At 63.2% G+C, this 57,255-nt stretch carries 53 protein-coding genes (1 of these 53 only partly in view); 22 read left to right on the forward strand and 31 right to left on the reverse strand.

The features are described from left to right. The first annotated feature begins 192 nt into the window (after positions 1–192). Entirely contained in the window at positions 193–1,152 is a 960-nt protein-coding gene (locus GC148_RS13090) for an ABC transporter ATP-binding protein (protein ID WP_291071328.1), read from the forward strand. On the opposite strand, the gene trxA is transcribed toward GC148_RS13090, so the two are convergent. From trxA to tsaE, 6 genes are all read right to left on the reverse strand, one after another. Next, positions 1,136–1,456, reverse strand: a complete 321-nt coding sequence (gene trxA, locus GC148_RS13095; RefSeq protein WP_291071329.1) for a thioredoxin — start codon at positions 1,454–1,456, stop codon at positions 1,136–1,138. The two genes, GC148_RS13090 and trxA, sit on opposite strands and share 17 nt — an antisense overlap. Before the next feature lie 64 nt (positions 1,457–1,520). After that, positions 1,521–5,030: a double-strand break repair helicase AddA gene (addA, locus tag GC148_RS13100; RefSeq protein ID WP_291071331.1), complete on the reverse strand. Its 3,510-nt coding sequence runs from the start codon at positions 5,028–5,030 to the stop codon at positions 1,521–1,523. Further along, positions 5,023–8,076, reverse strand: a complete 3,054-nt coding sequence (addB, locus tag GC148_RS13105; protein ID WP_291071332.1) for a double-strand break repair protein AddB — start codon at positions 8,074–8,076, stop codon at positions 5,023–5,025. Before addB ends, addA begins: the two co-directional genes overlap by 8 nt. Next, positions 8,066–8,791, reverse strand: a complete 726-nt coding sequence (locus GC148_RS13110) for a nucleotidyltransferase family protein (RefSeq protein ID WP_291071334.1) — start codon at positions 8,789–8,791, stop codon at positions 8,066–8,068. Before GC148_RS13110 ends, addB begins: the two co-directional genes overlap by 11 nt. Next, on the reverse strand, positions 8,788–9,888 hold the full coding sequence (locus GC148_RS13115) for a phosphotransferase (RefSeq protein WP_291071335.1): 1,101 nt from the start codon (positions 9,886–9,888) through the stop codon (positions 8,788–8,790). The genes GC148_RS13110 and GC148_RS13115 overlap by 4 nt, the downstream gene beginning before the upstream one ends. After that, entirely contained in the window at positions 9,872–10,324 is a 453-nt protein-coding gene (tsaE, locus tag GC148_RS13120) for a tRNA (adenosine(37)-N6)-threonylcarbamoyltransferase complex ATPase subunit type 1 TsaE (RefSeq protein ID WP_366063876.1), read from the reverse strand. The genes GC148_RS13115 and tsaE overlap by 17 nt, the downstream gene beginning before the upstream one ends. Before the next feature lie 149 nt (positions 10,325–10,473). Here tsaE and GC148_RS13125 point away from each other — a divergent pair, with 149 nt between their 5' ends. The 3 genes from GC148_RS13125 to GC148_RS13135 all read left to right on the forward strand — a co-directional run bounded on the left by GC148_RS13125 (position 10,474) and on the right by GC148_RS13135 (position 12,974). Further along, positions 10,474–11,718, forward strand: a complete 1,245-nt coding sequence (locus GC148_RS13125; protein WP_291071338.1) for an FAD-dependent oxidoreductase — start codon at positions 10,474–10,476, stop codon at positions 11,716–11,718. A 17-nt stretch (positions 11,719–11,735) separates the two neighbouring features. Next, complete coding sequence (locus GC148_RS13130) at positions 11,736–12,056, forward strand: 2Fe-2S iron-sulfur cluster-binding protein (RefSeq protein ID WP_291071340.1); 321 nt, start codon at positions 11,736–11,738, stop codon at positions 12,054–12,056. Between the two features lie 129 nt (positions 12,057–12,185). Next, positions 12,186–12,974: a thioesterase family protein gene (locus GC148_RS13135; protein WP_291071342.1), complete on the forward strand. Its 789-nt coding sequence runs from the start codon at positions 12,186–12,188 to the stop codon at positions 12,972–12,974. A 2-nt stretch (positions 12,975–12,976) separates the two neighbouring features. On the opposite strand, the gene GC148_RS13140 is transcribed toward GC148_RS13135, so the two are convergent. The 8 genes from GC148_RS13140 to GC148_RS13175 form a co-directional block, all read right to left on the reverse strand. Then, positions 12,977–13,636 carry a phytanoyl-CoA dioxygenase family protein gene (locus tag GC148_RS13140; protein ID WP_291071344.1) on the reverse strand — a complete coding sequence of 220 codons (660 nt, stop codon included), beginning with the start codon at positions 13,634–13,636 and terminating at the stop codon, positions 12,977–12,979. A gap of 15 nt (positions 13,637–13,651) precedes the next feature. Continuing rightward, positions 13,652–14,029, reverse strand: a complete 378-nt coding sequence (locus GC148_RS13145; RefSeq protein WP_291071345.1) for a hypothetical protein — start codon at positions 14,027–14,029, stop codon at positions 13,652–13,654. 83 nt (positions 14,030–14,112) lie between these two features. Beyond that, a complete protein-coding gene (locus GC148_RS13150) occupies positions 14,113–14,520 on the reverse strand; it encodes a F0F1 ATP synthase subunit epsilon (RefSeq protein ID WP_291071347.1) in 408 nt (135 codons plus the stop codon). 27 nt (positions 14,521–14,547) lie between these two features. Continuing rightward, positions 14,548–15,972, reverse strand: coding sequence for a F0F1 ATP synthase subunit beta (gene atpD / locus GC148_RS13155; RefSeq protein ID WP_291071349.1), 1,425 nt, complete (start codon positions 15,970–15,972; stop codon positions 14,548–14,550). 42 nt (positions 15,973–16,014) lie between these two features. Beyond that, positions 16,015–16,893 (reverse strand): F0F1 ATP synthase subunit gamma, encoded by an 879-nt coding sequence (locus tag GC148_RS13160; RefSeq protein WP_291071350.1) that lies wholly within the window; start codon positions 16,891–16,893, stop codon positions 16,015–16,017. Between the two features lie 39 nt (positions 16,894–16,932). After that, positions 16,933–18,468 carry a F0F1 ATP synthase subunit alpha gene (gene atpA / locus GC148_RS13165; protein ID WP_291071352.1) on the reverse strand — a complete coding sequence of 512 codons (1,536 nt, stop codon included), beginning with the start codon at positions 18,466–18,468 and terminating at the stop codon, positions 16,933–16,935. A gap of 8 nt (positions 18,469–18,476) precedes the next feature. Continuing rightward, complete coding sequence (gene atpH, locus GC148_RS13170) at positions 18,477–19,022, reverse strand: ATP synthase F1 subunit delta (RefSeq protein ID WP_291071354.1); 546 nt, start codon at positions 19,020–19,022, stop codon at positions 18,477–18,479. A 203-nt stretch (positions 19,023–19,225) separates the two neighbouring features. After that, the gene (locus GC148_RS13175; RefSeq protein ID WP_291071356.1) at positions 19,226–21,397 is read right to left on the reverse strand and encodes a primosomal protein N'; all 2,172 of its coding nucleotides are present in this window, start codon (positions 21,395–21,397) and stop codon (positions 19,226–19,228) included. A 77-nt stretch (positions 21,398–21,474) separates the two neighbouring features. Here GC148_RS13175 and GC148_RS13180 point away from each other — a divergent pair, with 77 nt between their 5' ends. Further along, complete coding sequence (locus tag GC148_RS13180; RefSeq protein ID WP_291071357.1) at positions 21,475–22,467, forward strand: MoxR family ATPase; 993 nt, start codon at positions 21,475–21,477, stop codon at positions 22,465–22,467. Between the two features lie 15 nt (positions 22,468–22,482). Beyond that, entirely contained in the window at positions 22,483–23,829 is a 1,347-nt protein-coding gene (locus GC148_RS13185) for a VWA domain-containing protein (RefSeq protein ID WP_291071359.1), read from the forward strand. A 3-nt stretch (positions 23,830–23,832) separates the two neighbouring features. Here GC148_RS13185 and GC148_RS13190 read toward each other — a convergent pair whose 3' ends face one another. From GC148_RS13190 to GC148_RS13200, 3 genes are all read right to left on the reverse strand, one after another. After that, positions 23,833–24,915 carry a site-specific DNA-methyltransferase gene (locus tag GC148_RS13190; protein WP_291071361.1) on the reverse strand — a complete coding sequence of 361 codons (1,083 nt, stop codon included), beginning with the start codon at positions 24,913–24,915 and terminating at the stop codon, positions 23,833–23,835. A gap of 114 nt (positions 24,916–25,029) precedes the next feature. Beyond that, entirely contained in the window at positions 25,030–26,163 is a 1,134-nt protein-coding gene (locus tag GC148_RS13195) for a PA0069 family radical SAM protein (RefSeq protein ID WP_291071363.1), read from the reverse strand. Positions 26,164–26,229: 66 nt separating this feature from the next. Continuing rightward, a complete protein-coding gene (locus tag GC148_RS13200) occupies positions 26,230–26,832 on the reverse strand; it encodes a TIGR04282 family arsenosugar biosynthesis glycosyltransferase (protein WP_291071365.1) in 603 nt (200 codons plus the stop codon). An 80-nt stretch (positions 26,833–26,912) separates the two neighbouring features. On the opposite strand from GC148_RS13200, the gene GC148_RS13205 reads away from it, so the two are divergent. Further along, positions 26,913–27,443: a hypothetical protein gene (locus GC148_RS13205; RefSeq protein WP_291071366.1), complete on the forward strand. Its 531-nt coding sequence runs from the start codon at positions 26,913–26,915 to the stop codon at positions 27,441–27,443. Here GC148_RS13205 and GC148_RS13210 read toward each other — a convergent pair. Continuing rightward, positions 27,440–28,123 (reverse strand): TIGR04283 family arsenosugar biosynthesis glycosyltransferase, encoded by a 684-nt coding sequence (locus GC148_RS13210; RefSeq protein WP_291071368.1) that lies wholly within the window; start codon positions 28,121–28,123, stop codon positions 27,440–27,442. The genes GC148_RS13205 and GC148_RS13210 overlap by 4 nt on opposite strands. Next, on the reverse strand, positions 28,123–28,863 hold the full coding sequence (locus GC148_RS13215) for a uracil-DNA glycosylase (protein WP_291071521.1): 741 nt from the start codon (positions 28,861–28,863) through the stop codon (positions 28,123–28,125). Before GC148_RS13215 ends, GC148_RS13210 begins: the two co-directional genes overlap by 1 nt. Positions 28,864–29,007: 144 nt before the next feature. Between GC148_RS13215 and GC148_RS13220 the strand changes: the two genes are divergently transcribed. From GC148_RS13220 to GC148_RS13240, 5 genes are all read left to right on the forward strand, one after another. Next, the gene (locus GC148_RS13220; RefSeq protein ID WP_291071370.1) at positions 29,008–30,687 is read left to right on the forward strand and encodes an electron transfer flavoprotein-ubiquinone oxidoreductase; all 1,680 of its coding nucleotides are present in this window, start codon (positions 29,008–29,010) and stop codon (positions 30,685–30,687) included. A 118-nt stretch (positions 30,688–30,805) separates the two neighbouring features. Then, on the forward strand, positions 30,806–32,707 hold the full coding sequence (locus tag GC148_RS13225) for a tetratricopeptide repeat protein (protein WP_291071372.1): 1,902 nt from the start codon (positions 30,806–30,808) through the stop codon (positions 32,705–32,707). A 159-nt stretch (positions 32,708–32,866) separates the two neighbouring features. Beyond that, positions 32,867–35,431 carry a penicillin-binding protein 1A gene (locus tag GC148_RS13230; protein ID WP_291071373.1) on the forward strand — a complete coding sequence of 855 codons (2,565 nt, stop codon included), beginning with the start codon at positions 32,867–32,869 and terminating at the stop codon, positions 35,429–35,431. A gap of 95 nt (positions 35,432–35,526) precedes the next feature. Beyond that, positions 35,527–36,634, forward strand: a protein-coding gene (gene prfB / locus GC148_RS13235; RefSeq protein ID WP_291071375.1) for a peptide chain release factor 2 whose coding sequence is annotated in 2 segments (ribosomal slippage) — positions 35,527–35,595 and positions 35,597–36,634 — 1,107 coding nt in all. Because the reading frame shifts where the segments join, the coding sequence is not laid out codon by codon here. Beyond that, the gene (locus GC148_RS13240) at positions 36,631–37,272 is read left to right on the forward strand and encodes a DUF1294 domain-containing protein (protein ID WP_291071377.1); all 642 of its coding nucleotides are present in this window, start codon (positions 36,631–36,633) and stop codon (positions 37,270–37,272) included. The genes prfB and GC148_RS13240 overlap by 4 nt, the downstream gene beginning before the upstream one ends. Here GC148_RS13240 and mutY read toward each other — a convergent pair. Further along, entirely contained in the window at positions 37,250–38,296 is a 1,047-nt protein-coding gene (gene mutY / locus GC148_RS13245; protein ID WP_291071379.1) for an A/G-specific adenine glycosylase, read from the reverse strand. The genes GC148_RS13240 and mutY overlap by 23 nt on opposite strands. Positions 38,297–38,335: 39 nt before the next feature. Here mutY and GC148_RS13250 point away from each other — a divergent pair, with 39 nt between their 5' ends. From GC148_RS13250 to GC148_RS13285, 8 genes are all read left to right on the forward strand, one after another. Beyond that, the gene (locus tag GC148_RS13250; protein WP_291071381.1) at positions 38,336–38,875 is read left to right on the forward strand and encodes a DciA family protein; all 540 of its coding nucleotides are present in this window, start codon (positions 38,336–38,338) and stop codon (positions 38,873–38,875) included. Positions 38,876–38,945: 70 nt separating this feature from the next. Next, the gene (locus tag GC148_RS13255) at positions 38,946–39,626 is read left to right on the forward strand and encodes a thioredoxin domain-containing protein (protein ID WP_291071383.1); all 681 of its coding nucleotides are present in this window, start codon (positions 38,946–38,948) and stop codon (positions 39,624–39,626) included. 15 nt (positions 39,627–39,641) lie between these two features. Next, positions 39,642–43,103, forward strand: coding sequence for an AAA family ATPase (locus tag GC148_RS13260; RefSeq protein ID WP_291071385.1), 3,462 nt, complete (start codon positions 39,642–39,644; stop codon positions 43,101–43,103). 146 nt (positions 43,104–43,249) lie between these two features. Continuing rightward, positions 43,250–43,594, forward strand: a complete 345-nt coding sequence (locus tag GC148_RS13265; RefSeq protein WP_291071387.1) for an AtpZ/AtpI family protein — start codon at positions 43,250–43,252, stop codon at positions 43,592–43,594. A 29-nt stretch (positions 43,595–43,623) separates the two neighbouring features. Beyond that, positions 43,624–44,370, forward strand: coding sequence for a F0F1 ATP synthase subunit A (locus GC148_RS13270; RefSeq protein ID WP_366063918.1), 747 nt, complete (start codon positions 43,624–43,626; stop codon positions 44,368–44,370). 121 nt (positions 44,371–44,491) lie between these two features. Next, positions 44,492–44,728 (forward strand): F0F1 ATP synthase subunit C, encoded by a 237-nt coding sequence (locus GC148_RS13275; protein WP_291062620.1) that lies wholly within the window; start codon positions 44,492–44,494, stop codon positions 44,726–44,728. Between the two features lie 31 nt (positions 44,729–44,759). Next, a complete protein-coding gene (locus GC148_RS13280; RefSeq protein ID WP_291071391.1) occupies positions 44,760–45,320 on the forward strand; it encodes a hypothetical protein in 561 nt (186 codons plus the stop codon). Then, on the forward strand, positions 45,317–45,883 hold the full coding sequence (locus tag GC148_RS13285) for an ATP F0F1 synthase subunit B (RefSeq protein WP_291071393.1): 567 nt from the start codon (positions 45,317–45,319) through the stop codon (positions 45,881–45,883). Before GC148_RS13280 ends, GC148_RS13285 begins: the two co-directional genes overlap by 4 nt. A 75-nt stretch (positions 45,884–45,958) precedes the next feature. On the opposite strand, the gene GC148_RS13290 is transcribed toward GC148_RS13285, so the two are convergent. Further along, positions 45,959–46,894: a toll/interleukin-1 receptor domain-containing protein gene (locus GC148_RS13290; protein ID WP_291071395.1), complete on the reverse strand. Its 936-nt coding sequence runs from the start codon at positions 46,892–46,894 to the stop codon at positions 45,959–45,961. A 156-nt stretch (positions 46,895–47,050) separates the two neighbouring features. Here GC148_RS13290 and ychF point away from each other — a divergent pair, with 156 nt between their 5' ends. After that, entirely contained in the window at positions 47,051–48,148 is a 1,098-nt protein-coding gene (gene ychF / locus GC148_RS13295; protein WP_291071397.1) for a redox-regulated ATPase YchF, read from the forward strand. A gap of 140 nt (positions 48,149–48,288) precedes the next feature. Here the strand turns inward: ychF and secF are convergent, their stop codons facing one another. From secF to tatA, 10 genes are all read right to left on the reverse strand, one after another. Beyond that, complete coding sequence (gene secF / locus GC148_RS13300; protein ID WP_291071399.1) at positions 48,289–49,278, reverse strand: protein translocase subunit SecF; 990 nt, start codon at positions 49,276–49,278, stop codon at positions 48,289–48,291. 18 nt (positions 49,279–49,296) lie between these two features. Next, the gene (gene secD / locus GC148_RS13305; protein ID WP_291071401.1) at positions 49,297–50,904 is read right to left on the reverse strand and encodes a protein translocase subunit SecD; all 1,608 of its coding nucleotides are present in this window, start codon (positions 50,902–50,904) and stop codon (positions 49,297–49,299) included. 39 nt (positions 50,905–50,943) lie between these two features. Beyond that, positions 50,944–51,321, reverse strand: coding sequence for a preprotein translocase subunit YajC (gene yajC / locus GC148_RS13310; RefSeq protein ID WP_291071403.1), 378 nt, complete (start codon positions 51,319–51,321; stop codon positions 50,944–50,946). Between the two features lie 89 nt (positions 51,322–51,410). Next, the gene (locus tag GC148_RS13315) at positions 51,411–52,064 is read right to left on the reverse strand and encodes a methyltransferase domain-containing protein (protein ID WP_291071405.1); all 654 of its coding nucleotides are present in this window, start codon (positions 52,062–52,064) and stop codon (positions 51,411–51,413) included. After that, positions 52,052–52,813, reverse strand: coding sequence for a 5'/3'-nucleotidase SurE (surE, locus tag GC148_RS13320; RefSeq protein WP_291071407.1), 762 nt, complete (start codon positions 52,811–52,813; stop codon positions 52,052–52,054). The genes GC148_RS13315 and surE overlap by 13 nt, the downstream gene beginning before the upstream one ends. Positions 52,814–52,953: 140 nt before the next feature. Next, complete coding sequence (gene serS, locus GC148_RS13325; RefSeq protein WP_291071409.1) at positions 52,954–54,255, reverse strand: serine--tRNA ligase; 1,302 nt, start codon at positions 54,253–54,255, stop codon at positions 52,954–52,956. Positions 54,256–54,343: 88 nt separating this feature from the next. Beyond that, entirely contained in the window at positions 54,344–55,360 is a 1,017-nt protein-coding gene (locus GC148_RS13330; protein ID WP_291071411.1) for an NYN domain-containing protein, read from the reverse strand. A 101-nt stretch (positions 55,361–55,461) separates the two neighbouring features. Then, on the reverse strand, positions 55,462–56,289 hold the full coding sequence (tatC, locus tag GC148_RS13335) for a twin-arginine translocase subunit TatC (protein WP_291071413.1): 828 nt from the start codon (positions 56,287–56,289) through the stop codon (positions 55,462–55,464). After that, complete coding sequence (gene tatB / locus GC148_RS13340; protein WP_291071414.1) at positions 56,286–56,657, reverse strand: Sec-independent protein translocase protein TatB; 372 nt, start codon at positions 56,655–56,657, stop codon at positions 56,286–56,288. Before tatB ends, tatC begins: the two co-directional genes overlap by 4 nt. Positions 56,658–56,681: 24 nt before the next feature. Then, entirely contained in the window at positions 56,682–56,894 is a 213-nt protein-coding gene (tatA, locus tag GC148_RS13345; protein WP_291071416.1) for a twin-arginine translocase TatA/TatE family subunit, read from the reverse strand. 80 nt (positions 56,895–56,974) lie between these two features. Here tatA and GC148_RS13350 point away from each other — a divergent pair, with 80 nt between their 5' ends. Then, positions 56,975–57,255 carry the start of an exodeoxyribonuclease III gene (locus GC148_RS13350; protein ID WP_291071418.1) on the forward strand. 496 nt of this gene lie beyond the right edge of the window, so only the first 281 of its 777 coding nucleotides appear in the window; its start codon is at positions 56,975–56,977; its stop codon lies beyond the right edge, outside the window.

Here is a 57,255-nt window from a genome sequence, read left to right on the forward strand (position 1 = left end):
AAGACGAGGGCGATCAAACTCTAGTTCGGAGCGTAAGACCTCCTGCCTTGCGACGATCCGTCCCTCGCCGCCGTTCGGGAGCTGCAACTCCCGGCGGCGGTGCCAATATCTCCCAATCGGCTGGGAAAGTCATAAGACAAGTCTGGGCTGCCGCCTTGCAAGGCGTGCCGCAAGCCGTGACGAAAGGGCGCTATGCCAACTCCAAAATACGCCATCGAAGTCCGCGATTTGCGGAAAACCTATGCTGCGACTGGCAAAATGCCCGAAAAGCAGGCTCTCAGAGGTATCTCTCTGGAGATCCCGACAGGTTCGATATTCGGCCTCTTGGGACCAAACGGCGCAGGCAAATCCACCTTCATCAACATCCTCGCGGGAATGGTGAAGAAAACCTCCGGCACCGCCCGGATCTGGGACCTCGACATCGATGAGCACCCGCGTCAGAGCCGCGCGGCCATCGGTGTCGTGAACCAGGAGATCGTAGCAGACCCCTTTTTCACGCCCTTCGAGATGCTGGAGCTGATGGCCGGCTTCTACGGCGTGCCGAAATCGGAGCGCCGGTCTGTGGAAATCCTCGCAGCACTCGGACTCGACGACAAGAAAGACGCCTATGTGCGCCAGTTGTCAGGCGGCATGAAACGGCGCCTGATGGTGGCCAAGGCACTGGTCCATAATCCGCCCGTGCTGATCCTGGACGAGCCCACCGCCGGCGTCGACGTCGAACTGCGTCGCCTTCTCTGGGACTATGTCCGCGAGTTGCACGCCAAAGGCACGACCATCATTCTCACAACCCACTACCTCGAGGAGGCCGAGGAACTCTGCGACTCGATCGCCATTGTGAATCATGGCGAAATCGTCGCGTGCGAGCCCACGCCGAAGCTGTTGTCGCGCCTCGATTACAAGACGCTGATCATCGAGCCGCGCGAGCCTTTGACCGAAATTCCGGCAGAGCTGGCCATGCACGATGCCAAGCTGCGTCCCGACGGCACGCTGGCGATCACGTTCAAGACCGCGGAAACCGGAATCGGAAGGCTGCTCGAGAAAGCCCGCGCTGCCGGCATAAGTGTGGCAGACTTGTCCACCAAATCACCGGATCTCGAAGATGTGTTCCTGGCCCTGACGAGCGATCAGGCCAGCGTTACAGCGACTGGCTGATCCAGTTCGCCAGCGCTTGCCGGTTCATGGCACCATTGTGGGTCGCGGCAACCTTGCCCTGTTTGAACAGAAGCATGGTCGGAAGGCCGCGGACGCCGTATTTGGCGCCAACCAGCGGGAAGTCGTCAACGTTGAGCTTGACGATTTTGACCTTGCCGTCGAGTTCGCCGGCCACGGCTTCGATATGCGGCGCCATCTGCTTGCAGGGCCCGCACCATTCTGCCCAGAAATCAACGACTACCGGGACTTCAGACGCACCGAGCAGCGCGTCGAATTCATCATCGCTTACATCCATACCAGACATGATTCCGGCTCCTTTTTTGCAGCCCAAGACTGGGAGCTTGATAGATAGGCAGTCTACCGGCCTGTCAAATGGCTCTCAAGGCATTGTTGAGGGATTCTGACAGCATGGCTTCGGGTATCCGCATCATCCGGGGGCCGTCGGTCCAACATAGCACAGCGCCGACTTCGCGGCCCGGATAGGCCTCTGCCAGCACCGCCCAATAGGCTGCCATCTGGGCGACATAGGTCTCTGCCACATCTTCAACGCGGGCCGGAGCAGGCTGGTCGGTCTTGAAATCAACGACCAGAACCTGCTCAGGCGAGACCACCAGGCGGTCGACCCGTCCATTGATGATCATGCCCTCAGGCAATAGCTTCGATGTGCCAATGACGGCGGCCTCCGCCCTCCCCCCCGGCGCAAACAGCGCCGAAAGCGATACGTCGTTGAGAATGCCTTCTGCCGCCTGCAACATTTCGCGGCGCTGCGCCGCCGTCAGGTCTGAATCGCGCGCAAGAAATGTCTCACCGGCGGCTTTGCGCGCCTCGACGGGAAGTTCCGGCAAATACTGAAGAAGTGCGTGTATCAAACGCCCCCGCTTCAAGCGCGCTTCGCGCTTGGGATCGAAGGGGGCAACCACGCAGGTTTTTGGACCTAACAAACTCGTCGGCGCGGTCAGCCTGCGGGGCTCGGCTTCGGCTTCGGGAGCACGCCGCGCCCAATCCGGCAAAGTCGTTTGCACGGTCGCCGTTGACGGTCTTGCCTCTGTCGCAGGCACGTCTTCGCCATACCGGAGCACACCGTCTTCCTGCTCCGTGATCCCAAGCGCCTCCATCCCGTTCCGGCAAAGCGCATACCAGGACTCGTCATGATACCCCTTGGCACCTTCCGTCTCACCCCCGAACCAGTGGCCGGCAATCAGCAGTCGGTCTTGCGCACGGGTCAGTGCCACGTAGAGCAACCGGCGGTGCTCCTCACGGGCTTTGGCCTCGGCCATGAGCCGTGCACGCTCGGCAGGCTCAATGTCTGCATCCCTGCGCGGCGACCAGATCACGGCACCATCGCTCGACAGGATCGTCTCACTCGTCAACTTGGGCTTTGCGGTCGTATCCGGCAGAATCACGATCGGCGCTTGAAGCCCTTTCGCTCCGTGGACGGTCATCACCCGCACTTCACTACCGGCCTCTGCCAGATCGCGTTTGATCTCGACCGGGGCGGACTCCAATGCCGCGACGAACAATTGAAGGGACGACGGTCCGGAGGTGTCGTGCGACAGGGCGCGGGCAAGCAGCGCCTCAACCGGATCGCGCGCCGGCGTTCCGAGCCGTGCATTCAACTTTTCCCAACCGGTCGAGCCCGCCTCGTCCGGAAGGTCCAGCACAGCGGAAAGGAATTCAAAAGGCGGCAGCGCCGCACGCGCGAGCAATGCGGACAGGAAACTCCGGATACGCATTACTTCCGGAAGCGTGCTCGATTGGACCCGGGACCACAACGACTCCCCTTTTTCTCGCCCGACAGCCAGCGGAAACAGGAAGCGATTATCATCCACAAGGCCGCAGAACGGACCGCGCAGAATTTCCGCAAGCGTAAGATCGCGCGTCGGTAGCGCAGCGAACCGCATGAGATTAAGGCAATCCTGGACACCGATATAATCAGCCAACCGCAGCCGGTCCGCTCCTGCCACCGGAACGCCTTGGTTCTTCAAGGCATTGATCACGGCTTCAAACAAACCGCCGCGCCGTTCGCGCACCAGGACGAGCACATCACCAGGCCGTGCAGGCCGGCGCACGCCGCTCCGGTCCCAGACCGTCGTGCCGCCGGATACCATTTCCTTGATTGATCGCGCGACGCTTTGCGCCAGCTTGACCTTCGGCGACGTTGTCCGAAGCGCGTCGAGCGGGCGTTCCCAGGCATCGGTCTCCGGTTCAGGATCTTTGGGAACAATCGGCCAGAGCTCCACGAGACCTTGTTCATTCCAGCGCTTCGCCGTGTGCACGATCTTGTCGGCGGTCATCGGCCGCTGATCTGCAACCGGAACATCAATGACTGGCGCCTCGTTCCATACTGTATCGACGAAACTGAGGATTTCCGGACTGGAGCGGAACGACATCCGCATATCAGCCTGCGACGTGTTTGGGTCGCGCTTTGCAAGGTTCCGCGTCTCGTCCAGGAAGCGGGCCGGATCCGCACCCTGGAACGAGTAGATTGACTGCTTGTCGTCGCCCACCATGAAGATCGTCCGTGGATCCTGCAGGCGTTCGCGCCCCTCCCCGGAGGTAAACTCTTGCGTCAGGGCACCGATGAGCTCCCACTGGGCGGGGCTGGTGTCTTGCGCTTCGTCCAGCAGCACATGGCTGAGCCCGCCATCAAGCTTGTAGAGCACCCAGTTCGACAAACCTTCCGATGCCAGCAGATCGCGCGTGCGCTCGATCAAGTCGTCGAAATCAAGCGCGCCGCGCCGCGTCTTGCCTTCATCATAGGACGCTAACGCGGGCAGCCCGATTTTCAGCAGCGCTTCTGTTCGGGCAAACGCTTCGGCCCGCTTGAGCGCCTCGAGAAGCGTCTGTATCCGGACCGTCTCCCGGCCCGGACCATCTACAATGGCGAACAGATCCATCACCAGCGGCGCTGCATCCGTTGCGCCCTTGGTGAAGGGGTTCTTGGCGCGGGGTTGCCCCGTGGCCGTGAAGAAGACCGACTGATAGAGCTGCAGCGCTGAACGCGCATCCGTCTCGGCAAGGACATTAGCCAATGCATCCGCCAACTTCTGGTCTGTCGGCTTTCCAGCTGCCAGTGCGCCAATGACCGACTTGATTTCGGTGCGCGGAAAATCCGCCGTCATCGCGCGTTCCACAAGCGCGTCTACTGGCAGATCCGGCGGCGAGATCAACCGCTTCAGCGATGCCTGGATCTGGTCGAACGCGTCATCATGCTTAGTGGCAAAGGCCCGCAAAAAACTCGCCGAGCCGCGGAGCGAATCCAGCGCGCTGCTCGCCCCGTCGCGACCGGCTTCGCGCGAAATCAGGGCGAGTGCTTCCGGTTCCGTTTCGACGGCTTTCAGAATGGCTGCTTTGCGAGCCTGTTGCCAGATCTCCCGCGCATCCTCTTCCTCAAGTTCCACGAAACCCGGCGGCACACCCGCTTCCAGCGGAAACCGCCGCAGCACCCTTGCGCAGAAGGCATGGATCGTTTCGATCCTCAGACCGCCGGGCGTCTCAAGTGCGCGCGCGAACAGGGCCCGCGCCGCTTTGAGCTGGTCTTCCGTGTACGACGAGGCCTCGCGGCCTTCGAGCTTCGCCAATTGTTCGCGCAAGGGCGCATCTTCCATCACCGCCCAATTGCCAAGCGTATCGAACAGACGCGTAAGCATCTCGCTCGCCGCAGCTCGCGTGTAGGTGATGCAAAGGATCGAATCCGGGTCCGCGCCGGGTCGCCCGTCCGGCCGGCGCAACAGCAGACGCGCGACCCGATCTATCAAAACCTTGGTCTTGCCGCTGCCTGCGTTGGCCGTCGCAAAGGCCGACCGGTTGGGATTGGCTGCAAGCGCTTGCGCTTCGCTCGCTTGCGCCAGCGCATGAATATGGGCCGCGTCACTCATTGCCGCCTTCCCCCTCGGACGTGTCGCTCGTCCATTCGGCGCGGCGGGCAAGAAGATTGTAGCCGTAGTCATACTTCACGAACTGCACGCGCGGCGCGGACGTGAAGGCGGCATCCGGCTGCCGGTAGGCCTCAATCAATCGCTTGAGCCCCTCCTCCGCCTGCACAGCCATTTTCGCCGGCGTCAGTTCACCATCCTTGCCGCGGCCGATGGTGCGCGCTGCGGGCTTGGCTTTGAACTCAACGTATTCGAGCGCCGCCACCGGAGCAGCCCTCACCGTTTCAAATCCGCCCTTCGCGGCAATCAACGCCTGCAACGGCATCTGTTGATCGAACCCCGTGCGGATCATCCGGTCCGTCGGCGAACTCCCGGTCTTGAAATCCACGATCGTGATCTCTCCGGTCGCGCCGATCTCGATCCGGTCTGCCTGCGCCGACAACCTGAACGGCTCACCGGCGATCTCATACTCAAGTCTTCCGCTCGCTTCGTGAACCACACCGCCCGACACATCGCGGGCGCCGTGCCAGCCGAGAAACCACTTCGACACATCGTCCCAGATTGCCTTTCGGCTCTGCCAGTCCGTCTGCGCCTCCCCGGCCTTGGCAAGCTCTTCTTCAAGCAGGTTAAGCAGTGCCGCTTCCGTCTTCGGAGAATGCTCCGTATCGAAACGTTCCAGCGCCTTGTGGATCGCCGTACCCCTGAGGTTGGGTTGCATCGGCGTGTTCATCGGATCCAGTACACTCAATCCAAGCGCGTCTTCAGCCCATATCGAGTAAGGATCGCGCTGCAGCCGGTCCACGCGTGTGACTGAAAGTTTCGCAGGCCAGCCTGGCGGACGTGACACCGGCTTCGGCTCTGCCGAGAACTCCGGCGCCTGCCGGCCGATCCCTTCTGCCTGGATCAAACGCACCCAGTCCGGCAGGTCAGCACAGCCGCCTTTCAGTGCTTCATCCGCCGCGACCAGCAACGCGCCCTGCGTCAACGTCCGCAGCCGCCAGACCCAGCGCGAAGCGACGGCCGGCGCATCATCCCGCCGCGCGGCATACAGCATCGCCACCCTCGGCGCACAGGCTAGCTGTGCGAAGTCGTGGGCGGAAAGGCCAAGCCGCTCGTCCGGGTCACTCAGGCCCAGAACAGGACGGAACCGACGTGGCAGGAACGCATCCGGCGGCGTCTTCTCCGGCCAGACGCCTTCATTCAGGCCCGCCAGCACAACAAGATCGGCCGACTGAAGACGCGCTTCGAGCGGGCCCCAGATGCTCAGTCGCGGATGCTCGCGCTCGCCCATGCTGATGTTGAGGTTGGCGCACTCTGTTTCGATCAGTTCCGCCAGATCGCGAGGTGACATTTCGCCGAGGAACTCTCCCAGTTCTCCGACCCGCTCCAGCAGGCGGGACGCGCCCGCGCCGTCCTCGCCTGCCCACGGAAGCGGTGTCTCGCTGATGGCCCCTGCCAGCGAAGCAATGCGCTGAGCGCCGTCGTCCGCTCGAATGCCCTCGACGCCGGACAGATCGCCGCCGGCCGACGACACAAGCGCTGAAAGTTCCCGCACGAACGTTGCAGCCTGAGACATGTCTGCGTCCGTGAACGACCTGTAGCGCTCGTCCTTTCGGGCCTCGATCAAGCTCGCGAGGTCTTCCAGCGTCTGCCACCGGCGCGCACCGCGCAAAAAATGAAGGTCCAACAGGTCTCCGGACACCCGATATCGAACAAAAGGATGCTTCAGAACGGCAGAGAGCGAAACCGGATCGGCCGGATCAACCGCCCAACGGGCACAAAGTGCGATCAAGCTTCCCGCGGGCGTGCGCCCGAGCGGCTGGCCGGCCGAAGGCGGCACCGAGATGCCCCAACGCTCCAACAGCGCCCCTACCCGCCGCGCCAATCCCGCATCGGGCGTCACCAGCGCGCCCGTCGCCTTTGGCTTCTCAAGAACACCTCTGAGCAACAGCGCCGCAGCTTCGGCCTCTGCTGCTTCGTTGGGCAGCTCCACGACCGAAAGGCCGGTCATAGCCTCTTGTGCGAACGCATCGGGCTTGAGCCCCGCCCCGGCCGACAGTTCCTCCAGCGTTTCACGCCAATCGGCGGTGTCGTCCGCAGGCGCCAGCGCTTCATAGACCAGTTGGCGCCGCGAAGCGGATTGCTGGCCGCGACCAGGCCATTCTGCTACGGACGCGAGCTCAATCTCCAACATTTGCAGCGTACGGACCAACGCGTGCTGGGGATGGCTCGGCGCCACGCGGACGGCGTCCATCGCCTTCGCGGTCAGTCCGGTATCCAGACCCGGGAACACAACCAGCCCTTTGGGAAGATCCAACGCCGCGCGCATGAGGCTACGCCCCGAGGGTGTTGCACCGGTGGATCCAGCGATGATCACAGGTGCTGAGGGTGGCTTGGCGCGCCATGCCGTCACCAGCGCGCTCGCAGCCACGCGGCGGCGCTCGTAAGGGTCGGCGGCATTGTTCTGCGCCAGCCATTGCGGCCAGGCTTCTGTGATGATGCCAAGGAAGCGCGTCGAATTGATCCAGTGCACGGCAAGATCGGAGTCTTTGACGAGGGTCTGAAGCTGCGTCCAATCCACCGCATCGTCGCCCATCGTCGATTGCTCGAGTAGCCGCGAGAGCTCCCTCGCGGCAGCCAGCGCAGAATTAGGCGGTAAAGTGAGCCCGTATTCTGCGCGGTAGAAAGCAGTTACCAGCTGCGCCAGCGCGCCTTGGCGTTTTGCCGGCGACAAGGCTGGCGGAAGCGACGCAATCGCTGCTTCGCTGACAGGCGGTGGTTCATCTGTCTCCAGATCACCCAGGGTCCGTATGTCGGGCGGCAGGAGCGTCCCAACGCCGCCGAGCGTGTCGAACAGGGCCAGCGTCAACGCGCGCGCAGAGCGCCTGTTCGGCACGTAGATCAGCGCGTCGGCCAATGCGTCCGGCTTGTGTTTCAGATCGAAGGCTTCAGCCAAGACCCGGGCAAGCGATCCGAGGAAATCCGTACCCGGCGGAATGGTCCAGACTTTCCGGGCGCCTTCTGCGAATGGCCGAAGCTCATCCGCCATGGCAGGCGACCCACATCTCGGCGTCGGCGAGCGCCTTGGGGTCACCGACATGCAGCCAGAAGCGATCCAGCTTGTGGCCGGCCAGCCGGCCTTGGGGAATGAGACTGTCCCAGACCTTGAGCGCCGAGAATCGCTCGACCGGGAGATTGTCGTAAAGTTGGGGCTTCATGATCCGGACGCCAGCATAGGCCCAAGGCGCTGAGGCCGCCTGGCCGCGCCGTTCCAGCCTGTCTGCGTCTTTCAGGAAAAAGTCGCCTGCTCCGTCAAAGCCAAGCGCCCGTTCGGTATCGGCCAGCAACAGGCGCTCGTCCTCCCCGTCCGGATCAAACGCCGCCGCCAGATCCAGAAACGGAGCCGGGGATTCCGGTCCCCAGAAGGCGTCGGTATTCATCACAAAGATTGGGTCCTCGCCCAGCAAGGGTCGGGCCTTGGCCAGTGCTCCGCCGGTTTCCAGCACTTCGCCGCGCTCATCCGAAATGATCACATCAATTCCGGATCGCGATGCGAGATGCGTTTCGACCTGATCGGCGAGATAGTGGACATTGACGACAATTCTTTTGACGCCGGCTTCTGCCAGTGGATCCAGCAGGCGGTCGATCAACGCCTTCCCGCGCACCTTGAGCAAGGGCTTTGGCGTAGCATCCGTCAGCGGACGCATCCGTGTGCCAAGCCCGGCAGCCAGGACCATGGCCGTATGCGGAACATCGACGCTCATACCTTACCTTCGAACACAAACGGGGTTGTTTCACGCACGAACGCCGCCATGCCGCCCAGCGCCGGATGCGACAGGTTCCGGGCCAGCAATTGAAGCTGTCGCGGTTGGAAATCAGCATAGCGCCGTTTGCCATCCCTGTGTTGCAGGCGTGAGAAGACGCCGGCGATCCGCAGCGCATTGAGCGCGCCAATGACAGCAAGCCGCTCGTCAAACTCGGTACGCCCCTGCCCGGTCAGGTCGAGGAACCTCCCGATCGCGGCTTCAGCCGCTTCGTTTGAAACGTTGCGGCGGGCATCCTGGGTCAGCATCGCAAGATCCCACGCATCCCACCCCAGCACGGCATCCTGGAAATCAAGCAGGCCGACCTCACCGTCCGGCAGCCAGAGCAGGTTCTCGGCGTGATAGTCGCGCAGCGTGAAGGCGCGCGGAAACGCCATCGCTTGCGCAATGAGCCCGTCGCGTTCGGCTTCCCAGCGCGCGCGCGCCGCCCCATCGAGCGGGCCCTGTCCTATTTCGGCCGGTAGCCAGTCTGCATAGAGATCAGCATTGGCCGCCAGGGCCACATTGTCGAATTCGAGGATCGGCCAGACGATCCCGTCTTTGGACAAGGACTTCGGCACAGGCGCCGCATGCAGTTTCGCAAGCCGCTCGGCTGCCGCGATGTAGAGGGGTGTTTCTTGCGCCTCTCCGCGTTCGATCAGGCGCGCGAATTCGCGGCTGTCTCCGAAGTCTTCGATCAGGGCAAGGCCCGCTACCGGATCAAACCGGAGCACGTTCGGCGCCTTCAAACCGAGGCTGCGCAAGTGGTCCGAGATCAGCGCGAAGGCTTCCACGCGCGAGGCGGCCAGCCGGGTCATGGCATTCCAGCCCATTTTCAGTCGTGTCGCCGCATTGGCATCAGGAGGGCACGGATCGCTTTCGACCCGGGGCGCATCCATCAGCAAAGCAGTCTGCCCATCCGCGCGGAACAAGCGGATATAGCGCCGGGTGGAGGCGTCCTGGCCCAGCGGTTGCCGGCGCGCCTGGCCCCATCCGTCTCCGGCAGAAGCCAGAAAGGCATCGATCACTTCAGTCCGCGGATCAGACAACGAGCTCATCCACTCGTTCCTGCCAGCCTTCGCCTCGGGGTTCCAGTCTTGCCCGGCGGCCTTCCCCAGAGATTTCAAGGAACACATCCAACCGTGACGAAGGCAGCAAACTGCCCGCCCGGTCCGGCCACTCGATCAGGGCGACGCCGTTCTGCGTCTCGTCCCAGCCGAGCTCATGCACGTCGCCGGGCTCATCGAGCCTGTAGAGATCAAAGTGCCAGAGCGGAAAGCCAGGACCTTCATAGACCTGCACCAGCGTATAGGTCGGGCTCGGCACCTCAGTTTCCGGTCCGTTCAACGCCTGGATCAGCCCCCTGGCCAACGTCGTCTTGCCCGTACCGAGATCACCGTGCAGCGCAACCACGTCGCCACGCCTCAGCCGCGCGGCAAGGCGCGCGCCCAGGTCGCGGGTGTCGGTGTCAGAAGCCAATTCAAGAATCTGCATGGGAACGCGTACACTAGCTTTCTGCAGCGTTGACGCAACGCGGGGAAACCTGTGACGGTGTGCCCCGATTGCGCTTGGTTGCAGGGTTGGGCACAAACGCATAAAAGCAAAAGTGACGCACCCGTCACGAAATGCAGGAAGGGGCCGGATTGTCTACGCAGCAGACGAAAGACATCGTGGTTGTCGGCGCTGGCCAAGCGGCTGCGCAGGCCGCCCAGTCCCTTCGCGCGGGCGGGTATTCGGGGTCTTTGACCATCGTTGGTGACGAATCTGCGCTGCCTTACCAGCGCCCGCCGCTGTCCAAAGCCTACATGAAAGGCGAATTCGACGAGGAGCGGCTCTATTTCAAACCCGCAGCCTGGTACAAGGACCAGAAGATCGAGGTTCTGCTGGGAACGCAGGCGACCGGAATTGACCGGGCAGCGCGACGGGTCCTGCTGGGGCATGGCGGCCACCTGCCTTATGACGCCCTGATCATCGCCACGGGTTCGCGGCCCCGGCCCATGCCGACCCCGGGCGCGGACCTCGAAGGTGTCCACGACTTGCGCACCTTGGCCGATGTGGAGCGCATGCGGCCCCAAATGGTCGCTGGACGGCGCATTGTGATCATCGGCGCGGGCTATATTGGCCTCGAAGCGGCCGCCGTTGCCCGCCAGATGGATCTCGAAGTGACCGTCATCGAAATGGCGCCGCGCGTCCTGGCACGCGTCACCAGCCCCGCAATCAGCGAGTTTTACACCGCCGAGCACCGCCGGCAGGGCGTGACCATCCTGACCAGCACGTTGGTGTCGAAACTCGAAGGCAGCGCAGGCAAAGTGAGCGCCGCAGTGCTGGCGGACGGCACGCGGATTCCGGCTGACATGGTGCTGGCGGGCATCGGCATCCTGCCCAACGAAGAACTCGCGCGCGACGCGGGCATTGCCTGCTCGAATGGGATCCTTGTGGACCGGGACGCGCGCACATCAGATCCGCTAGTGTTCGCGGCCGGTGACTGTGCCAGCCGGCCTCTGGTTCATTACGGGCGCACAGGCCGCCTCGAAAGCGTCCACAACGCCATCGAACAGGGAAAGCTCGCAGCGGCCGCGATCCTCGGTCAACCCCGCCCAGCCGAAGACTGCCCCTGGTTCTGGTCGGACCAGTATGATCTCAAACTGCAGATCGCCGGGCTCAGCCAGGACTATGACACGCTCGTGGTCCGCGGAGATCCGGCCGCACGCAAATTTGCGGTATTCTACCTGCGCAACGGCACCCTGATCGCGGTTGACGCCGTGAACAGCCCGCCAGAATTCCTGGCTTCGAAAAAACTCATCATGTCAGGGGCAAAGCTTGCGCCGGACGTGCTTAGCGATACATCAACCCCCATGAAGGATATAGCGGCCCAAGCAGCCGCCTGAAGGAGACGGAAAACAAGATGGCAAAGATCACCTATGTGGCCCACGACGGCACCGAACGCACGGTCGAGGCAAAGAACGGCATGTCCGTCATGGAAGTCGCCGTAAACAACTCGATTCCCGGCATCGATGCCGATTGCGGCGGCGCCTGCGCTTGCGCCACGTGCCATGTCTATGTCGACGAAGCCTTCCTGGCCAAAACGGGCGAGCAGCAGGAGATGGAAAAATCGATGCTCGACTTCGCCGAGAACGTACAGGCCAACTCGCGCCTGTCTTGCCAGATCAAGGTCACGGATGAACTCGACGGGCTGCGAGTGACCACGCCGGAAAGCCAGCACTGAAGGCCCATTGCCGTCAAATGTATCCACGCCCCGGTTGCGAGACCGGGGCGTTTTCATGTGACGCAGGGTAATGACTTGGTTCCTTTCCGGAACCGTGTACGACGCATACTCCCCTCCCAGGAGCCAGCCATGGATTATTCAGACCTCATCGCTTCGGGCGTGGACGCAGCTGACCTTTCGCGCGCCACGACGATTCCGGAAACCTGGAAGCAGGGTCGCACCGCCTATGGCGGGCTGACCGCCGCGCTCTGCCTTCAGGCCGCTACGCCGCTCGCCGGAGGGCTTCCGGTGCGAGCGGTGCAGGTCGGCTTCGTCGGACCTGTGAACGGCACGGTGAACTGCACGCCGGTATTGCTCCGCCAGGGCAAGAACACTGTGTTCGTCCATGTCCGCATGTCCGGCGATGAGGGAATCCTGGCCGATGCGATCATCACGTTCGGCGCGGCCCGAGCGTCTGCACTGGACTTTGGCCATCTGCCGCCGCCCGACGTGCCACCTCCCGAGCAGGCCACCAACTATTTCAAGACCGACCGCCCCGGCCCTGCCTTTGCGGCTCATTTCCAGATGCTGCTCGCGGGCGGCTATCCACCCATGAGCGGTGCGCCAGCGGGCGACGTCTCGATCTGGATGCGACACCGAGATCCGAAGACGCCGAGCGATGCGATTGCCCTGCTCGCCCTAGGCGATGCGCCGCCACCTGCCGCCATGTCCCTTTTCACGCAGCCCGCCCGGATCAGCTCGATGACCTGGATGGCGGAATTCCTGACCGAGACCTTCGAAACCGAAGACCGCTGGTTCCTCGCCCGCCATGTCGCGCAAACCGCACGCTACGGCTATTCCAGCCAAGCAATGACCATGTGGAACAGCAAGCGCGAGCCAGTCATGGTTGGTCGCCAGACCATCGCCGTTTTCGGCTGAAATCAGCCGCCGGACAAACGGCGCTTTACCGCCCGCAACGCGCTTGTCAGTTGACCGAGTCCCGAACGGCGCGGAGAGGTCCAGCTGGGGAGCACCGGATCGGGATCAAACCATTTCGACCGGTAGCAATACGCGCCATTCTCAAACACGCCAATTGGCCGGCCAAGGTCATCGAGGTTGCGCATCCAATCCGGCAGGGCCCGTTCGGCGGTGTAGTGCGTGACATAGCTCTTTCGCGTGAGCGCCGGGTTGTTCACGGCCGTGCCCTCGTGCGGCAGGTTTCCATGCCAGAGCAGCCCGTCACCGCGCTTGGGGCAAAACACCTGGCGCTCGATCCCGAGGCTCGAAATCCGCTCCCTGAGATAGCGTGAAAATTCAGCCGGCGACCGCTTTGCCTGTTCACGCTGGACGATCGCGCCGCCGCCCCAATCAAAGAAACCTGATCTGTCAACTTTGTGCGCCCCCGGATAATAGCCGAGCGGTCCGAAATCCGGATGAACGTCTTCCAGCGGGATCCACGAAGCCGCCAGATAGCTCAAAGGAGATTGCTGGCGAACGTAGGGATAATCGATGTGAATAAGCTGCTCGCTGCCACGCCAGAACGTCAGCGACTGACAAACGGAAGCGGGGTTGCGGAACACATGACCGAGGAAGCCCGTCATATGCGGCGTTAGACGCTACTTGGCCGCATGACTTGAGAAGCAGTGCATGTGATTGAGCTTCACGCCGGTCAGATCGTCCGGGAACCCATCGAGATCACTGCTGATCAGGTGCTTGCCGCGCACTTCGATAACGATCCGGTATTGTTCGAAGTCGCGCATCGGCACAGCGATGTCGTCGAAGTATCCCTCGATATCGGCGTCCGAGACCGCCTTCTCGAATATGACAAAGCCATTTTGCTGCCAGCTCTTCAGCTTGGCCGACAGGTCGTAGGCGGCGGGCTGCTTCAGGGGCGCGACATAGGCGTCGACATCGGCGCCCGGATGGTCGGTCCACGGCCGGTCATGCATCCAGCTGGCGGAATCAATGTCTTGCGGGATTTCCTTCGCGCCCATGATCCTGACCGGTGCTGACTGTCACAGGCCCAATCTTAGCAGCATTCGCCGCAAGATGAACCTGGGCGGCTTCCAGCTCAGGATCAGTTGGCCAGCGCGCCGCGGAGGCCTTCGAGGTAGGCGATGTGCTCCTGCAGCGTGAACTGCTTGGTGTCGTCCTTGTCGAGCGCCAGCAGCTTCAGCCGCGTGGCTTCGATCTCGGCATCGACGTCGTCTGCCTTGATGTCGTTCAGGTTGCGAGCCTCTTCGGCAAGGATCGTGAGCCCGGCCGACGTGACGTCCGCGAAGCCGCCACGCACGAAGATGCGCATCTTGACCGTGTCGCCTTCCAGCACGCGGACGACGCCATTCTTCAACGTCGTCATGAAAGGCGCGTGATGGGCGAGCACGCCGAACTCTCCGTCCGTGCCCGGAGCGATCACGTGATCGACCTCACCAGAGAAAAGTTCTCTGGCGGGCGATACGAGTGAAAAGTGCAGTTTGTCGGCCACGGTCGGTTATCCTTGCCTTCAGTCAGATCAGGCGTCTGCCATCATCTTGGCAGCTTTGGCTTTCGCTTCGTCGATGTTGCCGACCATGTAGAAAGCCGGCTCCGGCAGGTGGTCGAACTCGCCGCTGATCAGGCCCTTGAAGCCCTTGATCGTGTCTTCGAGCTTCACCTGCACGCCCGGCGAACCGGTGAAAACCTGCGCCACGTCGAACGGTTGGGACAGGAAGCGCTCAACCTTGCGGGCACGGGCCACGGTCAGTTTGTCTTCTTCAGACAGTTCGTCCATGCCGAGGATAGCGATGATGTCCTGAAGTTCTTTGTACTTCTGCAGGATCGACTGCACGCCGCGGGCGACGTTGTAGTGATCTTCGCCGACGACCATCGGGTCGAGGATGCGCGACGTGGAGTCGAGCGGGTCCACGGCCGGGTAGATGCCCTTTTCTGCGATGGAGCGCGAAAGCACCGTGGTCGCGTCAAGGTGAGCGAACGAGGTGGCCGGCGCGGGGTCGGTCAAGTCGTCAGCCGGAACGTACACGGCCTGCACCGAGGTGATCGACCCCTTGTTGGTCGAGGTGATGCGTTCCTGCAGCGCGCCCATGTCGGTCGCAAGCGTGGGCTGGTAGCCCACGGCCGAAGGAATACGGCCGAGAAGCGCGGACACTTCCGAACCGGCCTGGGTGAAGCGGAAGATGTTGTCCACGAAGAACAGCACGTCCTTGCCTTCCACGTCGCGGAAGTACTCGGCCTGGGCAAGGCCGGTGAGAGCGACGCGGGCACGGGCGCCCGGCGGCTCGTTCATCTGGCCGTAAACCAGCGACATGCGGCTTTCGCCTTCGAGGTTGATAACCTTCGATTCGATCATCTCGTGGTAGAGGTCGTTACCTTCGCGCGTACGCTCACCCACGCCGGCGAACACCGAGTAGCCGCCGAAGAGTTTCGCGATGTTGTTCACGAGTTCCATGATCAGAACGGTCTTGCCCACACCGGCGCCGCCGAACAGGCCGATCTTGCCGCCTTTGGCGTAGGGACAGAGAAGGTCGATAACCTTGATGCCCGTGACCAGCACTTCCGATTCCGTGGCCTGATCAACAAAGTCCGGAGCCGGCGCGTGGATCGGGCGCAGAAGTTCCCGGCTGACCGGCCCGCGCTCGTCGATCGGCTCGCCGATGACGTTCATGATGCGGCCGAGCGTCGAGGGACCCACCGGGACCATGATCGGCTGACCAAGGTCAGCAACCGCCTGGCCACGAACCAGACCTTCGGTCGAGTCCATCGCGATCGTGCGGACCGTGCTCTCCCCGAGGTGCTGAGCCACTTCGAGCACGAGGCGCGAACCGTTGTTCTCGGTTTCGAGCGCGTTGAGGATCGCGGGAAGTTCGCCATCGAACTCGACGTCGACAACGGCGCCGATCACCTGGGACACGCGGCCTTTTGCGTTTGCGGAAATGCTCATCTTGATCGTCTCCTCGGGAGATGAAGTCTTGTTGGTTTGAGTCTAGAGGGCTTCGGCACCGGAGATGATCTCGATCAGCTCCTTGGTAATCTGTGCCTGGCGAGCCCGGTTGTACTTGAGGTTAAGGGCCTTGATCAGGTCCTTGGCATTACGTGTCGCGTTGTCCATGGCGGTCATGCGGCTGGCTTGTTCGCCGGCCGAGCTTTCCAGCATCGCGGACAGGATCTGCGTGTTGATATAGCGCGGAAGCAGCGCTTCGAGGAGCGCGCCTTCGTCCGGCTCGTAAGTGTAGATCGCGCAGCCCAGATCGATGACGGGCGCGCCCTCGGGGGCCTTCGCCGGGATCAGCTGCTGGGCCGTCGGCACCTGGCTGAGCACGTTCTTGAACTGCGAGTAGATCAGCGTGGCGACATCAAACTCGCCGGCGTCATAGCCCTTGGTCAGCATGTGACCAACGGCAATGGCAGACTCGGAAAAGTCATTGCCTTTGATGTCCGACAGGTTGACGTGCGAGGTGAACAGGTTCGCATGGTCTCGCGACAGTTGCTCGCGGCCCTTCTTGCCGATGGTCATGACCTTCACGGTCTTGCCTTCGGCGATCAGGGACTGGATCTTCTGGCGCGCCAGTTTCACCACATAGGCGTTGAAGCCGCCAGCCAAACCACGCTCGGCGGTCATCACGACGACGAGGTGCACATCCGACTTGCCGGTACCGGCCAGCAGCTTCGGACCGCTGCCACCTGCCGAGCTGGCAAGGTTTGCAAGCACCGCCGCCATCCGCTCCGCATAGGGACGCGCGGCCGTGGCCGCATCCTGCGCGCGCTTCAGCTTGGCCGCCGCAACGAGTTGCATGGCCTTCGTGATCTTCTGCGTGGATTTCACGCTTGCGATCCGGTTCTTCAGATCCTTAAGGCTGGGCATGTCTGGCCTTTTTTGTCCTTAGGGCGCGCGCAACAGCGCTCAAGCGAACTTCGAGGTGAACGCTTCGAGAGCCGATTTGATCTCGGCCTCGATCTCGTCCGTGAGCTCTTTCTTCTCGCGAAGCTTCGCGAGCAGCTCTTTCTTCGAACCGCGCATGTGGGCGAGCAGTTCTTTTTCGTAGCGGACGACATCCTTGAGTTCGACCTTGTCGAGATAGCCGCGCGTACCGGCGTAGATCACGACCACCTGCTCTTCCATCAGCAGCGGCGAGTATTGCGGCTGTTTCAGGAGTTCCGTCAGGCGGGCGCCGCGGTTCAGCAGGCGCTGGGTTGCGGCATCGAGGTCGGAACCGAACTTCGCGAAGGCAGCCATCTCGCGGTACTGGGCGAGTTCGCCCTTCATCGAGCCGGCCACTTTCTTCATGGCTTTCGTCTGGGCGGCCGAGCCGACGCGCGACACGGACAGACCCACGTTCACAGCCGGGCGGATACCCTGGTAGAAGAGGTCGGTTTCAAGGAAGATCTGGCCGTCGGTGATCGAGATCACGTTGGTCGGGATGTAGGCCGACACGTCGTTGGCCTGGGTTTCAATGATCGGCAGCGCCGTCAGCGAGCCCGAGCCATTGTCCGAGTTCAGCTTCGCCGCACGCTCGAGGAGGCGCGAGTGGAGGTAGAACACGTCGCCCGGGTAGGCTTCGCGACCCGGCGGACGGCGCAGCAGCAGCGACATCTGACGGTAAGCGACGGCCTGCTTCGACAGGTCGTCATAGATGATGAGCGCGTGCATGCCGTTGTCACGGAACCACTCGCCCATGGTGCAGCCGGTGAACGGTGCGAGGTACTGCATCGGAGCAGGCTCCGACGCGGTCGACGACACGACGATCGTGTAATCGAGGGCGCCGCGCTCTTCGAGAACCTTGACCACCTGGGCCACGGTCGAGCGCTTCTGGCCGATGGCCACGTAGACGCAGAACAGCTTGTCCTTGTCAGATTTCGCCGCGTCGTTGATCGGCTTCTGGTTCAGGATGGTGTCGATGCAGATCGCGGTCTTGCCGGTCTGACGGTCACCAATGATCAGCTCGCGCTGGCCGCGGCCGACCGGGATCATGCCGTCGATGGCCTTGAGGCCCGTCATCATCGGCTCGTGCACCGATTTGCGCGGGATGATGCCCGGGGCTTTCACGTCCACGCGCTGACGGCTTGCAACGTCTTTCAGGGGGCCCTTGCCGTCGATCGGCTCGCCCAGCGGGTTGACGACGCGGCCCAGCAGGCCCTTGCCGACTGGGGCAGCAACGATCTCGCCGGCGCGCTTGACGGTCGCGCCTTCCTTGATGCCGCGGTCGTCGCCGAAGATCACGACGCCGACGTTGTCGTTTTCGAGGTTGAGGGCCATGCCTTTGAGGCCGCCTTCGAACTCCACGAGCTCACCGGCCTGGACGCTGTCGAGACCGTAAACGCGGGCGATACCGTCGCCGACCGAAAGCACCTGGCCAACGTCCGACACTTCGGCTTCAACGCCGAAATTGTCGATCTGGGACTTCAGGATGCCCGAAATTTCTGCGGGTGAAATATCCATCGAGCTACTCATGCTCCCTTCATGGCGGTGTTCATGCGATTCAGTTTGGCGGCAACGCTGGCATCCACGAGCTTGGAGCCGATACGCAGCTGGATGCCGGCGATCAGCGAGGCGTCAACCTCGCTGGAAAGTTCAACTTCGCCCCCGACCATTTTGGCCAGAAGCGATTCAATGCGGGACCGTTCGGCGCCGCTCATTTCCTTTGCCGTACGCACAACGGCGCGCTGGATGCCGCGCTGCTTGAGGTAAAGCTGGTCGAAGGCGGCTTCCGCACCAAGAATATCTTTCGCGCGGCCATTGGTGGCCATCACGCCGAGGAATTTGGAGAAGATAGGCGAATAACCCGCTTTCTTGGCCACTGCGCCCAGCGCGCCGACCTTTTCCTCGCGGCTGAAAGCCGGGGAGTCGAGCAGCGTGGTCAGGTCTTTCGAGGTACGCACGCTTTCGGCAAACGCGCGGAAATCCGCATAAACTGCGGCCAAGGCGCCTTTTTCCTGCGCCAGTTCGAACAGAGCGGTTGCATACCGCTGTGCTGCTTCACTCGTCTGCGTCACGCTCGATGCCGGCAAGGTCGCTATCCGTCATGGTTAAGGGGCAGAAATGCCCTGAAAATCCCAGTCGCAGGCCTTCGCAAATCATGCGCGCCCGCGACGATGAGCGGCGCTTAACACCAGAAAAGTGCCCTGACAACATGGGCGCCATGCCTGACGCTGCGGCGAAATGACAAACTCGCGACACATGTCAAAAACCCGAGTGTTTACAGGAACGAATACGGATCGATGTCGACCGATAAACGCACCTGCGAGGGCACTTTGAGCCGCGCTGACCATGCCGCCATATAGGCGGAAAGATCGACATTTCGCGGACTTTTCACAAGGAATCGCCTGCGATGACGCCCGCGAAGCACCGCAATCGGGGCCGGCGCGGGGCCAAACAACTCGATTCCTTCGGCGTTCGGGGCCTGTTCGGCCAGCAGAAGCGCAAAGCTGTCGACCAGCTCGGCCGAAGGCGCTGACAGGATCAGCGCGGCCAACCGGCCAAAGGGCGGTAGGCCCAATTCGGCGCGCACTTCACGCTCGATGGCGAGGTAGCCGTCACGGTCATTGGCCGCCAAGGCCTGCATGGCCGGATTGTCGGGGGCATAGGTCTGCACATAGGCACGACCTGGCCGCTCCGCCCGCCCGGCCCGGCCGGCCACCTGGCTCAACAGCTGATAGGTCCGCTCCCCTGCCCTAAGGTCGCCGCCCTTAAGGCCGCTGTCGGCATCCACGACCCCGACTAGCGTGAGATTGGGAAAATTGTGACCCTTGGCGACGATTTGGGTGCCAATCAGAACGTCGATCTCCCCCGCAGCCATCCGCTCCACGATGCTCCGGGTTGCATCCGCGCCCTGCGCTGTATCGGACGAAAAGATCTCGATCCGCGCGTCCGGGAGCAGCACGCGCACCTCTTCTGCGACCCGTTCGACCCCTGGTCCGACCCCGATCAGCGAATCGGCGGCCCCGCATTTTGGGCAAACGGCCGGCTTCGGGATCGAATAGCCCGTCAGGTGACAGACCAACCGGCCGGAATAGCGATGCTCGGTCAGCCAATTTTCAGTGCCAGGAGACTTCAGGCGCTCACCGCAGGCTTTGCAGATCACCAGCGGCGCATAGCCCCTGCGGTTCAGAAAAAGGAGAGACTGTTCGCCCGCCGCAAGCCGCTCGGTCATGGCGTGCTCAAGCACCGGGGACAGCCACTTTCCTTTCCCAGGCGGAGCTTTGCGCAGATCAACCAATTCGATTTCCGGAAGCTGGGCCGTTCCGGGGCGGGCGGCGAGCCGCAGCCGGGCATACCTGCCGGCTTCCGCATTCACGACGGTCTCAAGCGCTGGAGTGGCAGAGGCCAGCACCACGGCGCCATCTTCTAATTTAGCCCGCATCACGGCGAGGTCGCGCGCATGATAGGTGACACCGTCTTCCTGCTTGAAGCTCGGGTCATGTTCTTCATCGACGATGATGAGCTTCAATTTCCGGTATGGCAGAAACAACGCCGAGCGCGCGCCGATCACGATCCGGGCCCGGCCGTGCAGCACTTCGCGCATGGTGCGGCGGCGTTCCTTGGGGTTCAGACCGGAATGCCAGGGCGCGGGCGCCGCGCCGAAGCGCCGCTCGAAGCGCGACAGGATCGCTTGGGTCAACGCAATTTCCGGCAACAAGACCAGGATCTGGGCCTCGGGGTCAGCGCGAAGTACTTCAGCAATCGCCTCGAAATAAACTTCGGTCTTTCCTGAGCCGGTCACGCCATCCAGAAGGAAGGACGAAAACCCGCCCTCACGAAGGCCGGCCCGCAGCGCTTCAGCGGCTTCGGCCTGTTCGCCCGTCAACACCTCGCCGGGTCGCTCAGGATCGGGCTCAGCGAAGGGTAGATCGGTCGGCTCCTCGATCTCTTCAAGCGCGCCCGTGACCACAAGGCCTTTGACCACGCTCGACGAAACGCCGGCTGCGGCGGCGAGCTCACTCGCGGTTGCCAGTCCAAGGATGCGGGCCTGTTCCAGCACCCGGGCTCGGGCATCTGTCACCCGGCCGGAGATTTCGAAGCCTGTCAGCCGATAGCGCACCTCCACCGGCGAAGGCAGCAAGGCCTCTCGCGCCCGCAGCGCCATGCCCAGCACCGTTCCCGGATGGCTGACCGTATACTTGGCCGTCCAGCTGAGGAATTCCCGCATGGCCTCGGACATGGGCGGCACATCGTAGACCGCCGAGACCGGCTTCAGTTTGCGGTTGGACCCGACCCGGTCGGGCAACACTTCAACCACCATGCCGAGCCGGTCATACGGGCCAACCGGCGCGGCCACATAACTGCCGGGCACGACGTCCATCCCGTCGGGCACCGTGTAATCGAACGGTTCCGGCAGGGGCAAAGTGAAGAGAATCCGGGCAACGGGCATGTTCCTCCCCTCCTAGCCGCGCCCTATCCCCGCGTCACGCCTTGCCTCTCAGCCGGGTGCGCCCTACCCCTCGTTCCATGGCAAAAGACAAGACCACCGGCTACGAGCCAATGACCTCGATCGAGGCGATCTCCGCAGGGCTCGGCACCGCGGGCTACATCTCGACAACCCAGATATCGACGGCTGTGTTCCTGGCCCACGGCCTGCGCAAACCGATCCTGATCGAAGGCCCCGCCGGCGTCGGCAAGACGGATCTGGCCGCCTCGCTGTCAAAGTGGATGAACCTGCCGCTGATCCGCCTGCAGTGCTACGAAGGCCTCGATGAGGGCAAGGCGCTTTACGAATGGAAGTATGGCAAGCAGCTACTCTATACGCAGATTCTGAAAGAGAAGCTCAGCGAGCTTCTGGGTGATGCGAAGACATTGAACGACTCCCTCGGCAAGCTGTCCGGGTTCGAGGACCTGTTCTTCTCGCCGCAATTCCTCGAAGCGCGCCCCCTGCTGAACGCCATGCAGCAGAAGAAGGGCTCGGTCCTCCTGATCGATGAGATCGACAAGTCGGATGAAGCTTTCGAAGCTTTCCTGCTCGAAGTCCTGTCCGACTATCAGGTCTCGGTGCCGGAGATCGGCACCATCAAGGCGGACGTGCCGCCGCTGGTGATCCTGACCTCCAACAACGTTCGCGAACTCGGCGATGCCCTGAAGCGCCGCTGCCTTCACCTGCACATCGGCTTCCCCGACCATGAACGCGAGCAGCGCATCGTGCGAGCGCGTGTCGAGGGCATTTCCGATACGCTCCTGAACCAGCTCGTGCGTTTTGTGCAGTCCGTTCGCGAAACGGATATCAAGAAACGGCCGTCCATCGCCGAAACAGTGGACTGGGCCCGCACATTGCTCTTGCTGCATGCAAGCACGCTGGACGAAGTCTTCGTGCGCGACACGCTGAACGTTCTTCTGAAGCATGAAAGCGACATCGCCGCGATCGCGCCCACCATTCCAAAAATGGTGCGCGAAGCGACCGGGCCGGATGCCCGGGGACGCCTCGCCTCAGGCTATCCGGACATGGGCTGATCCCGGCGCGGCGGCATGGAAAAGCAGATCTCCAACTTCATCCGCGCACTGAGATCGGCCGATGTCCGTGTCTCGACGGGTGAAGCGCTGGATGCGGCCAGAACGCTGGCCATGATCGGCTATGATGATCGTGCGTTAATGAAGGATTCGCTCGCCTGTGTGCTGGCCAAATCCGAGGCTGAAAAATCGATCCACGACCGGCTGTTCGATCTCTACTTCTCATCTGCACCGGCGGCGGCAACATCCGCCAGCGCGACGTCTGAAAGTGAAAGCGACAGCAATGAAAGCCCGGCCGACGCCGCAGAGCGACTGTCCTCCCTGACGGAAGCGGGCAATGAGGCAGAGCTTGCCAGCGCCGTGGAACGCGCAGCAGAAGCTGCGGGCCTCAACGACATCCGCTTCTCGACTCAGGTTGCCTACTTTGCGCAATCGATGCTCAAGGCGATGGGCGGCGAAGCTCTGCAAACCCGGCTGCTGGAAGCGCTGCAAGGGCGGACGCCGGACGCCGACGCTGAAGCCCAACGCCTGATCGATGTGCGACGTGCTCTGACGAAAGCCACGCGCGAACGGGCTGAGCGCGGGTTCGATATCTTCGGGGCGGCTGAAACCGAGCGTTTCCGCGATGACGTCGCCGCGACCAAGCGCCTATCCGCCATCGAAGCCAGCGACATGGCGAGGATGAAGCAGCTCGTCGCAAAAGTCGCCAAGAAGTTGGCCGTGAAACACTCCCGCCGCCGCAAACGCACCCAGCGCGGTATGCTGGACGTGCGCCGCACGATGCGCGCCAATGCCGGCTTTGACGGCGTGCCGTTCAATGTCGTCTGGCGGCAGAAGAAAAAGGACCGGCCGAAAATCCTCGTCATCTGCGACGTTTCCGGATCGGTGGCCGCCTATGTGCGTTTCCTGTTGTTGCTGCTGTTCTCGATGAAGGAAGCAATTCCGGACCTGTCCGCCTTTGCGTTTTCCTATCGTCTGAAATGCGTGGACGATATTCTGGAAACCCACGAATTCGATGCCGCCATCAAGAAGATCCTGCGCGAGATCGGCCTCGGCTCGACGAGCTATGGCCAAGCCTTCTCAGACTTCAAGATGGACCACGAGAACAAAATTGACCGGCGTACGACCATCATCATCCTCGGCGACGGGCGTTCAAACTATGGCGATCCGCGTCTGGACCTGTTCCGCGATTTTGCAGGCCGGGCCAAGCGTATCATTTGGCTCAACCCCGAAGGCCGCGCCCTGTGGGGAACAGGCGACAGCGTCATTCCACGCTACGAACCCTTCTGTGCACAGATGAGTCACGTCGCGACGCTGAAAGATCTGGAGCGGGCGGTCGACGAAGTGCTAACCGCGTATGACTGACGCCTAGTTCAGCCCCATCTCGTCGCGGTAACGCCGGCGCAGCAGATCGATCGGCGCAAGGTCACGCTTGTCGGTCTCATAATGCCAGTAGGTCCATCCATTACAGGCCGGGGCCTGCTGGACATGCGCGCCGAGGCGGTGAATCGAGCCGGTGATCGCTCCTGTAGTCAGCGAACCATCGACACGGATACGCGCCTGGTGGCGACGCTGCGGGCTGAACAAGCGGTCACCAGGCTTCAACCAGCCGGTCTCGATCAGCGCGCCGAATGGCACTCGGGTCAGGGACTTCTTGCTACGTTCGGTCTCGAGCATATCCTCATCCAGGGGCTGGATGGATTTGAGGCGCGCGCGGGAAACGCGCACATAGCCTTCATCCCGCTCGAGACCGATGAAGTTGCGGCCCAGGCGCTTGGCGGCTGCCGCTGTGGTGCCGGTACCGGAGAAGGGGTCGAGCACGAGATCGCCGGGATTGGTCGTCGCCAGCAACACCCTGTGCAACAGCGATTCCGGCTTTTGCGTCGGGTGGGCCTTTCGGCCGGTTTCATCCTTGAGACGCTCCGAGCCCGTGCAGAGCGGGATCAGCCAGTCGGACCGCATCTGCTTGTCTTCGTTGAAGGCCTTCAGCGCGTCATAGTTGAACGTAACGCGGGACTCGCGCGACTTGCCGGCCCAGATCAGGGTCTCGTGCGCGTTCTGGAACCTGGTGCCCTTGAAGTTCGGCATCGGATTTGTCTTCAGCCAGATGACGTCATTCTGGATCCAGAAGCCCTGATCCTGAAGCACCGTGCCGACCCGGAAGATGTTGTGATAGGAACCGATGACCCAGATAGCGCCATCATCCTTGAGGACACGGCGGCACTCTTCCAGCCATTGGTGCGTGAACAGATCATATTCGTCGAAGCTGCCGAACTTGTCCCAAGCATCATCCACACCGTCGACGACCGATTGGTCCGGACGGGTCAAACCGCCACCCAGCTGGAGGTTGTACGGCGGATCGGCAAACACGAGATCCACCGACTTGTCGGGAATCCGCGACAGGAGTTCGATACAGTCACCTTGCGCGATCGTGTTTTTCTGAATGGTCATTCCGGGAGCCCCGCTAAATCTACGTGCCCTGGAATCTCTGGGTTGCTCCGGTTACTGCGCGTTTAAGAAAAGCCTACCGAATGGTTACTCCGCGCCTCCTGTGCGCCGTCTCCATCACAGGCCCAGCAGGAATTGCCCGTCGGGCGTTACCAGCGGCCGGAAGAGGTCCGTGCGCAGCTCGGGCCGGCGCCCGCTGAGACCGTTGCGCGCCGCCGCCTTCTGAAAACGTTGCGAAATAAGGTTCGCCATCGGCCCGCGTCCCCGCCCTCGCTCGAACCAGCGCGGATCATAATCCTTGCCACCGCGCATCTCGCGGATGAGGTTCACCACCCGCGCCGCCCGGTCCGGAACGTGCTGGACCAGCCACTCGTGGAACAGATCTTTTATTTCATACGGCAGTCGCAGCACGACATAACCCGCGCCAGTGGCTCCATGTGCCGCCGACGCCTCCAGCAGCGCTTCGATCTCGTGATCGTTCAGTCCCGGAATGATCGGCGCCGTCATGACCGAAACGGGAATGCCGGCCTGCGACAGCGCCCGCACGGTTTCCAGCCGGCGCTCCGGCGTTGCCGCGCGCGGCTCCATCTTGCGCGCGAGCTTCCGGTCCAGCGTCGTGATCGACACACCAACCCGCGCAATGCCCTTTTCCGCCATCGGCGCCAGCAGATCGATGTCGCGCTGGATCAGTGCAGACTTGGTGAGCAGGCTGACCGGATGGTTATGATCCGACAGGATCTGCAGGAGCCGGCGCGTCAGGCGTTGTTCGCGCTCGACCGGCTGATAGGCGTCCGTGTTGATGCCGAGCGCCACCGGCTTCGGGATATAGGCGGGCCGCGACAACTCCTTCACGAGCAGTTCCGGCGCATTCGATTTCTGGAAAAGCCGGCTTTCAAAATCGAGCCCCGCCGAGAGCCCCGACCAGGCATGCGTGGGCCGCGCGAAGCAATAGATGCATCCGTGCTCGCAGCCGCGATACGGGTTGATCGACCGGTCGAAATGGATGTCTGGCGAATTGTTGAACGTGATGATCGTCTTCGCCGTATCCTCCATCAGGAGGGTTTCGAGCGGCGCGGCGTCGTCCTCAATCGTGCTCCAGCCATCATCGAACGGATCGCGGGTGTGGCGTTCATACCGCCCGGTCTGGTTCGACACAGCGCCGCGACCACGATGCTCGAACCGCTCACCCACCTCACCGGTCTCGATCAGGGTGACACGTCCGATTGGTTTCAGTTTCTGTCCGGTCCTCATAGCCGGTATGAGAGCCACAAGAAAAAGAACAAAGCAAGAACTTTTGGCGCGAATGTTCTGGGGAATTCAGCGCAGGCGGCGGCGCCAGTCTTCCCAATCCTGGGCCTCGTCGATGTCGATCAAGGTTTCAAGCAGACCGATACGGGCAGTAGGCGGCAATCGGCTCCACACATCCTCCATGGCATGCGGTCCGGACCATCGCACACCGTCAAACGGCGCCGGCGTGCCGGCCCGCTTGTGGAGTCCGAACAGCCAGAAACCGCCATCCCGCGCCGGTCCGAATACCGCGTCCCGCCTCCACAGAAGGCCCGCCGCCTGCCGGATCCGGCCGGGCGTGATGTCCGGCACATCTGCACCAATGAACATGACCGGTCCGCGCGGCGCTTCGTGCAAGGCCCGGCTCAGCCGGTCTGTCAGGTCGCCGCCGCCTTGCGGAAAAAGGTCCGCGCCTTTGAAGGCCGCCGCTGCGCCGGCACGCCGCGCCACAGCATCGGGCGCCACATAGATCCGCACCCGGCAGCCGCTCGCCTGCGCGGCCCTGAGTGTGCGCCCCAATGTAAAGACAGCCACCCGGCGGGCGGCGGCCTTCCCCAGCCCTGACGCCAGCCGGGTTTTCGACAGGCCGATCTGCGGCGGCTTGGCAAAGACGATGAGGGTCGCAGGACGCATGCGCAAGAGGCCTTGGATTTGCCGGAAACGGGGGTGAAACTGTCTGACGCCTCTGGGAAACGCAAGGAAGGCCCGCCGTCATGAAACCGCACGTTTACGTGATCCCGTTCCTGGCCCTCACAGTACTGGCCGGCTGTTTCATGTCGACCGAGCCGAGAATCGAGACCGGAGCGGCGCTTGGCGAAGGCCCCGTTGCCTTTTGCATGCCCGACGAACAGCCCTGCCAGATTGGACAGCCCGAGGGCGATGGCTATCTCGTGAAGGCCGAGGAAGAAGACGAAGAAGATGTCCGCCTTCGGTTCGAACCACTCACCGAAGCAGACGGAGCGACGATCTATCTCGGGGAATCGGAGCTGCGCGATGACGAGGACGTCGCCTGGAGCTACATCGTCGCCCGGGCCGACGGTGAAACGCCGGAAGGACTGATGCGCTTCACCATCATGATGCCGGGCTGCAGCGACATGGATGCGGAACAGCGCGAACGCTTCAAGATCGAGAAGGCCGACTCCTACACCTGCATGGTCGACGACATTGCCAACTTCCGCGCCTATCTCATCGAGGCGTATACGGAGCATTTCGCTGACCCCGCCTGGTGGACCGACGAAAACTAGCTGTAGGATTTCGCCAGCGCTTCCGGCTTCGCGCCAAGCAGAAAACGTGTCAGCAGCCAGGCATTGCGCCAGGCCCGCTTGTGCCAGCCATCGCGTTCATATTTGGCTGCCGACGTGCGCGCTTCCGCGTCCAGAATGACCAACCGCTTTTTGCCTATGCCCTGGACGATCATCACGTCTTCCATGAGTGGCACGTCCGCAAACCCGCCCACCTCACGATACAAGGCGCGCGAGATCAGGAGCCCTTGGTCGCCATAGGGCAGCCCCATCAATCGGGCCCGCCGGTTCGCACGTTTTTCCAGCCAGCGCGCCGCCCGCGCATCGGAGCGGAACTTCAGCGTAAAGGCCGCGGCCATGCCGGGCCGGGTGCCCATGTGCGCCGCCGCCCGCTCGGCCCAGTCCCGCGACAGCGCCGTATCGGCGTGCAGGAACAGGAACCACTCCCCGCGTGCCGCCGCTGCGCCGGCGCGCAATTGTCTACCGCGTCCCGTTTCGCTCTCGACAACATCCGCGCCGGCAGAACCCGCGATCGCGCGTGTCGCATCGCTTGATCCGCCATCCACGACAATCACTTCCCGGATGAGGCCAGCTTCCAGCCCCGGCAACAGGCTTTCGAGACACAGCGGCAGATCACCTGCTGCGTTCAAAGCCGGAATGATGATCGACAGCGGCGCCGGCATCAGCCTTCCAGCTCGGCAAGCCGCTTCTCGATGAGCATCAGGTCGCGCCAGGCACGGCTCTTGTCCTGAGGTCGGCGCAGAAGGTAGGCGGGATGCAGGATCGGAATGATCGGCACCTTGAACCCGTCCGGCGTGGAGTAGGCGTATTCGTTGCCGCGCAGCTTCATGATGCCGTCCTTGCTGGCCAGCAAGGACACCGCCGGCACACCGCCTGCCGCAATGATCAGCTTCGGCTGCGCCAGTTCGATCATCCGGTCGACGAAGGGCCGGCAAACGGCCAGCTCGTCCGGTTCCGGGTTCCTGTTGCCGCCGGGACGCCAGTAATTGACGTTGGTAATGAAGACATTCTCGGCGCGTGACCGTCCGATCGCCGCCAGCATCTTGTCGAGCAGCTGCCCGGCCCTGCCCACAAAGGGAAGGCCCCGGCGATCCTCTTCGGCGCCCGGCCCCTCGCCGATCACCATCAGGCTGGCCCCCAGGACGCCATCGCAAACCACCGCCTGTTCGCACGTCGCCTTCAGCGCGCTGCCGTCGAACGCCCGGATCGCCGCAGCAAGGGCTTCCAGCGTCTGTGCGCCTCGCGCCTCGTTGCGGGCCACATTGGCCCAGTCCGACACCGTCCGCGATGCCTTGCGCAGCGGAATGACGGCCGCCGCGTCCCTGGTCGGTTCATCCCTTTCAGGCGTCGGCGCGGTCTTCAACAAAGCGTCCACCAACGCTTTATCCACGCTCACGCCCATGTCGGCCCACCATTCGGTGAGCGCCGAAATTGGCTCTCTTGACGCAGGGGTTGGCATTGCAGACAGACTGGACCTCAAGGAAACAGGCGTTAAGTGCTTAACCGGATAGAGATAAGGCGCAAAGCGCAAACAAGGAGCTGACCTATGGCCAACGCCCCCGAACGCGAGTCGATGGAGTTTGATCTGGTGATCGTCGGCGGCGGCCCTGCCGGGCTGTCAGCGGCCATCCGGTTCAAGCAACTGGCGAACGAAGCCCGCGAGGACCTGTCGGTCGTCGTGATCGAAAAGGGCGGCGAGATCGGCGCGCACATCCTGTCCGGACTCGTGCTCGACCCCAAGGCGCTGGACGAACTTCTGCCCGACTGGCGCACCCGCGCCGACCGCCCTTTGACGACCGAAGTGAAAGTCGACAGCTACAAGCTGCTTGGTGAGAACGGCTCCGCCGAGATGGGTTGGGCCCCCTTCCCGCCGCTGATGAGCAACCATGGCTGTTTTATTGGATCGCTCGCGAATGTCTGCCGCTGGCTGGGCGCTGAAGCCGAAAAGCTGGGAATCGAAGTGTTCCCCGGCTTTGCGGCCTCGGAAATCGTCTACGGCGAGAACGGCGAAGTCAAAGGCATCGTCGCGGGCGTCATGGGCCTCGACAAGGACGGCAAGCCCGGCCCGGACTACCAGCCCGGTATGGAGCTTCTCGGAAAATACGTCCTCTTCGCCGAAGGCGCTCGCGGCTCGCTGACGAAAGATCTGACCGCCAAGTTTGGCCTGCGTGACGATTGCGACCCGCAGAAGTTCGGCATCGGCCTCAAGGAAGTCTGGTCCGTGCCAGAGGAGAATTTCCAGGAAGGCCTCGTGCAGCACACATTTGGCTGGCCCGTGATGGGCAAGAACGGCGACGGCGGCGGCTTCCTTTACCACTTCCGCGACAATGGCGAAGCGTTCGTTTCGGTCGGCTACGTCGTCCACCTCAACTACAAGAACCCCTATCTTTCGCCCTATAACGAATTCCAGCGCTACAAGCACCACGCCGATGTCGTGCGCTATCTCAAGGGCGGCAAGCGCGTCGCGTACGGCGCGCGGGCCATCACCTCCGGCGGCATCCAGTCGATCCCGCAACTCGCCTTCCCGGGCGGCGCGCTGATCGGCTGCTCGGCCGGCTTCGTGAACCTGCCGCGCATCAAGGGCACCCACAACGCCATGAAGACCGGCATGCTCGCTGCTGAAGCGGCCTTTGAGGCCGTTAGAGCCGGCCGCCAGAGTGACGTGCTGGAGAGCTATTCGGACTGCGTGCGCGAGTCCTGGGTCTGGAAAGATCTCTCGCCTGTGCGCAACATGAAGCCGCTGATGTCGAAGTTCGGCACGCTGGTCGGCGCCATGATCGGCGTGCCCGACATGTGGATGCGCAGCCTCGTCGGCTTCGGTTTCCTGCCGACGCTCCACCACACCAAGACCGATGCCGAATCGCTCAAGCCGGCGAAGTATTTCAAGCCGATCGACTATCCGAAACCGGACGGTGTGATCAGCTTCGACAAGCTGACGAACGTCTCCTTCACCAACACTTATCATGGCGAAGACCAGCCGGTTCACCTGATCGTGGCCGACATGTCCCTGCAGAAATCGTCCGAGCACGACATCTATGCCGGCCCTTCGGCACGTTACTGCCCGGCCGGTGTGTATGAGTGGGTGGGCGAAGGCGCTGACCTGAAGTTCCAGATCAACTCGCAGAACTGCATCCACTGCAAGACTTGCGACATCAAGGATCCGAACCAGAACATCAACTGGACCGTTCCTGAGGGCGGCGGCGGCCCCGCATACCCGAACATGTAATGCCAACAAAGCGGGCGGCCCGCCCCGGCCGGCCCGCCACCAGCACACCAGCGCCTTGCTCTTGCCGCACGGGCCTGCTTCACTCGCCTTTCCTTCAAAGGTGGAGTTTTCCGCGCCTATGTCCCCGAAACCCCTTCTGTTCGCTTCGGTTCTCGCTCTGGCTCTGACCGCTTGCGCAGCGGTTCCGGGCGAAGCGGGCCCCTCCGCCGCCACTGAAAGTACGCAAGTGGCCGTCCGGCTGTCTCCGGCCGCCCGTGCAACGGCTGTGTTCGAGGCCGATGGCAACCAGGCCACTTATGACGCTCCGCTCGACGCGCTGAAGGCCGGCGATACCGCCGGCTACCTTACTTTGCTGGCGCGCATGCCCGCCGACGAGCGCGACGAAGACAAGTTCGCGAATGCCTATCTGGCGCTGGACCGGGCCTCGGCCGGCGACATGGCAGCAGCGCGCGCCTATCTCAGGCTCACCGGCGATGAAACGTCGGATATGGAGCAGCCCGGTTTCTACCTGTGGGTCGATGCCTGGCTGAAAGCACTTGAAGGTGATCTTGAAGGCGCCATCAATCGCCACAGGGAAGTCGCCGGCGGCATGCCCGGCATTACGGCAGACCTGTCCCTCGCCGCGATGCTCGAAGCGGCCGGGCGCAACGATGAGGCGCTTGCCGTCTACGAAGCCCTGACCCCTACCAAGATCCAGGCGCCGGAGCACGAGTTTGACCCGCAGGGCATCATCTTTGCTCATATCAGCACGGTGATCGTCCGCCACTCGCTGCTGCTGCAGCGTATGGGACGGATCGAAGAGGCCCAGCAGGTCTACCAGCAACTCGCCGATGCCGAGCCGGAACAGGCCACCAGTTACGCCGCTGCCATTGACAGCCTGCAGACCGGCAAGAACCTCGACAATGAGCCACTGACGGTGAAGACCGGGTTCGCGCTGGCCCTGTCTGACGTATCCTACGCGATGCAGCAGCAACGCTACATCCAGACCGTGATGATGGGTGGCACGATCTCAGGGCTCGACGACAAGCGCACGGCATTCGATCTGGCGATTCTGCTGATCGATCCCGAAAACGAAAACATCCGTGCCGGCGTGATCGACGCGCTCTACAGCGAGGCGCTGTACCCGGGCGCGGCCCATGTGGCGCTGACAGCGCCGGAGACGTCGCCCTCTCTGCAGATTTCAGCGGCTCAGGCCCTGCTGATGAGCGGTGATGAAGCGGCCGCGCGATCCGCCGTCGAACGCGCCCTTGCGATCACTGACGACAAGGACCGCCTTTCGACCCTTTACGGAGCGCTGCAACTGCGCGCCTTGCTGGATGACCGTCAGGCCGCCTTTGACCTGGTGCCGGAACTGCTCGGCCTTGCCGAAAACCCTGCCGAGAAAGCTGCAGCGCTCGGTGCTTCCAGCTCGATCTACTTGCACTTTGGCGAGCCGGCAAAGGCCGCCGAATACGCCCGGGACGCCCGCACCCTCGACGATACACACGAGCGCCGGATGGTGCTGGCCGACGCCCTCGGCCAGGCCGGGCACATCAATGATGCTCTGGTGATCCTGCGGTCTGAGCGCGTCGCCCGCCCGAACGATCCTTATACGTTGAATTCGCTTGGCTATTTCCTGATCACTCGGACGGACAAGTATGAGGAAGGCTACAAGGTGCTCGCCAGAGCCCTGTTGTTGGCCGATTCGGACCCTTACATCGCAGATTCCTTCGGTTGGGCCCTTTATCAGCTCGGCGATCTGGACCGGGCCAAAGGCTTGATCGAAAGCGCCCGCGAGGAGCTATCGCCCCAGAGCCATTGGGAAATCGAGGATCATCTCGGCGACATCTACTGGCATCTCGACCGCAAGGACGACGCCCGAGCGGCCTGGAAACTGGCCCTGGACAACTATCCACCCAAGGCGGACGGGGAGCGGATCGCGGCCAAACTGGCCGATGGCCTGACCACGCCGCGGCCGGAAAAGCGCCCCCTTCCAGAAATTTCACTGGAAGACCTCGAGGTTGAACGTCAGGACATCTGACACTGGCCTCTTTTGTGCGCCGCGCGCGCGCCATAGTATCGCCGGAAACACGTGCGACCCCGTCAGCCTGCCCGGAAGACTGGGGCTGCAATGGCTTATGGCAGTCGAATCACCGCACAGGCTTAACTGATGACTGACACTCCTCCCCCGACCTTCCGAATGACCCTCGAAAAGTACTCTACTCACCTGAAATGGGCGCGGCGGCTTCTGATTGCGGGTCTCGTGCTCTTCGTGATCGCGGTGATCGTTGTGTGGGGCTATTTCGCCGCCCTTGGCCGCGATGTGCCCTCGATTGCCAAGCTGAAGCAGTACGAGCCGCCAATCACGTCGCGGGTGCATGCAGGTGATGGCACGCTGATCGCGGAGTTTGCGGACCAGCACCGGGTGTTCGTGCCTTACGAGTCAATCCCGGAACATGTGATCGAGGCCTTTGTCGCGGCCGAGGACAAGAACTTCTTCAAGCATGATGGTCTCGACTATGCGGGCATCACGCGCGGCGCGCTGAACTCGGCCAAGAACAAGCTGACCGGCGATGGCGGGCTGCAGGGCGGCTCAACCATCACGCAGCAGGTCGCCAAGAATATGCTGCTGACGCGCGACCAGAAACTGGAGCGCAAAGCCAAGGAAGCCATTGTCGCCCAGCGGATGGAGAAGGAATTCACCAAGGGTGAGATCCTCGAACTTTACCTCAACGAGATCTATCTCGGTGGCCGCTCCTATGGGGTCGGCTCTGCCGCGTTGAACTATTTCAACAAGTCGCTGACTGAACTCGACCTGTCGGAAGCCGCGATCCTGGCCTCGCTGGCCCAACTGCCCTCGGCCGTGAACCCCTACACGAACCCGGAGCGTCTGCTGAAGCGGCGCAACTACGTGCTCGGCCGCATGGTCGAAGATGGCTACATCACCCAGGAAGAGGCCGACGAGGCCAAAGCAAAGCCTCTGACGACGACCAAGCGCCTGCGTGGCCCCGAATACGCCGCAACCACCTATTTTGTTCAGGAACTGCGTCAGGACCTGATCAAGACCTATGGCGAAGACACACTCGAACAGGGCGGCCTGTCCATCCGGTCGACCATCGACACTCGTCTCCAGCTGGCCGCCCAGTCCGCCCTGCAGAACGGCCTGATCGCCTATGACCGCCGCCATGGCTGGCGTGGGCCGATCACGATTCTGCCTGTTGACGACAATGCCGTCGAAGCCCTGAAAGCCGTTAAACTGCCGGGCGGTTACGGCACCTGGGAAGCTGCACTGGTCACTAAAGTAGGCACCAATTCCGCCGACCTTCTGTTGACCGACGGCGCGAAGATCAAACTCCCCGTCGACGAGATCAAATGGGCCCAGACCTACAAGCCTGAGAAAGGCAAGGCCGGCCTCCAGGTCGGACATGTCATCCTTGCCGAACTGAAGCGCCAGGCGCTCAATCCGAGCGAAGCTAGCGCGCCGCCGGAATCGGCGGAGCTCGATCCGGATGGCAATCCGATCGCAATGCCCAACCCCGAGCCCGTCATGGTGCCGGTCGGCAACGCCACGCTGCGCCAGGTGCCGGAAGTGGACGGCGCGCTTGTCGCCCTCGACCCTCATACCGGCCGCGTTCTGGCGATGCAGGGCGGCTACTCGTTCTTCAAATCAAGCTTCAACCGTGTCACCCAGGCCAAGCGTCAGCCCGGCTCCAGCTTCAAGGCCTTCGTCTACGCAGCGGCGCTCGAAAAGGGCTACACGCCGGCCACCCGCATGCTGGACGCGCCCTTCGTGTCCTATGACGTGTCGACCCAGAAATACTGGGCACCCAAAAACTACACGGCGGGCCAGTCCTACGGCATGGTCACCCTGCGCGTGGCACTCGAGAAGTCGCTGAACCAGGTCACCGCGCGTGTCGCGCAGGATATCGGCATGCAGTCGGTCTCGGATCTGGCAGAACGTGTGGGTGTCTATGAAAAGCTGCCGCCTTACGCTGCTATGTCGCTCGGCGCCGGCGACACCGAACTGATGAACCTCGTGCGCGGCTATGCGGCCTTCGTGAACGGCGGCAAGAAGGTCACTCCCACCCTTCTGGACCGCGTCCAGGACCGCTACGGCCACACCCTCTACCGCAATGACCAGCGCGCCTGCGAAGGCTGCAAGGCCGACGACTGGAACGGCGAGGAGCCGCCGGAACTCCCTGACACGCGCGACCAGGTCGTCGATCCCATCGTCGCCTACCAGATCACGCATATGCTCGAAGGCGTCGTCGAACGCGGCACCGGTCGCCGGGCACTCCGCGTCGGCAAGCCGCTCGCGGGCAAGACCGGCACGACCGACGACTACCGCGACGCAATCTTCGTCGGCTTCTCGCCGGACCTCGTGGTCGGCGTGCGCATCGGCTTCGACGACAACCGTCCGCTGGGCGAAGGTGAAGCGGGCGGCTCAGTCGCCGCGCCGATCTTCACCGAGTTCATGGAGAAGGCTCTGGAGAACGAACCGCCGACGCCGTTCCGCATCCCGCCGGGCGTGCGCCTCGTCAAGATCGACGCGCGCACCGGCGCCCTCGCCTCCGGCAGCGGCCCCGGCGTGATCGACGAAGCCTTCCGCCCCGGCACCGAACCGGGCCTCACGGTGTTCAACGCTGCGGAAGACTGCCTGTCGATTTCCGGTTCATGCGGTCCGAGTTCGGACGGCGCCGCGACGTCTCCCGACGGCACAAATCCAGGCGACACCGCCGACGAGAACCTCGACGGCATCTTCTGACGCACAGGATGCCGCACGACGTGCTTTGACCGCCCCTCCGGGCGCGTCTATAGCGCGTTCAACATCATAGACCCGAAGTTGAAGGAGGCGCTGCCATGTCCGCCGAAATCCGTTCCCTGATCGACCAGATTCGCCAGTCAAGCGCCTTGCTACGGAGGCGTCTTTGACTGGGATACAGCCACAAAACGACTGGATGAGCTGACGGCCCTGTCCGAACGCCCGGGTTTCTGGGACGATCCGCAGGAAGCGCAGAAACTGATGCGCGAGCGTCAGAAACTGGCTGATGGTATTGCCGTCGTCCAGTCGCTCGAAAAGGACATCGCAGACGCGCCCGAACTGATGGAGCTCGCCGAAGGTGATCCCGCCATGCTGGCCGACCTGCAGGCTTCGCTCACCCGCGCGGCCGAAACCGGCGCCAAGGCAGAACTGGCCGCGCTCCTCTCGGGCGAAGCTGACGGCAATGACTGCTATGTGCAGATCAATGCGGGCGAAGGCGGCACCGAATCGCAGGACTGGGCGTCCATCCTGCGCCGCATGTATGTCCGCTGGGCCGAAAAGCACGGCTTTCAGGTCGAGGAGCTGGACGAGCGCGAAGGCGAAGAAGCCGGCATCAAATCCGCAACGATCCAGGTCAAGGGCGAGAACGCCTATGGCTGGCTGAAATCGGAAACCGGCGTGCACCGCCTCGTCCGGATTTCGCCCTATGATTCTTCGGCGCGCCGGCACACGTCCTTCTCATCGGTCAGTGTCACACCGGTGATCGATGACAAGATCGACATCGAAATCAATCCCGCCGATGTGCGCACCGACACGTATCGCGCCTCGGGCGCCGGTGGCCAGCACGTCAACCGGACCGACTCGGCCGTGCGTCTCACGCACATCCCCACCAACACCGTGGTGCAGTGCCAGAACGGCCGCTCGCAGCACCAGAACCGGGATGAGGCCTGGCGGATGCTACGCTCGAAGCTCTATGAGCTTGAGCTGCAGAAACGCAAATCCGTTGCCGATGCTCAGTATGCTGACAAGAGCGCGATCGGCTTCGGCCACCAGATTCGCTCCTATGTCCTGCAGCCCTATCAGATGGTGAAAGACCTTCGCACCGATGTCGAAACGTCCGACACAGGCGGCGTGCTGGATGGCGACATCGACCGGTTCCTGTCTGCCTCACTGGCGGCGTCGGTCGCCAAGGAAGAGACACAGTGACGAAACCGTCGCTCCCAGCGGATTCCGGCAAGAAGCCGGCAACGGTTCGTGTACGGGGGCGGCTGATCAACTGGAGCGACGAACGCGGGTTTGGCTTCCTCGCCCCCGAGGGCGGCGGACAGGATGTCTTCGTCCATGCCAGCGCCTTCGCCAAGGAGGGGCGTCACATCGAGATCGGCTGCGAGTACGCGTTTTCGGTCGATATCGGCAAGGACGGCCGCCCGAAAGCCAAGCGCGTCACGCTCGTCGTTGAGCCGAAAGCCAAGCCCAGCCTGTCCTCCCAGATTCTCCAGCGCGGCCCGCGCTTTCTGGTCATTCCGGCATTCATCTTCATCGTGCTGGCCATCGAAGCGGTCCAACCGGTCTCACCGAATTGGTTTGTCATCTACGGCGTCGCCAGTGTGGCCTGTTTCGCAGGTTACGGGCTCGACAAGCTAGCTGCTAACCAGAAAGCCTGGCGCGTTTCGGAAACCATCCTCCTGCTGATCGGTCTCGTCGGCGGCTGGCCGGGCGCGATCGTCGCCCAGGAAGTTTTCCGCCACAAAACGCAGAAGCGCTCCTTCCGTACACTGTTCTGGATGAGCGTCGCCATCAACATGGCCGCTTTCGTCCAGATCAACGTTTTTGCGACACGGTGATCCCGCCGAGCGCGGCGGCCTTGGAAAACACGGTCGGCAATCCGGCCACCTGATCCGTCTCAGCCCAGAAGCCGTCCGGCAAATCCTTGCTGCGTGCCTCGGCGCTCCACACTGTGAGGTGCAAGCTGAAATGCGTGAACACGTGGCGCACGTCTCCGGCTTCGGTCCAGACGGCGTCCAGCGGTGGCTCGTGAGGGCCGCGCTTTTCGCTCCACTCCGAGGTCGGCAAGGCCAGCATACCGCCCAGCAATCCTGAAGGCTCCCGGCGCACCAGCCACACCCTGCCCCTGCGCGTCAGCACATAGGCCGAGCCAAAACGCACCGGCCGGGCCACTTTCTCGGGCTTCACCGGGTAGCGTTCCGGATTCCCTTCCGTCCGGGCCCGGCAAAGCTCAGCCAACGGACAGAGCGCGCAGTTCGGGCTCTTGGGCGTGCATACGGTCGCGCCAAGGTCCATCAGCGCCTCGGCAAAGTCACCCGGCCGATCCGCCGGCACGAGATCGCGGGCGATCGCACCGATGCGCTTCTTTGCTGCCGCCCAATCCTCCTTCATCGCCAGTAGGCGTGCGAAAACCCTCTCGGCATTGCCGTCGACGGCCGGCGTGCGCTCCCCGAAGGCCAGCGCCGCGATGGCGCCCGCCGTGTAAGGCCCGATCCCCGGCAGTGCGCGCAGCCCGGACTCGGTCCGGGGAAAGCCGCCCAGAGCCACCACTTCGCGGGCGCACTTCAGAAGGTTGCGGGCCCGCGCATAATAGCCGAGCCCCGCCCAGGCATGCATCACGTCCTCGTCCCTGGCTGCAGCGAGGGCTTCGACGCTGGGCCACCGGGTCGTGAACGATTCGAAGTAGGGTGCAGCGTGCGGCACTGTGGTTTGCTGCAGCATGATTTCAGATAACCACACGCGGTAGGGATCGCGCGCCACGCCGCGCGGGCTGCGCCAAGGCAGCGTCCGGGCCGATCTGTCGAACCAGGCCAGTAACAAGGGCGCGAGGCGCGTGAGCGTTTTGTCACTTTTGCGGCTCATGCCTTTTCCTCGCCTCAGAAGCCGTGCAGATTTGCGATCATGGTGCAGAGATCAACCCTCGATCCGCTCGAAGAAGCCCGCGCGCTGGTCCGGCTGCGGTACACGCGGGCCCGCGCCTTGCGAGCGCCCATGAAACCGCTCTCGATCGCGGCTGACCGTGTGGGCCGAAAGACCGGCGCTGCCAAGCTGCCTCCGCTCAAGCTGCTGCAGGCGCGTTGGCGTGAGATTGCCGGCGACCAGCTCTATCGCTTTTCCCATCCCGAAAAACTGAGTTCTTCCAAGGACGGGCGCATCCTCACCTTGCGCGTCGTCCCGCAGGCCGCTCCGCTCGTCCAGCACCAGTCCGAGACCATCCGCCAGCGCGTTTCTGTCGCCGCAGGCGGTGACATTACCGGCATCCGCATCGTGCAGGGCACCATCTCCCGCGGCGCCGAAACGGTCACCTATCGCCCCAAGGCTCGCGCCCTGACGAGGGACGAGGCCGCAACCCTCGAATCAGGCGCCAATCAGATTGAAAACACACGCCTGCGCGCCGCATTTGTGGCTTTGGGCAAGGCTGTGCTATCGGCGGACCCGTAAACAACGAGCCCGGTTTCCTTAACCATTTGGCAACCGGTGCGACTCATTCCTTAACGCGAGGCTTATGACCATGGCATCTCTTTCCCGGCGTTTGGCCCTTTTGGCCGTTTCGGCCCTGGCCCTCGTGGCTTGTGGCGCAGCAAACAGTGATGGCAACAAGACCGAAACGCCCGCTGCGGCGTCCAGCACGGTCGAGGCCGGTGAGCTTGGACACATCAAGGGCGACAAGAATGCGCCGATCACGCTGGTCGAATACGCTTCGCCGACCTGCCCGGCCTGCAAATACTTCCACGACTCCATCCTGCCGACGCTCGAAGAGAAGTACATCTCGACCGGCAAGCTGAAGCTCGTCTACCGCGAATTCCCGATTCACGGCGCCCCGGACGTCGCGGCCTATGTAGTCGCGCGATGCGCCGGAGACGACAAGTACTTCGACGTGCTCGACGACCTGTTCGCCAATCAGGAAGGCATCGTCCAGGCTGCCCAGGTCGGCGCACTCGGCGGCATGCTGAAGACTGTGGCCAAGCGCCACGGCATCGAAACCGACGAAGCCTTCGACGCTTGCATGGCGGACCGGTCGATCCGCGACAAGCTCGCCGCCGTCTACCAGACTGCCGAACAGTACAACGTCAGCGGCACCCCCACTTTCATCCTCGACGGCAAGGTGCGTGACTTCGACGGCGACTTCCGATCGGCCGAAGGTTTCTCCCGCCAGATCGATGCCCTGCTCGCCGAAAAGGGCGTGCAGTAGCCATGAGGTCCCGGCATGCAGATCACTGAACTTCGCATTGCCGGCTTCAAGTCGTTCGTAGACCCGCAGACCGTTCCGATCGAGCCCGGACTCACCGGCATTGTCGGACCGAACGGCTGCGGCAAATCCAATCTCCTGGAAGCGCTGCGCTGGGCGATGGGGGCCAATTCCGCCAAAGCCATGCGAGGCGGCGAGATGGACGACCTGATCTTCTCAGGTGCCCAAGGCCGGCCCGCCCGTGAGACGGCGGAGGTCATCCTCGTCCTCGACAACTCGAAGCGCACCGCGCCGCCCGAGTTCAACGGCGCCGATGTGCTGGAAATCGAGCGCAAGCTGAAGCGCGGTGCCGGTTCCAGCTACCGGATCAATGGCCGCACCGTGCGCGGCAAGGATATCCAGCTCCTCTTCGCTGACGCCTCGACCGGTGCAAACTCGCCCGCCCTCGTCCGGCAGGGCCAGATTTCCGAACTCATCGGCTCGAAGCCGCAGAACCGCCGCCGCATCCTCGAAGAAGCGGCCGGCATCGCGGGCCTTAACAGCCGCCGTCATGAAGCCGAGCTCAAGCTCGACGGCGCAGAAGCCAACCTCCTGCGGCTGTCGGAAGTCTCGGCCGAAGTCGAGCGCCAGCTCGCCAGCCTCAAGCGCCAGGCCTCCAAGGCCCGCCGATACCGCAAGCTCTCTGAAGAGATCCAGGCGCTCGACGCCCTCGTCGCGCATCTGCGCTGGGCCGAAGCGCGCCAGACGATGGATATCGCCCGCACCCAGCTCGACACGCTGAAGCGTCAGGTCGAGGAGCTGTCGCGCGAAGACGCGATGCGCGAAAAGGAGCGGATCGAAGCCGGCGAAGGTCTCGCCCCCTTACGCGACGCCGAAATGGAGGCTGCCGCCCGTCTGGGTCAGGCCCGTATTACCCTTGCCAAGCTCGAAACCGAGCGCCGCATCGCCGCTGACGCGCACGCCCGCCTCGAAGCCGAAGCGCTGCGCCTCGTTGACGACCTCGCCCGCGAAACCGCCGCCCACGTCGAAGCCGCCACCGCGCTGACGCAGGCGAAGGACGAACTTGCCGCCCTTCCCGAAGAAGACGCCGCGTTGACCGCCCGCCTCGAACAGGACGCCCGTAGCGCGCTCGAAGCCGCCCGCGCGGAGCTGGCCGAGGCAGAACGCGCTGCAGATGCGGCCCAGCAGAGCTTATCCGAACTGCGCGCCCGCCGCCGCGCGGCAGAAGAGAACGCCGCGGCGCAGTCACGCCGCAAGGAACAGCTGACGGCCGAAATCAATCGCCTCAAGACCGAGATGACCGGCCTTGAGGACGCAGGCATCAACCTTTTGCACCTTCGCCAGGCCAAAAATGCCGAAGCCGAGGCCCAGATCGCGCTCGACGATGCCGAACGCGCGGTGGAGATGGCTGAGGCTGACCTCGCCCGCGCGCGGGTCGCCGAAGGCGAAGCACAGCCTCCCCACGACGCGGCCAACCATGCCGTGCGCGCGCTCGAAGCCGAGATCGCGGGTCTTACCCGCCTGATGCGCCGCGCCGACCAGACCTCGGCACCGCCGGTGCTGGACCGCCTGCGCACCCGCGACGGTTTCGAAAAAGCGGTCGCAGCTGCGCTAGGCGACGACATCGAAGCGTCGACTGATCGCGGCGCGGCGCTCTACTGGAATGGAGCCACTGCAACGACCCAACCGCTGCCGGACGGTGCTGAACCGCTGACGCACTATTTGGAAGCGCCGGGCGAACTGGCCGCGCGCCTTTCACAGTGCGGCCTTGTCAGCCCTGCCGATGGCGCACGCCTCGCGGCCGGCCTCAATCCGGGCCAGCGCCTTGTGTCGCGCGAAGGACATCTCTGGCGCTGGGACGGTTTCATCCGCACGCCCGACGCGCCGGTCAGCGCCGCCGCCCGCCTTGAACAGAAAGCCCGGATCGAAACCGCGCAGGCCGAACTGGCAAGCCGCCAGGCGGAACTCGCCGAACTCGCGGCCCAACTCGAAGCGGCCCGTGCTGCACGCCTCGCGGCTGAGGAAACGCTGCGCCACCTCCGCCTGTTCATTGCGCCCGCCCAGCGTGCGCTGACGGATGCCCGCGCTGCCGCCATCGAGGCGACCCAGGCCAACGAGCGTACCCAGCTGAAGCGCGAAGCCGGCACCGAAGCGCTCGCACGCGCCGAAACCGATCTGGCCGCCATCGCCGAACTTCTGGCCCTCGCCACGCCGGGCGCCGGCGCCGAGGAAGAAGCCGCTCTTGAAGAGGTCTATGGCAAGGCGCGTGAAACGCTCGCTTCTGCCCGCATCCGCGAAACCGACGCGCGGGGCGAACTTTCAGACTTTCTGCGCGGACGCGAACAGGCCGCTGCCCGCCGAATCGCGCTCGCCCGCGAAGTCGACGCCTGGACCACGCGCCTCGCGTCAGCCGCAGAGCGCCTGACGCAGGTCACTGAGCGCCGCGCAGACGTGGCCGCCTCGGTCGTCGCCTCCAAGCAACGGCCCGAGGCCCTGCATGCCGAAATCGAAGGTCTCGCCTCCGAAACCGAACGCCTTGAGCTGGAACGCCAGCAAGCTGCTGATGCCCTCGCCCGCAAGGACGCCGCCATTCGCGAAGCCGACGCCGCCGCCCGCCGCGCTGCCACCGCCGCTGCAGAGGCCCGTACTCAGCTCGCCGCCTGGTCGGTGAAACTCGAGAACGCAGAAACCAAGCTCGCCGACTGCATTGAGCATGCGCGCACCAACTTCCAACGCGCGCCCGAAGGCCTGCTCGCCATAGCCGAAGCCGGCCTCGATGAAGACGAAATGGGCGCCTTCACGCCCCGCGGAGCCGAAGCGAAGCTCGATGGCCTGCGCCGCGAACGCGACCAGCTTGGCGGCGTGAACATGAACGCCGAAGAGGAAGCTGCGGAACTCGAATCCCGCCTCGGCGTCCAGATTGCCGAACGCGACGACCTGACCGCCGCCATCGCCAAACTGCGCGAGGGCGTGGAAGCCCTGAACGTCGAAGGCCGCCAGCGCCTCGTCGAGGCTTTCGAAACGGTCAACGAGCACTTCAAAGCCCTGTTCACGGCGCTGTTCGCCGGTGGCCAGGCCGAGCTACGCCTCGTCGACGCCGACGATCCGCTGAATGCCGGCCTCGAAATCTTCGCCCAACCGCCGGGCAAGAAGCTCGGCACGCTGGCGCTGATGTCGGGCGGTGAGCAGGCCCTGACGGCCTCCGCGCTGATCTTTGCCGTGTTCCTGTCCCGTCCCGCTCCGATCTGCGTGCTGGACGAGGTGGATGCGCCGCTGGACGATGCCAACGTCGACCGCTTCTGCAACATGCTGAACGAAATGCGCCTGCGAACTGACACCCGATTCGTCGTGATCACACACAATCCGGTCACGATGAGCCGGATGGACAGGCTTTTCGGGGTCACGATGCGCGAAAAAGGCGTCTCGAAACTGGTTTCGGTCGACCTTGAAGCCGCCGAGCGGCTTGTTGCGGCGGAGTAGCGCAGCCGCGCACCCGGTTTATTCAATAATTTCAAGGCGCTCAATCGCCGGGAATTCCGTTGACTTGGCAGGGTGGCGCTCATAGTTTGCGCGAAATTTGATGGGGTGGTGTACGTCGTCCCTTTGTCGTTGGCAGGAGCCTTCAGATGTCCGGACCTGATCCATCGGATCTCGGCGACCGGATCGCTAAGGCCCAGGCCAAACGGGCAGAGAAGGCGAATCGGGCCGAGCGCCAGCGGAAGGAAAGCATCAACAAGCCGGCGAGCATGGCCCTGCGCTACAGCTCGGAACTTGTGGGCGCTGTCGTCGTTGGGGTCGGCCTGGGACTGCTGATTGACCATTTCGCGAACAGCTCGCCCTGGGGCCTGCTCGTAATGATGGGGTTCGGCATGGCGGCGGGACTACGAAACCTCATGCGGGCAGCTAAGAAGATGTCCGAAGATGCACAAAAAGCGGCGGAAACGCCCGAACCGACAGACGAGAAGACCTGATGAACCTGCCTTTCCCCGGTTTCCCTCCGATGGTGGCGACCGACCCCATCCACCAGTTCAAGATCTTCTCGCTGCTCGAGTGGAATGCGGCGGGCTACAACCTGTCCTTCACCAACTCCAGCTTCTGGATGATGGTCTCGACCGGTCTTGTGCTCACCATCTTGGGCCTCGCAGCCTCGCGCGGCGGCCTGATTCCCAACCGCCTGCAGTCGCTCGGTGAACTGTCCTACGGCTTTATCGCTGATATGGTGCGCTCCACTGCCGGTGAGGAAGGCCTGAGATTCTTCCCGTTCGTCTTCACGCTGTTCTTCTTCATCCTCGGCGCGAACATCGTTGGCATGTTCCCCTACGCCTTCACCACCACCAGCCACATCGCCGTAACGGGCGCGCTGGCCGTTGTGGTCATCCTGATTGTCATCGGCTACGGCATTTACAAGAATGGCCTTGGTTTCTTTGGCCTTTTCGCCCCTCACGGCGTGCCGCTGCCGGTCATGTTCTTCCTGGTGCCGATCGAGATCATTTCCTTCCTCGCGCGCCCCATCACGCTCGGCATGCGTTTGTTCGCCAACATGCTGGCCGGCCACATCATGCTGAAATTGCTGGCTATTTTCGTGGTCATGCTGGCCGGCGCTGGCCTCGCCTGGGCCGCATGGGTGCCCTATGTGCTGCTGATCCCGATCACCGCGCTCGAATTCCTCGTCGCCTTCCTTCAGGCGTACGTTTTTGCCCTTTTGACCTGCGTTTACCTCAAGGATGCGATCCACCCCTCGCACTGACAGGAGAAACCAACCCGCCGGTGCGTCCAAACGCACCAAGACTGCCCCTTGACGGTTCCAGCGGAACACGCTTCACGGGCCCCACATCAACCGAATTCAAAGATTCCAACAGGAGACTCCCATGGAAGGCAATATCACCGAAGGTCTGCGGTACGTCGGCGCTGGCCTCGCCACGCTCGGCATGATCGGCGCCGCTATCGGCGTGGGCAACATCTTCGGCTCGTTCCTCGACGCCGCGATGCGCAATCCCTCGGCCGCCCCGCAGCAGTCGGGCAACCTCTTCCTCGGTATGGCCCTCGCAGAAGCCCTGGGCCTCTTCGCGTTCGTCATCTCGATGCTGATCCTGTTCGCCGCTTAATTCCGGCAACAGGTAAGGAGCTGGGCACGCCATGAGCTTGCTGGCATTTCTCGCAGAAACCGCTGCCCACGGCGGCGAGCATGGCGAAGGCGTGAAAGCGCCCTTCCCAGCGTTCGATCCGACGTGGTTTGCGTCGCAGCTGTTCTGGCTCGCAATCTTCTTCCTGGGGCTCTACTTCGCCCTGGCGCGCTTCGTCCTGCCGAAGCTCAGCGACACGCTGGAGAAACGCGCCAACCGGATCGCTGCCGATCTCGACGAAGCCGCCCGGTTGAACAACCAGTCGGTCGAAGCGCAGAAGGCTCTCGAACTCCGCCTCGCCCAGGCCCGTGCGAAAGCCCGCGAAACCGGCGACAAGGCGCGTGAGAAAACCGAAGCGGAACTCGCAACGGAAACCGCACGCGTCGATGCCGATCTCGCCCGCAAGCTTGAAACTGCTGAAGCCCGCATCTCCAAGCTGCGCGCCGATGCGATGAAGAATGTCGAGCAGATCGCTGTCGATACGGCCGAAGCGATGACCGCCCGGCTCGGCGTCAAGGCATCGAAGGCCGACGTCAAGAAAGCCGTCGCGGCAGCCTTGGAGAAACGCGGATGACCCTGCGCACGCTCACATCGGCCTTCGCGGCACTCGTCCTCGCGCCTACTGCATTGGCCGCCGAAGGCCAGGACACGCTGCTGACCCCGTTCACCGACACCGTCACGCACCTCGTGATGATCGGTATCGTGATTTTCTTCGTGATCGTTTGGCGCGCCGGTGCGTTCAAGGCGATCCTTGGCGGCCTCGACACCCGCGCCGAAGGGATCAAGAAGGAACTGGAAGAAGCGGCCAACCTGCGTGAGCAGGCCGCTGAAGCGCTGGCCCTGGCCGAGCGGCGTCAGCAGGACGCCGACAAGGAAGCCGAAGCCATCATCGAACAGGCGAAACGCGACGCCAAGACGATGCTGGAAGAGGCCAAGAAAGACCTTACGGACAAGATCGCCCGCCGCGAAGCCCAGGCTGTGGCGCGCATCGCCCGCGCTGAAGCCGAAGCCGCTGAAGAAGTCCGCCGCGCCGCTGCGGACGCGGCGACCGAAGCAGCCCGCCGCGTGATGGCGGACCAGACCGGCGTCGACCAGTTCGAAGCGGCCGCGCGCGAGATCGAAAAAGCGCTAAGCTGATCGTAACAGGCCTCTGACCCAACAAAAAAGCCGCCGGAAACCCGGCGGCTTTTTTTTATTCCAGCTCTGAAGCCCTCAGGAGGGGTCCTCAGCCGTGTCGTCGACGATCTGCGGCTTGGTGTCATCGATGATCGGATCCGGCTCCAGCACCGTCAGCAGCGCGCGTGGCACGGTTCCAGCCGGACAGGTCGACAACTGCGAATTGGCGATCGCCACACTGGACACATTCGGCCGGGCCGCCGGTTGGGTGCGGAACACCCAGGCGAGGAACAACATTGCACCGATCGCGAGGCTCACGGCTGCCATGGTGCCGAACCCGAGCGCCTCTTCAACGAGGTTGGCGGACGCGACAGCGCCTTCGGACGCGAGCGGGCTCGCGCCATTCTTGCGGCCATTGCCGGGCGCGGCCGGCGGCGGTCCGGAATTGCCGCGCAGCGAGGCGGCGGCCAGCGCAGCCGCGCCGATGGCTTCGCGCGCCGGTGCCGGCTTGATGCCGAGATCCTTCTCGCGTTTTTTCTTCGCATCGAGGGCCAGCGGGTCATCCGGGTGGGCGGCCAACCAATCGATCCGCTCGTCCTCATCCTGCGCGCCATAGCCCAGCCAAACCCGCAGGTCGGTCCGGCCCTGGCGGCGGCCAAGCTCATCGACCATGTCCAGGAAGCCCGGCGGCGTCTTGCGGGACGTCATGCCCTCCAGCGCAAAGCGTTTGTGCTGGCGGAACGGCTCATACGGGATCGCCTTGTCGAGCGCGGCCTCCACCAGCGCATCGCCGCGCGAATGCCCGACAGCCGAAGCCGCGCGCACCCAGTCGCTCTTCACGGCATTTGCCGACCAGAGCACCAGCATCACCTGCGAATTCATCGCATCGCGCGCATCCTTGGCGTCGAAGATCTCGTCTTCCTGCTTCTGGTCGAACCAGACGCGGAACTTGAGCGACCGCAACCGCCGCGCGACCAGCTTCGCGGTGTCCCGATCCTCAAGGGCGGAGACGAGGAAGATGTCGTAACTCATGGGCGCGTGTACCCTTCTGATACGGTTAACCACGGCAGAATACCCCCGCGGTCTGGCCAGGCCAGCCATTTAAGCTGCCAAGCGATTTTTGTGCCTGTTTTTGCACTGAGAAAGCGGGTAAGGCGCCGGTTCAGCCAATCCGGAGGTCAAGGCGCCATGGGCTTCAAATGCGGAATCGTGGGACTCCCCAACGTGGGCAAGTCCACCCTGTTCAACGCGTTAACCCAAACGGCGGCGGCGCAGGCGGCCAACTACCCCTTCTGCACCATTGAGCCCAATGTCGGCGAAGTCGCCGTGCCGGAGCCGCGCCTTGACGCGCTGGCAAAGTTGGCCGGGTCGAAGGAAATCATCCCGGCCCGCATGAATTTCGTGGACATCGCCGGCCTCGTGGAAGGCGCCAGCCAGGGCGAAGGCCTCGGCAACAAGTTCCTCGCCAACATCCGCGAAACCGACGCGATCATCTATGTGCTGCGCTGTTTCGACAATGACGACATCACGCACGTGCGCGGTGTCGTCGATCCGGTGGCGGACTTCGAAGTCGTCGAGACCGAGCTGATGCTGGCCGACCTCGAGAGCCTCGAAAAGCGCAAGCAGAACGTGATCAAGAAAGCCAATTCGGGCGACAAGGATGCCAAAGCCCAGGTCGCCCTGATCGACCTTGCGCTCGCGGAGCTGACCCAAGGCCGCCCTGCCCGCCACGCCAAGGTGCCGGCCGACGACCAGCGCGCCTGGCAGATGCTGCAGCTTCTGACCTCCAAGCCCGTGCTGTTCGTCGCCAACGTCGATGAAGCGAGCGCCGCGACCGGCAACGCCTATTCCAAGCGGGTCGAAGAACGCGCGAAGGTCGAAGGCGCCGGTTGCATCGTCTTCTCGGCCCAGATCGAAAGCGAACTCGCCCTGCTCGAAGGCCCGGACCGCGGTGAATATCTGGAATCGCTCGGCCTCACCGAACCCGGCCTGACGCGCCTCATCCGCGCCGGCTACGAACTCCTCGGCCTGCAGACCTATTTCACCGTCGGCCCCAAAGAGGCCCGCGCCTGGACGATCAAGAAAGGCTGGACCGCGCCAAAGGCAGCCGGCGTCATCCACGGCGATTTCGAGAAGGGTTTTATCCGGGCCGAGACGATCGCCTTTGCAGACTTTGTGGCGTGCAAGGGCGAAGTCGGCGCCAAGGATGCCGGCAAGATGCGTTCGGAAGGCAAGGAATACATTGTCCAGGACGGCGACGTGATGCTCTTCCGGTTCAACGTCTAGAGTACACCGAACACAATCAAGCCGCAGGCACGGGCACTTTCCTGTTCTGGGCTTTCCTGGGTCAGATCGGCGCGAACAAGGCACTCACCCCGGACGTGCTCGATGATATCGCTAACCTGTTCGAAACCTGATCCTGTCGATCAAACGCCCTGAAAGCCCGGCGTGTCGTCGACGGTCTTCTTGGTCAGGTCCATGCCGAGCGAGAGCACGATCGACGAGGCGATGAAGATCGACGAGTAGGTACCGATCACGATGCCCCAGATCAGCGCGAAGCTCATGCCGCGCAGGACCGGGCCGCCGAGGAAGAAGATTGCCAGCAGCGCCAACAGCGTCGTGCCGGAGGTCAGCAAGGTGCGCGACAGGGTCGAGTTCAGCGACAGGTTAATCACGTCGCGGTCCGCCATCTTCTTGTACTTGCGCCGCTCTTCCCGCACGCGGTCGAACACGACAACTGTGTCGTTCATCGAGTAGCCGATGATCGTCAGCAGCGCGGCGATAGTGGTCAGGTTGAATTCAAGCTGCAGCGCGGAGAACACGCCAAGCGTGATGATGACGTCATGCGCAAGCGCGGCCACGGCGCCGACCGAAAACTGCCACTCGAACCGGTACCAGATATAGGCCAGCATCAGGATCAGCGCGACCACGAGCGCGGTGATACCATCCCGGAACAATTCCTTCGACACTTTCGGGCCGACGGTATCGTTTTTCAGAAGATCCGTAGCCGGATCGATGCCCAGCTTCTCGACAAGGTTGCGCACCACCAGTTCGTTGGTTGCGCCGCTCGCGCGCTCTTCCTTCTCTGCGGCGCTGAGCGCCTGGAATTCCGGGCCCAGCAGGGCTTCCGGCGCTTCGCCGAATTTCACCACAACGATCTTGCGCGCATCCGTGCCGACCGCGGCGTTGACGTCGGCGCTGAAGGGGATCGCCGCACGCACCGTGCTTTCATTGATGGTCTCGGTTGCGTTCAGCTCCATGGCGGTGCCGCCGGCGAAGTCGACGCCGAAGTTCAGGCCGCGCGTACCAAGGAAGAAAATCGATGCCGTGAGCATCAAGAGCGAGAACAGCGTGCCCGCCATGCGCAGGCTCATGAAATTGAGGTGCGTCTCTTTCGGCCAGATCTTCATCAGCATAGCTGTCTCTCCCCGGTCCTAGACCGAAAGTTTTTTGGTCTTGAACGTCTTGATCCAGACGACTGTCAGCCAGCGTGTCACCACGAAAGCAGTGAACACCGAGGTCAGGATCCCGACGCCAAGCGTCGCGGCAAAGCCCTTCACGGGGCCGCTGCCGAGCAGGTAGAGGATGGCGGCTGCGATCAGTGTCGTGATGTTGGCATCCATGATCGTCGACAGGGCGCGCTCATAGCCCGCCTGGACGGAGGTCAGCAGGCTGCGCCCCGCTTGTTGTTCTTCTCGGACACGCTCGAACACCAGCACGTTGGCGTCCACCGCCATACCGATGGTGAGAATGATGCCCGCGATACCTGGTAGGGTCAGCGTCGCGCCAAGGCCCGACAGCGCGCCGAAGATCAGCACCACGTTTGCCGCCAGCGAAATCACCGCAAAGATGCCCAGCAGGTTGTAGGCCAGGATCATGAAACCCGCGACGAGCAGGATGCCGATCACCGACGCGCGGATACCGGCATTGATCGAGTCGCGCCCCAGTGTGGCGCTCACGGTGCGCTGATCAAGGAATTGCAGCTTCGCCGGCATCTCGCCCGCCGATATGATCGCGGCGAGGTCCTGGGCTTCTTCCATCGTGAAGTCGCCGGTGATGCGCACGTTGCCGCCCGCGATCGGCTCATTGATGTTCGGCGCCGACATGATCACGTCGTCCAGCACGATCGCAAAGCGCTTGTTCGTGTTGGCGCGCGTCGTCTCGAAGAACTTGCGGGCGCCGTTGGAGTTGAGGCGGAAGTTGATCTGCGGCCGGTTGGCTTCGTCATTGCCCTGGCTGGCGTTGGCGATATCCGAACCGACAATCTCCGGCAGCGACCGCACCAGCAGTTCGCCGGTCTGCGGGCCGCTCAGCAGGCGGAAGCCAGGCTTCACCACACCGGCCTGCGCCGCAGTGATCGAGGACGGGCTGTCATCGACGATGTTGAACGTCATCCGGCCATCGCGGCTGAGCAGCGATTTCAGGCGCTCTGGGTCCGGTTCACCCGGCGCTTCCAGCACCAGCCGGCTCGTGCCCGAAGGCGTGATCGAAATCTCGGCGACGCCATCGGGGTCGACTCGGCGGCGCACGATGGTTTCGGTCTTGGACAGCGCGTCGGCCATCATCAGGTTTTCGGAATTCTCTGGCACCGAAATGAGGATCGAGTCCGGCCCCGCGCGGGCGACGTCATACGTCTTGCCGCCGGCCAGTCCGCCTTCCAGCGGGCCGTTGATCTTGTCGATCCGCGCAATCGCCGCTTCGACCGGGAAATTGCCGGCCTCATCCGCGCGCGTCAGCCGGATTGTCATCGTCTGGCCGTGCACTTCCGCGAGATGCGCGATCGGTTCGGCCGAATCCGTGCGCGCCAGCGCCGTACGCACATCGCGCGCAAACACTTCCAGCCGCCCGGCGATCACTTCCTCCGGCCGGATCTCCATCTCGAGGTACACACCGCCGCGCAGGTCGAGGCCGAGATTGACGCCTTCCTTCGGCAGGAAGCCCGGCGCACCGGACATGTTGACCACGTTGGGCAGGGCCATCACGACGCCCCAGGCGAGCGTGAGGACAATCAGCAGGACTTTCCAGGGTGGAAACTGAAGCATGAAACTTTCCTTGGGGGGCCGCCGGGCGGCCGCCGCAACCTAGTCGTTTGCAGGAACAGGCTCAGCCTTGTTGCGCACTTCGATGATCATCGCCTTGATCACGCGCACACGCACGTTTTCGGCGAGATCAAGCGTGATCTCGGTGTCGTTGACCTTGTTGACCTTGCCGATCAGGCCGCCCGACGTGACAACCGTGTCGCCGCGCTTCACCGCCGCGATCATCTCGGCATGCTTCTTGGCGCGCTGCTGCTGCGGGCGGATCAGCAGGAAATAGAAGATCAGGATCAGCGGCAGGAAGAACAAGAGCTGCGTGATCAGGCTCGGCCCCTGGGCCGGAGGCGTCCCCGCCGCCTGCGCCAATGCGGGCGCTGCCATCATCGTCAGCACAAGCCCCGACACCATCAATTTGTCCCGCATGCCCGCTACTCCTCGAATCCAGCCGATTTCATGAAACTGCCAGCCGTATAGCTGCGGGGCCGGGCCTTGGCAAACACCCCCTGCAGGCTTCAAAGCACCGCCGCCACGCCTTCGGTAAGGGCCGGAACCTGCTGGAAAAAGGGCGTACGGTGCGTTTCGCCGTCCGCCGGGACCGCCACGATCTCCCGCACGCCCCCGGAAACCACCGGCGCCACCAGCCGCCCGCCTTTCACCAGCTGGGCGAACAGACCGTCCGGCAGCTCGTCTACCGCGCCCGCCAGCACGATCCGGTCGAAGGGCCCGTGCTCCTGCCAGCCCATCAGCCCGTCGCCCTGCCGCAAGGTGACGTTGCCAATCCCCAGCCGCTCGAGCCGCGCCCGCCCCTCGGTCACCAGCCGCGCGTAGCGGTCCAGGGCGTACACATGCGCGGCAAGGCTTGCCGCCACGGCGCTCATGTAGCCCGACCCGAAGCCCACGAGCAGCACCCGCGCCAGCCCGTCTTCCGGCAGGGCCAGCGCCTGCAGGAGGTGCCCGGTCGTGGCCGGCCGCAGGATCACCTGCCCGCACGGGATCGGCAGCACGGCATCCTCGAAAGCCAGCGGCGCCAGCGCCGGGTCGTCGACGAAGGCCGCCCGGTCGAGCGTCTCCATGGCGGTCAGCACGCGCGCATCCGTCACACCTTCCTGGCGGAGGTGCAGCAGCAGCCGCGCGGCGCGGAACGGGTCGGCGATCAGGTCGGCCATGAGGCTTGCAGCGTTCTCAGGAACGCCTCATGCGTCAAGTCCACATGCAGGGGCGAGACCGAAACATAGCCCTCATAGATCGCCCGGAGGTCCGTGCCCTCGTCGGGCCGCGACAGCTTCCCGCGATAGCCGATCCAGTAATAGTCATTGCCGCGAAGGTCTTCGCGCCGGTCGGTGTGGATGATCGTCTCGTCCCGGAAGCCCTGCCGGGTGACCTGCACGCCGCGCACATCCTCCGGCTCGACGTCGGGGAAGTTCACGTTCAGCACCACATCCTTCGGCCAGCCCATATCGAGCAGCGGCTTCAGCGTCTTCGCGCCCCAGGCCTTGGCCGTCTCCCAGGGCAGCGAACCCCGGTCGCGGAAATTCTGCGCCTGACTGAGCGCAATCGACGGCACCCCCATCTGCATCCCGAACATGGCGGCCGCGACCGTTCCGGAGAAGCTCGTATCCTCGGCGATGTTCTGCCCCCGGTTGACACCCGACAGCACAAGGTCCGGCGGCTCCGGCATCAGGTCCTTGTAGGCCAGCAGCACAGCGTCCGACGGCGTGCCCGCAATCGCCCAGGCCTTCGCCCCCACCTTCCGTACACGCACCGGCTGCGTCAGCGAAATCGCCCGCCCCTTCCCGGACTGTTCCTCTTCCGGCGCCGCAATCCAAATGTCATCGGAGAGCTGCTTCGCAATCTCCTCAAGCACGGAGAGGCCAGGGGCATTGATGCCGTCATCGTTTGTGAGGAGGATACGCATCGATTGGTCTTTCACAACACTTGCATTCTATCGCCGCCCCTCTCCCTCGGGGAGAGGGGTAGTGGTGAGGGGCTTGCGGTTGCGCGCCTAGGCTAGCCCCTCATCCCCCGCCCTTCTCCCCGTGGGAGAAGGGAGTCACCTCACTGGATCACCTCGACTCCGCCCATATACGGCACCAGCGCCTTGGGAACAGTGATCGAGCCGTCCTTGTTCTGATAATTCTCCAGCACTGCCACGAGCGTTCGGCCCACGGCCAGCCCCGACCCGTTCAGCGTATGCACGAACTCAGGCTTGGCCTTTGCGTCGGCGCGATAGCGCGCATCCATGCGGCGGGCCTGGAAGTCGCCGCAATAGGAGCAGGACGAAATCTCGCGGTAGGTGTTCTGCGAGGGCAGCCAGACTTCGAGGTCATATGTCTTGCGCGCCCCTGCCCCCATGTCGCCCGTACAGAGCAGCAGGCGCCGGAAGGGCAAATGGAGGCGCTTCAGCACTTCTTCCGCGCATTCCGTCATCCGCTCCAGTTCCTTCAGGCCTTCTTCCTCGTTCGCGACGATGGAGACGAGCTCGACCTTGTAGAACTGGTGCTGCCGGATCATGCCCTTGGTGTCGCGCCCCGCACTGCCCGCTTCCGACCGGAAACAGGGCGAATGCGCCGTGAACCGCAGCGGCAATTGCGCTGCCTCAAGGATCTGTTCACGGACAAGATTGGTGAGCGGGACTTCGGCGGTGGGGATGAGAAAATGATCCGCACCGGCAGAGAACAGATCCTCTTCAAACTTCGGCAGTTGCCCCGTACCGAAGAGCGCCTGATCGCGCACCAGAAGCGGCACACTCGTTTCCTGATAGCCATGCTCCGTGGTCTGAAGGTCCAGCATGAAGTTCGCGAGTGCGCGTTCCATGCGGGCGAGCTGTCCGCGTAGCGCCACGAACCGCGCACCGCTCATCTTCGCAGCGGCCTCGAAGTCCATCATCGAAAAGCCGCTCGGCACCTTGAGCGCTTCGCCCAGGTCGGCATGGTCTTTCGGACTGTTGATCCGCTTCGGCTCGCCCCAGCGGCCCTTTTCCACATTGCCATGCTCGTCCGTGCCCTCTGGCACTTCGTCGAGCGGCAGGTTCGGCAGGCCCACCAGGATCTCGTCCAGCGCCGTGCGCGTGCGGTCTTCTTCCGCGCCCGCCGCCTCGATGGAGGCCTTGGCATCGGCCACCAGCGCCATCAGGCGCGCGGCTTCAGGCTCATCCTTCTTGGCTTTCGCCTGGCCGATCAGTTTGGAATTGTCATTGCGTGCCTTTTCGCCGTCCTGCTTGGCCGTAGTCGCCGCGCGCCAGGCCTTGTCCAGTTCGAGGATTTTCGAGACCGTTTCAGTCCCCAGCCCGGCCTTGCGGCGGTTCCAGGCCTTGATGAAGGTGTCGGGGGTCTCGCGGATCGCGCGGATATCGAACATGGGGTGGTCTCGGTCTCGGAGGGTCGGAAGGTTCGCGACAGGCTGTAATCCGCGCCACCCCCTCCTGTCCACATGGGGAGACGCGCGGTCAGGCCGGTGAGGACAGTCCCGAACGCACGGACGCTATCTCGTCGTCCTCGGTCATACGCTCACGCTCCGGCTCAGCCGGCGCCATGCGCTGGGCGCGCGGATTGCCGGCAGGCTCACGATAGACGATTTCGACGCGGCCCTGCCCCAGCGTCTTCACCTCGATCTCGGGATGGATGACTGACAGGCGGCGCATCATCGCCGCAAAATTCTTGTGGCCGAGCCAAGGGCGGATGCCATTCTGGTAGGCGGGGGTGAATTCCGGGATCGCGGTCAGCGTGCGCACGATCTTGGACTTCGAGAGCACCTGGTCCGGCATCCGCTCGCCGAGCGCCTTCACCATGTCGGCTGCGCGCTGCAGCTCCGGCGCCAGGGTCGAGCCGGCGCCCTCGCTGGTGTTGAGCGCCGCCCGCACCCGGCCCATCAGCGGCGACTGGCGCTCGCGCTGCAGGGTCAGCGGCGCAATCTCCGGCGGCGGCGAGCGCAGCTGGTACCATTTGCGCGGGGCGCGCTCATACTTGAATGCCTCCTTCATCGCCGCGATGTGGATCACCGCGTCAGCATGCTGGCTGTAGAGTTCATAGGTCGGGTCGGTTTCCTTGCCCGCCGTCACCACGCGCAGGCCCGGATGCTGCACCCGGTTGACCACCGGCACGAAGTCCGAATCCGTCGTCAGCACGATCAGTTCATCGAGCTTTTTCGTCTGCAAGGCGAGTTCGATCGCGTCCATGGTGATCACGATGTCGGCCGAGCTCTTGCCGGCGCTGATCTTGCGCTTAGCGAGGGCGCGGCAGTTGAACGCTTCGAAGCCGGCGCGTTCGAAATCGCTGCGGTACCTGTCGAATTGCAGGTTCCAGTAGACCCGCTTGTGCAGGAAGGTGCGGCGGCGGCCACCGACCGACAGCGCGCCATCCTCCAGCCACAAAAGCCAGTTATCGAGGTGCGTCACAACATCGTCGCTTGTCGCGCCGAAGATGTTGTCGAAGTCGACCAGCAATACGCTTCTGACGCGCGCCACGCGATGCGCTCCTCGTTTCTCGAGTGACGGGCCCTGACCCGTCGTTCACAATCGACACCTGCAAGAAAAATGCAACCGGTGCACCGCAGGCAATTCAGGGTTCAGGTTTTTCCCGCTGCAGCCGAATCTTCCGCCAAAACCTTCTTTTCAATAAGTTTTACGCAGAAGATCGAGATTTCGTAGAGCAGGTAGACCGGCCCGGCGAGCAGGAGCTGGGACATCGGGTCCGGCGGTGTGAACACCGCCGCAAAGGCCAGGATGGCCACAATGGCATACTTGCGCCCGGTCGCGAGCATGGCCGAGGAGACAATCCCGATACGGGCCAGCAGGGTCAGGATCAGCGGCAGCTGGAAGGACAGGCCGAAGGCCAGCATCAGTGCCATCACGAGGGACAGGTAATCTGCGACCTTGGGCAGGAGGCGGATGGTGGTGCCGGCCGCCTGGATCTGCTCCATCGACACGGTGAACCGCGCCAGCATCGGTAGCATGATGAAATAGACGAAAGCCGCCCCCAGCGCGAACAGGATCGGTGCCAGCACCAGATAGGGCCAGAACGCCCCCCGCTCGGACTTGTAGAGGCCCGGCGCCACGAACGCGTAGACCTGCCAGGCAATCACCGGGAAGGCCAGGAACAGACCTGCAAACACGGCAATCTTCAGCTGCGCGAAGAAGAATTCCATCGGGGCGGTGAAGATGAATTCCAGCGGCGTGCCGCGGATGTCTTCGGCCACGGCGGCGAAGGGCTTGATCAGCAACAGGTAGATGTCGCTGGCGAAATAGAAGCTGATGATCGCCCCAACTGTCAGGGCCAGCAGGCACTTGATGAGGCGGGCGCGCAGTTCGTTGAGGTGCTCCAGCAGTGGAGCGCGGCTCGATTCGACCTCGTCGTGGATCTCAGGCTGTTCGTCCTTCGGGGGCGTGTAGCTCATGGCGCCTTGTCCTCCGGCGCGGGCGGCGGCGTCTGCGCGTCGGGTTCAGGCTCTGGCTCAGGCGCTGCATCAGGCGTGCTGCGCATCACAGCAGAGTTGATGTCCGCCTCGACTGCCGCAAGATCTTCGGCCGCCTGGGTCATCGCGTTGGAGCGTTTCAGCGCCTCGATTTCCTTTTTCAGCTCATCCAGCTCGCTCTGGCGCGCGATGTCGTCGAAAGCGGCCTGGAACTCGCTGGCCATGCGCCGGCCCTTGCCGATGATCTGGCCCAGCTTGCGCATCAGCAAAGGCAAATCCTTCGGGCCGATGAAGATCAGCGCCGCAAGACCAAGGACAAGTATTTCGGAAAACCCGATACCGGGCAGCATGGCAATGCGCCCTTCGATCAGCGATTACGAAGAGGACTTCGTTTCGTCCTTCTTCGGCGTGATGTTGAGAAGGTCGTCCTTGTCGGCCGGCTTCGTCTCTTCATCCTTCAGGCCCTTGCGGAACGCCCCGATCCCCTTGGCCATGTCGCCCATGATCGAGGAAATGCGCCCGCGTCCTCCGAAAAGGAGGATGGCCACAACCGCGACCAACAAAATCTGCATCCAACCGGGCGCCATGCGCAAACTCCTGATGATTTGCCCAACTATAGAGCCCCGAACCTGCTGGAACAATGGGGCGAAGCTGTTATGCAGGGCCGATGCGGATTGCGACCTGGAATGTTAACTCGGTGAAAGCGCGCCTGGCGACGGTGCTGGAGGTGCTGGATGCCATCGCGGCGGACGTCGTTTGCCTTCAGGAACTGAAGTGCGAGACCGACGCCTTCCCCTATCTCGAACTGGAAGACCACGGCTGGACCTGCGCCGTGCACGGGCAGAAATCCTATAACGGCGTTGCGATTCTCTCGAAATTCCCGCTTGAGGATATCTCGACGGAGATGCGTACTCTGAAAGACGATCAGGCGCGCTATATCGAGGCGAC

Source organism: Hyphomonas sp., assembly GCF_016125515.1.
In the GTDB taxonomy this organism is placed as follows: Bacteria; Pseudomonadota; Alphaproteobacteria; order Caulobacterales; family Hyphomonadaceae; genus Hyphomonas.

Bases quoted from the DNA above. Each gene is read 5' to 3' on its own strand.
- GC148_RS13110 (WP_291071334.1), bottom strand. From the start codon at position 8,791: ATGAGCGTCGATGTTCCGCATACGGCCATGGTCCTGGCTGCCGGGCTT.
- ychF (WP_291071397.1), top strand. From the start codon at position 47,051: ATGGGCTTCAAATGCGGAATCGTGGGACTCCCCAACGTGGGCAAGTCC.
- GC148_RS13160 (WP_291071350.1), bottom strand. From the start codon at position 16,893: ATGCCCAGCCTTAAGGATCTGAAGAACCGGATCGCAAGCGTGAAATCC.
- mutY (WP_291071379.1), bottom strand. From the start codon at position 38,296: ATGAGCCGCAAAAGTGACAAAACGCTCACGCGCCTCGCGCCCTTGTTA.
- atpD (WP_291071349.1), bottom strand. From the start codon at position 15,972: ATGAGCATTTCCGCAAACGCAAAAGGCCGCGTGTCCCAGGTGATCGGC.
- yajC (WP_291071403.1), bottom strand. From the start codon at position 51,321: ATGCGGGACAAATTGATGGTGTCGGGGCTTGTGCTGACGATGATGGCA.
- GC148_RS13275 (WP_291062620.1), top strand. From the start codon at position 44,492: ATGGAAGGCAATATCACCGAAGGTCTGCGGTACGTCGGCGCTGGCCTC.
- secF (WP_291071399.1), bottom strand. From the start codon at position 49,278: ATGCTGATGAAGATCTGGCCGAAAGAGACGCACCTCAATTTCATGAGC.
- GC148_RS13220 (WP_291071370.1), top strand. From the start codon at position 29,008: ATGGCCAACGCCCCCGAACGCGAGTCGATGGAGTTTGATCTGGTGATC.
- GC148_RS13115 (WP_291071335.1), bottom strand. From the start codon at position 9,888: ATGAGCTCGTTGTCTGATCCGCGGACTGAAGTGATCGATGCCTTTCTG.
- addA (WP_291071331.1), bottom strand. From the start codon at position 5,030: ATGAGTGACGCGGCCCATATTCATGCGCTGGCGCAAGCGAGCGAAGCG.
- GC148_RS13290 (WP_291071395.1), bottom strand. From the start codon at position 46,894: ATGAGTTACGACATCTTCCTCGTCTCCGCCCTTGAGGATCGGGACACC.
- GC148_RS13265 (WP_291071387.1), top strand. From the start codon at position 43,250: ATGTCCGGACCTGATCCATCGGATCTCGGCGACCGGATCGCTAAGGCC.
- trxA (WP_291071329.1), bottom strand. From the start codon at position 1,456: ATGTCTGGTATGGATGTAAGCGATGATGAATTCGACGCGCTGCTCGGT.
- GC148_RS13200 (WP_291071365.1), bottom strand. From the start codon at position 26,832: ATGCGTCCTGCGACCCTCATCGTCTTTGCCAAGCCGCCGCAGATCGGC.
- tatB (WP_291071414.1), bottom strand. From the start codon at position 56,657: ATGCTGCCCGGTATCGGGTTTTCCGAAATACTTGTCCTTGGTCTTGCG.
- addB (WP_291071332.1), bottom strand. From the start codon at position 8,076: ATGGCGGATGAGCTTCGGCCATTCGCAGAAGGCGCCCGGAAAGTCTGG.
- tatA (WP_291071416.1), bottom strand. From the start codon at position 56,894: ATGGCGCCCGGTTGGATGCAGATTTTGTTGGTCGCGGTTGTGGCCATC.
- GC148_RS13255 (WP_291071383.1), top strand. From the start codon at position 38,946: ATGGCATCTCTTTCCCGGCGTTTGGCCCTTTTGGCCGTTTCGGCCCTG.
- GC148_RS13230 (WP_291071373.1), top strand. From the start codon at position 32,867: ATGACCCTCGAAAAGTACTCTACTCACCTGAAATGGGCGCGGCGGCTT.
- serS (WP_291071409.1), bottom strand. From the start codon at position 54,255: ATGTTCGATATCCGCGCGATCCGCGAGACCCCCGACACCTTCATCAAG.
- GC148_RS13215 (WP_291071521.1), bottom strand. From the start codon at position 28,863: ATGGGCGTGAGCGTGGATAAAGCGTTGGTGGACGCTTTGTTGAAGACC.
- GC148_RS13280 (WP_291071391.1), top strand. From the start codon at position 44,760: ATGAGCTTGCTGGCATTTCTCGCAGAAACCGCTGCCCACGGCGGCGAG.
- GC148_RS13260 (WP_291071385.1), top strand. From the start codon at position 39,642: ATGCAGATCACTGAACTTCGCATTGCCGGCTTCAAGTCGTTCGTAGAC.
- GC148_RS13135 (WP_291071342.1), top strand. From the start codon at position 12,186: ATGGATTATTCAGACCTCATCGCTTCGGGCGTGGACGCAGCTGACCTT.
- GC148_RS13270 (WP_366063918.1), top strand. From the start codon at position 43,624: ATGGTGGCGACCGACCCCATCCACCAGTTCAAGATCTTCTCGCTGCTC.
- GC148_RS13205 (WP_291071366.1), top strand. From the start codon at position 26,913: ATGAAACCGCACGTTTACGTGATCCCGTTCCTGGCCCTCACAGTACTG.
- GC148_RS13175 (WP_291071356.1), bottom strand. From the start codon at position 21,397: ATGCCCGTTGCCCGGATTCTCTTCACTTTGCCCCTGCCGGAACCGTTC.
- GC148_RS13090 (WP_291071328.1), top strand. From the start codon at position 193: ATGCCAACTCCAAAATACGCCATCGAAGTCCGCGATTTGCGGAAAACC.
- tsaE (WP_366063876.1), bottom strand. From the start codon at position 10,324: ATGCAGATTCTTGAATTGGCTTCTGACACCGACACCCGCGACCTGGGC.
- GC148_RS13180 (WP_291071357.1), top strand. From the start codon at position 21,475: ATGGCAAAAGACAAGACCACCGGCTACGAGCCAATGACCTCGATCGAG.
- atpA (WP_291071352.1), bottom strand. From the start codon at position 18,468: ATGGATATTTCACCCGCAGAAATTTCGGGCATCCTGAAGTCCCAGATC.
- GC148_RS13210 (WP_291071368.1), bottom strand. From the start codon at position 28,123: ATGCCGGCGCCGCTGTCGATCATCATTCCGGCTTTGAACGCAGCAGGT.
- tatC (WP_291071413.1), bottom strand. From the start codon at position 56,289: ATGAGCTACACGCCCCCGAAGGACGAACAGCCTGAGATCCACGACGAG.
- secD (WP_291071401.1), bottom strand. From the start codon at position 50,904: ATGCTTCAGTTTCCACCCTGGAAAGTCCTGCTGATTGTCCTCACGCTC.
- GC148_RS13140 (WP_291071344.1), bottom strand. From the start codon at position 13,636: ATGACGGGCTTCCTCGGTCATGTGTTCCGCAACCCCGCTTCCGTTTGT.
- GC148_RS13315 (WP_291071405.1), bottom strand. From the start codon at position 52,064: ATGGCCGACCTGATCGCCGACCCGTTCCGCGCCGCGCGGCTGCTGCTG.
- surE (WP_291071407.1), bottom strand. From the start codon at position 52,813: ATGCGTATCCTCCTCACAAACGATGACGGCATCAATGCCCCTGGCCTC.
- GC148_RS13130 (WP_291071340.1), top strand. From the start codon at position 11,736: ATGGCAAAGATCACCTATGTGGCCCACGACGGCACCGAACGCACGGTC.
- GC148_RS13145 (WP_291071345.1), bottom strand. From the start codon at position 14,029: ATGGGCGCGAAGGAAATCCCGCAAGACATTGATTCCGCCAGCTGGATG.
- GC148_RS13195 (WP_291071363.1), bottom strand. From the start codon at position 26,163: ATGAGGACCGGACAGAAACTGAAACCAATCGGACGTGTCACCCTGATC.
- GC148_RS13285 (WP_291071393.1), top strand. From the start codon at position 45,317: ATGACCCTGCGCACGCTCACATCGGCCTTCGCGGCACTCGTCCTCGCG.
- GC148_RS13190 (WP_291071361.1), bottom strand. From the start codon at position 24,915: ATGACCATTCAGAAAAACACGATCGCGCAAGGTGACTGTATCGAACTC.
- GC148_RS13225 (WP_291071372.1), top strand. From the start codon at position 30,806: ATGTCCCCGAAACCCCTTCTGTTCGCTTCGGTTCTCGCTCTGGCTCTG.
- GC148_RS13185 (WP_291071359.1), top strand. From the start codon at position 22,483: ATGGAAAAGCAGATCTCCAACTTCATCCGCGCACTGAGATCGGCCGAT.
- GC148_RS13250 (WP_291071381.1), top strand. From the start codon at position 38,336: ATGGTGCAGAGATCAACCCTCGATCCGCTCGAAGAAGCCCGCGCGCTG.